Source organism: Ruegeria sp. YTSC325, from assembly GCF_059609525.1.
Genome location: NZ_JBXWLY010000012.1, coordinates 52,941 through 110,157, shown reverse-complemented (window position 1 = coordinate 110,157; position 57,217 = coordinate 52,941). Strand labels below are relative to the sequence as shown.

The 57,217-nt window shown below is 57.5% G+C and carries 53 protein-coding genes (2 of these 53 only partly in view); 20 read left to right on the top strand and 33 right to left on the bottom strand.

What is annotated here, in order from left to right; genetic code table 11:
• The 3 genes in view from AC2FF7_RS16800 to AC2FF7_RS16790 are tightly spaced (at most 38 nt apart) and all read left to right on the top strand, a layout consistent with a single transcriptional unit that may run on beyond the window.
• On the top strand, positions 1–1,541 hold the 3' portion of the coding sequence (locus AC2FF7_RS16800; RefSeq protein ID WP_170755094.1) for a sulfatase-like hydrolase/transferase. It extends 127 nt beyond the left edge of the window; only the last 1,541 of its 1,668 coding nucleotides appear in the window; the start codon falls outside the window, past its left edge; the stop codon is at positions 1,539–1,541.
• 32 nt (positions 1,542–1,573) lie between these two features.
• The gene (locus AC2FF7_RS16795; RefSeq protein ID WP_170755092.1) at positions 1,574–2,818 is read left to right on the top strand and encodes a DUF3179 domain-containing (seleno)protein; all 1,245 of its coding nucleotides are present in this window, start codon (positions 1,574–1,576) and stop codon (positions 2,816–2,818) included.
• A 38-nt stretch (positions 2,819–2,856) separates the two neighbouring features.
• On the top strand, positions 2,857–3,609 hold the full coding sequence (locus AC2FF7_RS16790) for an outer membrane protein (protein WP_496905983.1): 753 nt from the start codon (positions 2,857–2,859) through the stop codon (positions 3,607–3,609).
• Positions 3,610–3,629: 20 nt separating this feature from the next.
• Here the strand turns inward: AC2FF7_RS16790 and AC2FF7_RS16785 are convergent, their stop codons facing one another.
• Both AC2FF7_RS16785 and AC2FF7_RS16780 read right to left on the bottom strand, forming a co-directional pair.
• Positions 3,630–4,076, bottom strand: coding sequence for a hypothetical protein (locus tag AC2FF7_RS16785; protein ID WP_480846777.1), 447 nt, complete (start codon positions 4,074–4,076; stop codon positions 3,630–3,632).
• 126 nt (positions 4,077–4,202) lie between these two features.
• On the bottom strand, positions 4,203–4,937 hold the full coding sequence (locus AC2FF7_RS16780; protein ID WP_496905982.1) for an MbnP family protein: 735 nt from the start codon (positions 4,935–4,937) through the stop codon (positions 4,203–4,205).
• A 661-nt stretch (positions 4,938–5,598) separates the two neighbouring features.
• On the opposite strand from AC2FF7_RS16780, the gene AC2FF7_RS16775 reads away from it, so the two are divergent.
• Genes AC2FF7_RS16775 through AC2FF7_RS16755 form a run of 5 tightly spaced genes read left to right on the top strand, consistent with a single transcriptional unit; the run spans position 5,599 to position 13,040 of the window.
• Positions 5,599–6,582 (top strand): efflux RND transporter periplasmic adaptor subunit, encoded by a 984-nt coding sequence (locus AC2FF7_RS16775; protein ID WP_496905981.1) that lies wholly within the window; start codon positions 5,599–5,601, stop codon positions 6,580–6,582.
• Between the two features lie 4 nt (positions 6,583–6,586).
• Positions 6,587–9,706 carry an efflux RND transporter permease subunit gene (locus AC2FF7_RS16770; RefSeq protein ID WP_496905980.1) on the top strand — a complete coding sequence of 1,040 codons (3,120 nt, stop codon included), beginning with the start codon at positions 6,587–6,589 and terminating at the stop codon, positions 9,704–9,706.
• Between the two features lie 50 nt (positions 9,707–9,756).
• Complete coding sequence (locus AC2FF7_RS16765; protein ID WP_480868017.1) at positions 9,757–10,734, top strand: HlyD family secretion protein; 978 nt, start codon at positions 9,757–9,759, stop codon at positions 10,732–10,734.
• Between the two features lie 3 nt (positions 10,735–10,737).
• Entirely contained in the window at positions 10,738–11,925 is a 1,188-nt protein-coding gene (locus tag AC2FF7_RS16760; protein ID WP_496905979.1) for an ABC transporter permease, read from the top strand.
• Entirely contained in the window at positions 11,925–13,040 is a 1,116-nt protein-coding gene (locus AC2FF7_RS16755) for an ABC transporter permease (protein ID WP_170755077.1), read from the top strand. The genes AC2FF7_RS16760 and AC2FF7_RS16755 overlap by 1 nt, the downstream gene beginning before the upstream one ends.
• Before the next feature lie 15 nt (positions 13,041–13,055).
• Here the strand turns inward: AC2FF7_RS16755 and AC2FF7_RS16750 are convergent, their stop codons facing one another.
• From AC2FF7_RS16750 to AC2FF7_RS16700, 11 genes are all read right to left on the bottom strand, one after another.
• On the bottom strand, positions 13,056–13,613 hold the full coding sequence (locus AC2FF7_RS16750) for a TetR/AcrR family transcriptional regulator (protein ID WP_480868022.1): 558 nt from the start codon (positions 13,611–13,613) through the stop codon (positions 13,056–13,058).
• A 248-nt stretch (positions 13,614–13,861) separates the two neighbouring features.
• Positions 13,862–14,416: a sulfopyruvate decarboxylase subunit beta gene (comE, locus tag AC2FF7_RS16745; RefSeq protein ID WP_170356156.1), complete on the bottom strand. Its 555-nt coding sequence runs from the start codon at positions 14,414–14,416 to the stop codon at positions 13,862–13,864.
• Positions 14,413–14,919, bottom strand: coding sequence for a sulfopyruvate decarboxylase subunit alpha (comD, locus tag AC2FF7_RS16740; RefSeq protein ID WP_170356155.1), 507 nt, complete (start codon positions 14,917–14,919; stop codon positions 14,413–14,415). The genes comE and comD overlap by 4 nt, the downstream gene beginning before the upstream one ends.
• A gap of 48 nt (positions 14,920–14,967) precedes the next feature.
• A complete protein-coding gene (locus AC2FF7_RS16735) occupies positions 14,968–15,378 on the bottom strand; it encodes a universal stress protein (protein WP_480868024.1) in 411 nt (136 codons plus the stop codon).
• A 22-nt stretch (positions 15,379–15,400) separates the two neighbouring features.
• On the bottom strand, positions 15,401–16,381 hold the full coding sequence (locus AC2FF7_RS16730) for an alcohol dehydrogenase catalytic domain-containing protein (protein WP_496905978.1): 981 nt from the start codon (positions 16,379–16,381) through the stop codon (positions 15,401–15,403).
• Complete coding sequence (locus AC2FF7_RS16725) at positions 16,378–17,139, bottom strand: SDR family NAD(P)-dependent oxidoreductase (RefSeq protein WP_480868271.1); 762 nt, start codon at positions 17,137–17,139, stop codon at positions 16,378–16,380. The genes AC2FF7_RS16730 and AC2FF7_RS16725 overlap by 4 nt, the downstream gene beginning before the upstream one ends.
• Positions 17,132–18,439, bottom strand: a complete 1,308-nt coding sequence (gene hisD / locus AC2FF7_RS16720) for a histidinol dehydrogenase (protein WP_480868028.1) — start codon at positions 18,437–18,439, stop codon at positions 17,132–17,134. The genes AC2FF7_RS16725 and hisD overlap by 8 nt, the downstream gene beginning before the upstream one ends.
• Positions 18,440–18,451: 12 nt before the next feature.
• Complete coding sequence (locus AC2FF7_RS16715) at positions 18,452–19,780, bottom strand: TRAP transporter large permease (protein ID WP_170755070.1); 1,329 nt, start codon at positions 19,778–19,780, stop codon at positions 18,452–18,454.
• Between the two features lie 11 nt (positions 19,781–19,791).
• Complete coding sequence (locus tag AC2FF7_RS16710; protein WP_170755068.1) at positions 19,792–20,304, bottom strand: TRAP transporter small permease; 513 nt, start codon at positions 20,302–20,304, stop codon at positions 19,792–19,794.
• Between the two features lie 112 nt (positions 20,305–20,416).
• The gene (locus tag AC2FF7_RS16705) at positions 20,417–21,562 is read right to left on the bottom strand and encodes a TRAP transporter substrate-binding protein (protein WP_170356149.1); all 1,146 of its coding nucleotides are present in this window, start codon (positions 21,560–21,562) and stop codon (positions 20,417–20,419) included.
• Positions 21,563–21,586: 24 nt separating this feature from the next.
• Positions 21,587–21,772: a hypothetical protein gene (locus AC2FF7_RS16700; RefSeq protein WP_170356148.1), complete on the bottom strand. Its 186-nt coding sequence runs from the start codon at positions 21,770–21,772 to the stop codon at positions 21,587–21,589.
• 138 nt (positions 21,773–21,910) lie between these two features.
• On the opposite strand from AC2FF7_RS16700, the gene AC2FF7_RS16695 reads away from it, so the two are divergent.
• The gene (locus AC2FF7_RS16695; RefSeq protein WP_480868031.1) at positions 21,911–22,936 is read left to right on the top strand and encodes a LacI family DNA-binding transcriptional regulator; all 1,026 of its coding nucleotides are present in this window, start codon (positions 21,911–21,913) and stop codon (positions 22,934–22,936) included.
• On the opposite strand, the gene AC2FF7_RS16690 is transcribed toward AC2FF7_RS16695, so the two are convergent.
• Both AC2FF7_RS16690 and AC2FF7_RS16685 read right to left on the bottom strand, forming a co-directional pair.
• Positions 22,933–23,904 carry a LysR family transcriptional regulator gene (locus AC2FF7_RS16690; protein WP_480868033.1) on the bottom strand — a complete coding sequence of 324 codons (972 nt, stop codon included), beginning with the start codon at positions 23,902–23,904 and terminating at the stop codon, positions 22,933–22,935. The genes AC2FF7_RS16695 and AC2FF7_RS16690 overlap by 4 nt on opposite strands.
• Positions 23,905–23,992: 88 nt before the next feature.
• Positions 23,993–26,428, bottom strand: a complete 2,436-nt coding sequence (locus AC2FF7_RS16685; protein WP_496905977.1) for a GcvT family protein — start codon at positions 26,426–26,428, stop codon at positions 23,993–23,995.
• A 183-nt stretch (positions 26,429–26,611) separates the two neighbouring features.
• On the opposite strand from AC2FF7_RS16685, the gene AC2FF7_RS16680 reads away from it, so the two are divergent.
• A complete protein-coding gene (locus AC2FF7_RS16680; protein WP_496905976.1) occupies positions 26,612–28,129 on the top strand; it encodes a trimethylamine methyltransferase family protein in 1,518 nt (505 codons plus the stop codon).
• 60 nt (positions 28,130–28,189) lie between these two features.
• Positions 28,190–29,158 carry an agmatinase gene (locus AC2FF7_RS16675; protein ID WP_496848301.1) on the top strand — a complete coding sequence of 323 codons (969 nt, stop codon included), beginning with the start codon at positions 28,190–28,192 and terminating at the stop codon, positions 29,156–29,158.
• Here AC2FF7_RS16675 and AC2FF7_RS16670 read toward each other — a convergent pair.
• The 5 genes from AC2FF7_RS16670 to AC2FF7_RS16650 all read right to left on the bottom strand — a co-directional run bounded on the left by AC2FF7_RS16670 (position 29,155) and on the right by AC2FF7_RS16650 (position 34,445).
• Entirely contained in the window at positions 29,155–30,129 is a 975-nt protein-coding gene (locus tag AC2FF7_RS16670; protein WP_170755056.1) for an arginase family protein, read from the bottom strand. The genes AC2FF7_RS16675 and AC2FF7_RS16670 overlap by 4 nt on opposite strands.
• Positions 30,130–30,180: 51 nt before the next feature.
• The gene (locus tag AC2FF7_RS16665) at positions 30,181–31,770 is read right to left on the bottom strand and encodes an ABC transporter permease (RefSeq protein WP_480868038.1); all 1,590 of its coding nucleotides are present in this window, start codon (positions 31,768–31,770) and stop codon (positions 30,181–30,183) included.
• On the bottom strand, positions 31,763–32,800 hold the full coding sequence (locus AC2FF7_RS16660) for a quaternary amine ABC transporter ATP-binding protein (protein WP_170356140.1): 1,038 nt from the start codon (positions 32,798–32,800) through the stop codon (positions 31,763–31,765). The genes AC2FF7_RS16665 and AC2FF7_RS16660 overlap by 8 nt, the downstream gene beginning before the upstream one ends.
• 84 nt (positions 32,801–32,884) lie before the next feature.
• Complete coding sequence (locus AC2FF7_RS16655; RefSeq protein ID WP_170356139.1) at positions 32,885–33,835, bottom strand: ABC transporter substrate-binding protein; 951 nt, start codon at positions 33,833–33,835, stop codon at positions 32,885–32,887.
• A 232-nt stretch (positions 33,836–34,067) separates the two neighbouring features.
• Positions 34,068–34,445, bottom strand: coding sequence for a winged helix-turn-helix transcriptional regulator (locus AC2FF7_RS16650; protein ID WP_170356138.1), 378 nt, complete (start codon positions 34,443–34,445; stop codon positions 34,068–34,070).
• Positions 34,446–34,558: 113 nt separating this feature from the next.
• On the opposite strand from AC2FF7_RS16650, the gene AC2FF7_RS16645 reads away from it, so the two are divergent.
• A complete protein-coding gene (locus AC2FF7_RS16645; RefSeq protein WP_170755048.1) occupies positions 34,559–35,167 on the top strand; it encodes an NAD(P)H-dependent oxidoreductase in 609 nt (202 codons plus the stop codon).
• Positions 35,154–35,870, top strand: a complete 717-nt coding sequence (locus AC2FF7_RS16640) for a glutathione S-transferase family protein (RefSeq protein WP_480868040.1) — start codon at positions 35,154–35,156, stop codon at positions 35,868–35,870. Before AC2FF7_RS16645 ends, AC2FF7_RS16640 begins: the two co-directional genes overlap by 14 nt.
• A gap of 5 nt (positions 35,871–35,875) precedes the next feature.
• Here AC2FF7_RS16640 and AC2FF7_RS16635 read toward each other — a convergent pair whose 3' ends face one another.
• On the bottom strand, positions 35,876–36,745 hold the full coding sequence (locus tag AC2FF7_RS16635) for a LysR family transcriptional regulator (protein ID WP_480868042.1): 870 nt from the start codon (positions 36,743–36,745) through the stop codon (positions 35,876–35,878).
• 100 nt (positions 36,746–36,845) lie between these two features.
• On the opposite strand from AC2FF7_RS16635, the gene AC2FF7_RS16630 reads away from it, so the two are divergent.
• From AC2FF7_RS16630 to AC2FF7_RS16610, 5 genes are read left to right on the top strand one after another with little or no spacing between them, the layout of a single operon-like run.
• Complete coding sequence (locus AC2FF7_RS16630) at positions 36,846–38,291, top strand: aldehyde dehydrogenase family protein (protein ID WP_496905975.1); 1,446 nt, start codon at positions 36,846–36,848, stop codon at positions 38,289–38,291.
• Positions 38,291–39,265, top strand: coding sequence for a membrane dipeptidase (locus tag AC2FF7_RS16625; RefSeq protein ID WP_496905974.1), 975 nt, complete (start codon positions 38,291–38,293; stop codon positions 39,263–39,265). Before AC2FF7_RS16630 ends, AC2FF7_RS16625 begins: the two co-directional genes overlap by 1 nt.
• Complete coding sequence (locus AC2FF7_RS16620) at positions 39,262–40,947, top strand: hypothetical protein (protein WP_480868046.1); 1,686 nt, start codon at positions 39,262–39,264, stop codon at positions 40,945–40,947. The genes AC2FF7_RS16625 and AC2FF7_RS16620 overlap by 4 nt, the downstream gene beginning before the upstream one ends.
• Complete coding sequence (locus tag AC2FF7_RS16615; RefSeq protein WP_496905973.1) at positions 40,944–41,534, top strand: DUF3726 domain-containing protein; 591 nt, start codon at positions 40,944–40,946, stop codon at positions 41,532–41,534. The genes AC2FF7_RS16620 and AC2FF7_RS16615 overlap by 4 nt, the downstream gene beginning before the upstream one ends.
• 11 nt (positions 41,535–41,545) lie before the next feature.
• Positions 41,546–42,559 (top strand): Ldh family oxidoreductase, encoded by a 1,014-nt coding sequence (locus tag AC2FF7_RS16610; RefSeq protein WP_496905972.1) that lies wholly within the window; start codon positions 41,546–41,548, stop codon positions 42,557–42,559.
• A 19-nt stretch (positions 42,560–42,578) separates the two neighbouring features.
• Here the strand turns inward: AC2FF7_RS16610 and AC2FF7_RS16605 are convergent, their stop codons facing one another.
• Both AC2FF7_RS16605 and AC2FF7_RS16600 read right to left on the bottom strand, forming a co-directional pair.
• Positions 42,579–44,468, bottom strand: coding sequence for a hypothetical protein (locus AC2FF7_RS16605; protein ID WP_496905971.1), 1,890 nt, complete (start codon positions 44,466–44,468; stop codon positions 42,579–42,581).
• A 104-nt stretch (positions 44,469–44,572) separates the two neighbouring features.
• The gene (locus AC2FF7_RS16600) at positions 44,573–45,643 is read right to left on the bottom strand and encodes a glycosyltransferase (RefSeq protein ID WP_480868052.1); all 1,071 of its coding nucleotides are present in this window, start codon (positions 45,641–45,643) and stop codon (positions 44,573–44,575) included.
• 165 nt (positions 45,644–45,808) lie between these two features.
• Here AC2FF7_RS16600 and AC2FF7_RS16595 point away from each other — a divergent pair, with 165 nt between their 5' ends.
• Positions 45,809–46,507, top strand: coding sequence for a class I SAM-dependent methyltransferase (locus AC2FF7_RS16595; RefSeq protein WP_353391630.1), 699 nt, complete (start codon positions 45,809–45,811; stop codon positions 46,505–46,507).
• A 341-nt stretch (positions 46,508–46,848) separates the two neighbouring features.
• Here the strand turns inward: AC2FF7_RS16595 and AC2FF7_RS16590 are convergent, their stop codons facing one another.
• From AC2FF7_RS16590 to AC2FF7_RS16575, 4 genes are all read right to left on the bottom strand, one after another.
• A complete protein-coding gene (locus AC2FF7_RS16590) occupies positions 46,849–47,199 on the bottom strand; it encodes a hypothetical protein (RefSeq protein WP_170755031.1) in 351 nt (116 codons plus the stop codon).
• Between the two features lie 54 nt (positions 47,200–47,253).
• Positions 47,254–50,709 (bottom strand): chromosome segregation SMC family protein, encoded by a 3,456-nt coding sequence (locus AC2FF7_RS16585; protein ID WP_496905970.1) that lies wholly within the window; start codon positions 50,707–50,709, stop codon positions 47,254–47,256.
• Positions 50,710–50,849: 140 nt separating this feature from the next.
• Complete coding sequence (locus AC2FF7_RS16580) at positions 50,850–51,257, bottom strand: hypothetical protein (protein WP_480868057.1); 408 nt, start codon at positions 51,255–51,257, stop codon at positions 50,850–50,852.
• 41 nt (positions 51,258–51,298) lie between these two features.
• Positions 51,299–52,492: an aminotransferase-like domain-containing protein gene (locus AC2FF7_RS16575; protein ID WP_480868058.1), complete on the bottom strand. Its 1,194-nt coding sequence runs from the start codon at positions 52,490–52,492 to the stop codon at positions 51,299–51,301.
• Between the two features lie 146 nt (positions 52,493–52,638).
• On the opposite strand from AC2FF7_RS16575, the gene AC2FF7_RS16570 reads away from it, so the two are divergent.
• The gene (locus tag AC2FF7_RS16570) at positions 52,639–53,403 is read left to right on the top strand and encodes an FCD domain-containing protein (protein WP_170755023.1); all 765 of its coding nucleotides are present in this window, start codon (positions 52,639–52,641) and stop codon (positions 53,401–53,403) included.
• A gap of 35 nt (positions 53,404–53,438) precedes the next feature.
• Here AC2FF7_RS16570 and AC2FF7_RS16565 read toward each other — a convergent pair whose 3' ends face one another.
• The 6 genes from AC2FF7_RS16565 to AC2FF7_RS16540 all read right to left on the bottom strand — a co-directional run.
• Positions 53,439–54,299: a glycosyltransferase family 2 protein gene (locus tag AC2FF7_RS16565; protein WP_480868061.1), complete on the bottom strand. Its 861-nt coding sequence runs from the start codon at positions 54,297–54,299 to the stop codon at positions 53,439–53,441.
• 82 nt (positions 54,300–54,381) lie between these two features.
• The gene (locus tag AC2FF7_RS16560; RefSeq protein ID WP_496905969.1) at positions 54,382–55,197 is read right to left on the bottom strand and encodes a hypothetical protein; all 816 of its coding nucleotides are present in this window, start codon (positions 55,195–55,197) and stop codon (positions 54,382–54,384) included.
• 91 nt (positions 55,198–55,288) lie between these two features.
• Entirely contained in the window at positions 55,289–55,849 is a 561-nt protein-coding gene (locus tag AC2FF7_RS16555; RefSeq protein ID WP_480868064.1) for a F0F1 ATP synthase subunit B, read from the bottom strand.
• A gap of 5 nt (positions 55,850–55,854) precedes the next feature.
• The gene (locus AC2FF7_RS16550) at positions 55,855–56,406 is read right to left on the bottom strand and encodes a F0F1 ATP synthase subunit B' (RefSeq protein WP_480868066.1); all 552 of its coding nucleotides are present in this window, start codon (positions 56,404–56,406) and stop codon (positions 55,855–55,857) included.
• Between the two features lie 86 nt (positions 56,407–56,492).
• Complete coding sequence (locus AC2FF7_RS16545; RefSeq protein WP_005981269.1) at positions 56,493–56,717, bottom strand: F0F1 ATP synthase subunit C; 225 nt, start codon at positions 56,715–56,717, stop codon at positions 56,493–56,495.
• Positions 56,718–56,786: 69 nt separating this feature from the next.
• Positions 56,787–57,217: the 3' portion of a F0F1 ATP synthase subunit A gene (locus AC2FF7_RS16540; RefSeq protein ID WP_170356118.1), read on the bottom strand. Its footprint extends 328 nt past the window's final position; the window shows 431 of its 759 coding nt (coding positions 329–759); its start codon lies off the right edge, out of view; the stop codon is at positions 56,787–56,789.

The following is a 57,217-nucleotide window of genomic DNA, read 5'->3' as shown; positions in this document are numbered from 1 at the left end:
CGCAGGACGACTCTGTGGTCGATGCGGCATTGGCAGCCTTTCAGGACCAGAACGGTGGTAGACCCCCGAATATCGTCAGCGTATTGATCGACGACATGGGGTTTGGTGACATGGGAATCCCTGAGTTGAACGCAGTTCGTGGTTATGAAACGCCGAATATCAACGATTTTTCGGATCAGGCCCTAAGGATGGTCCGGATGTATACCGAGCCATCATGCACCCCAACCCGCGTGGCGCAAATGACAGGACGCTTGCCAGTGCGAATGGGTATGGGCGACACAACCGTCGACATTGCCGGGTTCGGGCTGCCTGATGGTGAAGTCACGCTCGCCGAAGTTCTGAAGCAAGCGGGATACGCTACTAGCCATGTTGGGAAATGGCACATGGGCGATATCGCTGAAAGCTGGGCTATGAACCAGGGGTTCGACTACGCCCAACACGCGATCCATCAACAGGGCCAGCTTACAATCTTCAATGACGACGCGATAAAAGAACAGGTCTCGGTCGCGATCCGGGACTTTGATGACAAGTACACTCTGGACGGTTGGTTCCGCCCTGATGCCGCCGCGATGATGACCGTGATCGAGGGCGAAGCCGGCGGGCCGATCCGCGAGATCCGAATGCAGCCCGGCGAAAGGTGGAACGCAGAAAAATATGATGAAATGAACCAGGCATTTCAGGACAAGACTCTGGAAGAACTCGAGCGCCTCGCTGAAGGCGACGAGCCGTTTTTTCTGCAGTATTGGCCAATGATACCGCTGGACAATACCCGCGCCGGACGATCAGGCCCCGAAAGTGTGAACGGTGGCCTCTACGTTGACAAGATGCAGTTGCTGGACCAGTGGCTGGGCGAGCTGTTCACGCGAATGGATGACCTGGGCGTGTCCGAAAACACTGTCGTAGTCGTCATGGGCGACAACGGTCATTTCACCAAATACGCGCCGCAATCCGGATTCACGCCGCTGATCTACGCAGGAGGGAAAGGCGATACGACCGAAGGCGGTGTCCGCGTCGATGCCTTTATCCGCTGGCCAGGCATGATCGAAGCTGATGGTCTGCTGAACAGCATAATCCATGTTTCAGACCTCTATACGACACTATCGCGTTTCGCAGGGGCTGATCAGTACATCCCTCGGGATCGGCTGGTGGACGGGGTCGATCAGTCTGCTGCTTTGCTGTTTGCTGATGAAACCAAGGCGCGCCGCGACCACGTCATTATCTATTCGGTCAACAAACCTGAGGCGGTAGTAAAAGATCAGCTAAAACTAAAACTCCCTGGCCCGGGTGAAAGCGCGATTCTGGCAAAGTTTTTCGATCTCTACCGCGACACACGTGAAGAATATTCGGTTTCGACCGAGGTGGGTGCCTGGGGCGGGCAGGAATTCGCGCGGATTTTGGGGCGTCACATGGCCCGCAAGGAAAAGTTCCCCGACACCCCACCCGCGTATGGCGCGCCGTATGAGGGGATCGAGAACATTCGCCCCGAAACTCAGAAAGCCGTCGACGCGTTCTTGATCAAACGCGCGTCACCTCAGCAATAACTCGGTAACTGGTTTCAATTCAGGAGAAGCAGATGGTCGGAAGCATTCTATTTGCGCTTGGCTTAGTCATTTCGTTGGGTATCGGCTTTGTCTATTTTCGCGATCTGGGCGACGTATCCCAGATGGTGTTGACCGTAAAACGCAAGAACATGATACGGTTTATCCGACATGAATATCAGTTGATCGCAGTTGGCCTTGGCGGTTTCGTGGTCGCCACTCTGGCGCATTTCATTACGGGCAGCGGACCGTTCTGGCTGTGGGTGATTGCAGCATTGCTGACGGTTTTCCTTTATGGCTTTCCCTATGTGTGGGTGCATTTGGGACTAAGGAACCAACTAAACGACGCCGCCTATTTCCCGATTGACGAAGCCCGCAAATATGTCGGTCCAACCGCTCCTGTCATCGTGATCGAAAATAACGGCTTTGCCCGCGCGCACCCGGACGCACAGATCATGCGGCCGCATCTTGCTGGGAATACAGACGGTCTAGGGGGCGAGGATATCGTGATGACCTATTGCGCGATGGCCAACCTTGGGCAGGGTTACATCCCAAGGATCGAAGGCAAACGGCTGAACCTCGAGGTCTTGGCCCAGCACGGCAACAACCTGATCCTGCGGGATAACGAATCTGGGGAGCCAATCCAGCATATCTATGGGTTTCGCGAAGCCGATCACGACAAATACGCCGAAGGCCCAGCCTGCCCTGTGCGCCCCGAGGCACAGATGACGCCCTGGCCAACCTACAGAATGACCTTTCGCGGCTTTCAAAAGGCATTCCCGGCCGGAGAGGTTTTTCTGAACAAACCCTCGCCCAATCCCATGCTTCGGCTGCTGGACATGGTCACAGAGATCACTTTCGGATGGGGAATCGGACGCCAACACCAAGAGGACGCGCCCGTTATGGACAACATGGACCGCACGGACGAGCGTTTGCCAAATAAAACCTATGTCTGGGGAATTACGATCGGTAAGGACGCCGCCTGCTGGACCGATGACTTTGTGATCGACAACAACTGGATCGTGAATGCGAATGTCGGCGGGCGCGATGTGGTCGTGAGCTTGGACCCCAAGTATGAAAGCCTGGGGATTTGGTACAACGACAGTGGCGTACCTGTAACCCGGTGCGATTTCTGGGGCATGTCGGATCAGGGCAGGCTACGACGTGTCGAGACGCTGCGCGCAGGTGTCTTTTGGCATGTCTGGGCCGAGTTCTTTCCAAGCACTGATATCAACCGCGTCAGCCTAGGACAGAAGCAGGATACCAGCACCGCAGCTTAAAGCACATCGACTAGTGTTTGAACGACAGGAGGAGACAAATGAGCCGGATTAAAAGTTTAAGGGACGCAACCGCAGGCTTGATGTTTGCCGCCTGCGCTCCGATCTCTGCGCTGGCGCAACAGTCGGATTGGTCATATCAGGCGACGATCTACCTGTTTACGCCAGAAACAAACGTATCGACTGAAACGGCAATTGGTACTTTAGAAGGGACACTCTCGTTTTCGGACGCGCTGGAGAACCTTGATTTGGCCTTTATGGGTACATTCGCGGCGACCAACGGCCAATGGTCCATATTGGGGGATTACAACTATACGGACTTGTCGTTCAGCAACAGCGCCCCGACTCCCAACAGCTCAGGGCTGGAGACGTCGTTGACGACGCAGTTTCTAAGCGGCTTTTTGGGGTACCGGGTTTTGAGCACAGAAAAGTCCACCGTGGATCTTGCTGCCGGGTTTCGTTGGTTCAAGACGGAAACCGATCTGACGGTTCTACCGGGTGCGGCCCCCGGTCGCTCTGCGAATGTTAACGAAAGCTGGACGGATCCTGTTATCGGGATCAGGGCTCGGTTCGACTTAGCTGACCGATGGTCGGGAACAGCATTTTTTGACTACGGTGGGTTCAGAAGCGGCAGTGAAACATGGCAGGTACTGCTGACCGCAGATTATGAGATAAACGACCGATGGATGATCCGCGGCGGTTATCGCTACATTTCGTTTGAGCACGACATAGATGGGAATGAATTCAAATTCGATCAGTCCGGCCCCCTGATTGGAGCAACCTACCGATTCTGAAATACGAACCGTTTAGATAATCAGGCGCTGCGCACAGCGACAGGTTGCGGCGTTGGGGATGTCCAAAGCGGGCCCGGCATATCGGTTGACAGTACTTGTGACACTGCCTTTGCCCATGTCGAAACCTGCAACAACACAATCGCACCGCCGACCACGATGGTCGCGCCAAGTACAGGCGATGCCGCCAGTTCATGACTTTGCGTGGCGGCGATCCAAAGCGCAAAGCCAAGCCGCGTCACTGCAACGGCGTCGGTCACTTTGGTTAAGCCCGGAAGAAAGTAAGTGGTCACCACAGTGGCGCAAACAATAGCGCACATATAGATCAACCCGGTCAACACCGGCAACGGCATTCCATACCGCATCACGTCAATATGCGAATATAGAACGTAACCAGCAGAGAAGGCGAGAAAAGCGATAGAGTAAAGCCTGCGCTTTTGCTGCTCGAAATGTGTAAAGATCCGCTTCACCACAAAGACCCTCTGCCCAATGCCAAGAACCTTTCTGGGTGTTGAATTTGCGGTTGGTCTGACGAAAAAAGGGCGGAAATTTGACTTTGTGGGCGAATGCGAACCGAATTTCGGCCGGGACGTCCGTCAAAACCCGAACGAGACCATTGACGCGTAGTTGTCCGCCAACATCCTTGCGCCATCGCGATCGAAATCGACCGAAGGCAATTCCCCCATGTCGACTTCGTACGACCCGGCAAACATTTTGGACAGATCTACGGTCAGTGCAATTTCAGTCTTGCCGCCTGTGTCGTGCTGCGCAGGCAAAGACACAGAAATCTCTCTCGTATTTTCCGAAAAGCCTACATGATAGGTCAATAGCGACACAGTTTCGCCAATCCGAAGCGCACCTTCGAAAACTACAAACTTGTAGCCGTCTTCTCGACTCCAAGCCATCTGGCCTTCGGGGTCAAGCTTATCCCGCATTTCCGGCGACGTATTGGCTTGCGCATCCAATCCCACCAGAAAACGCAGATACTCAACGTCGCGCAGTGGCACATCTGTCAAAGTGATCGAGTGCGACAACGAGTCGTTGTCGAAACGCAACAAATGGTAACTGTCAGGCACGACATACGTTTCGCCGCCCTGCGACAGGCTCAGGTTACTGATGAAGAACTTGAAGTCGTGAATTTCAAACACCCCTTCCCCGCCGGGGTTGTCGTAGATGAACTGGTCGTAGACCAAAGGCTCACCACCCATTTGCGCCTGAAAGGTCAACGTCACCGTTTTGTACCGGACATCCCGCGAGGCCAGGATTGCCCAGACGCCTATGATCAGGACCAACAGCCCGGCAAGTCCCGTCATGATCTGGGGTCGCTGCATTATTAAATAGCCTCCAAAGTAAATCGGAAGCTTCTGCAATCGTCACCGCTTCTGTTCACACAGTACAGATTTACTGACCGGAGGCTCATTCGCAGTTTCGTACGGATTGTGCGAACCCCCGAGATGCGATGGCATGCGCCGACCAAACCGCCGCCGAAACAACCGAGCTGGTCTGTGTATTTGGATCGCATTTCATTTCCCCGGTGTGACATGCTCGCAAAAAACCCTAGTGTAATACGCGCTTTACCTTACGTCACCTCAGTTTTCAATGCCGATGGTAAGCCTTGTGACTTGTCACGCTTGGAGAGCTGATCCGCAGTCGGCGGCTTCACCTGAGGCAAAGACATCCCCGCTTCAAGAAGAGTTTAATGAAATTTCACTCAACTATCATCAATACTGGCAGGGAAACGCCAAATGTGTGCCGTTGGGTCACATTTTCAAAGACAGCAAACTTAAAGTTGACAAAATATACTAAAGTTGTAAATATCGCCTCGTGTGATTTCCATTGGGCTTCAGTTCGAAAAGGCCACCAAAGATGCTGACAGCAAAGCTCCCAGTTACCATGTTCACCCTGACAGCGATGATCGTTGTCGCAGGATGCAAAGAAGAACAGACAACATAGATCCAAGTCAGACCAGTTCTGTCAACGGTCGTTGCGGATGTGGATGCGGTTCGGTTAGCTAGCTATCCGGGTCGGGCCAAAGCTGTACGCGAGGTCAACATCGCTTTCGAAGTTCCCGGAAAGGTTCTTGCACGTCCCGTCGATGTGGGATCGCAGGTCGAGGCTGGTGATGTTTTGGCCACTTTGGACTCAGACCCTTACGCAGCGCGTGTGCGCGCATTGGAAGGACAGCGCGACGCGCTGAAAGCCAATCTGACAAATGCGAAGATCGAGTTGGAGCGGCGCGAGCAGCTGGTGAAAAACAATCACATTGCCCAGGCACGCGTTGACGATCAGATCGCTCTCGTCAGGGCGACCGAAGCCAATATCGAAGCCACCCAAGGCCAATTGGATGAAGCACGGCTGAATCTTGGCTATACGACACTGGTCGCCCCTTTTGACGGCGCGATATCCGCAACTTATGTGGAACAATTCCAAAACACCATCGCTGGCCAACCCATTGTTCGGGTGCTCGACACCTCGCGCATCGAAATGGAGGTTGCAGTCCCTGAAAACTTCATCAACCTCGAGCCCTTTGTCGAAGGTATCGAAGTTGAATTCTCAAGCCTGCCTGGCCTGAAGATACCTGCTCAAGTCGCACATGTCGGGAACGAAGCGTCTTCAGCGACCCGGACCTATCCGGTGACGATCATCATGGAACAGCCAGAGGGTGGCGTTATTCAACCCGGAATGGCTGGTCGCGCCACAGCCAAGGTACATCTGCCGGATAGCTGGAGCGATCAGGGCATTCACGTCCCTTCAAGCGCCGTGTTTTCACCCAATCAGAAATCGCCGAACGAAACATTTGTCTGGGTCATCGACCCCGAAGACCTGACCGTATCCGCCACACCCGTAACCGTTAACGCATTCAACGACCGGGGATTTTTGGTCAGCGGCCTTGAGGCTGGTATGCGGATCGCGACTGCCGGCGCGAACACTCTGAAGGACGGTCAGAAAGTCACTCTGACCACAGGCGGAGAATAAGTTGATGTCGCTCGCTTCGGTCGCGGTCAAGAACCGCACGGTCACCTATTTTGCGCTGGTGCTGATCCTCGTGATCGGGACGCTCAGCTATTTTCGGCTGGGTCAGCTGGAAGACCCTGAGTTTACGGTTAAAACGGCGCTGGTCGTAACCCAATATCCCGGCGCCAGCCCGACCGAGGTAGAACTGGAAGTTACTGACAAGATTGAAACTGCCATTCAAGAACTGCCGGAACTGCGTTTCCTAACCTCGTATTCTCATGCAGGTCTGTCCATCGTAAAAGTCGAAATTCAGCAGGAATATTGGGCCGACCGCCTACCCCAGGTCTGGGACAAAGTGCGTAACAAAGTAGGCGATTTGCAAAGCAGCCTACCGCCCGGCGCTGGTGCACCGAACGTTATCGACGACTTTAGTTTTGTCTACGGGTTCGTTCTGGCCGTGACCGGAGATGGATTCACCTATGCAGAGCTTGAGGAACACGTAAAAGCCATCCGCAAGGAACTGAGTCTGGTCCAAGGCGTATCCCGTGTCGAGACCTGGGGCCTGCAGCCCAAGGTGATCTATCTGGATGCCTCCGAGCAGCGACTGCTGGATCTTGGCGTGTCTGCGCAGGACTTTCTGTTAACCCTGAACTTGCAGAACCAGGTGGTCGACTCCGGCGCGCTCACAATCGGAGATCGCAGGCTGCGGATCGCGTCGACAGGGGAATTTCAATCACCTGAGGATATCGGCAACCTGCAACTACGCCCCGGCCTGACAGACCGGGTTTTGGATGTGGCAGAGGGGGCCGACATACCTGTCCAACTACCTGTGTCACGCGACTCCGATGTGATCCGACTTCAAGATATCGTGGACATCCGGCAAGGATATCTGGAACCTGCCCTGACCCAGATGCGCTATGACGGACAGCCTGCAATCGGCTTGTCGATTGCAAACGTATCCGGAGGAAATATCGTGGATACCGGGCGCAACCTCGATGCGGCGCTCGAAGAAATCTCGTCCCGCCTCCCCGTCGGCATCGAAATGCACCGAGTTGCCTGGCAAAGCGATCTGGTGACCGAGTCGATCAACTCGTTCATGGTCAACCTTCTCGAGGCCGTATTGGTCGTCTTGATAGTCGTTGCTGTATTCATGGGATGGCGCATGGGCCTGATCATAGGCAGTGCACTGCTTCTGACCATTTTGGCCACGTTCATGGTAATGGTCGTTCTCAAGATCGACCTGCAGCGGGTCTCTTTGGGTGCGTTAGTGATCGCGCTGGGGATGATGGTGGACAATGCCATTGTCGTAGCCGATGGAATGGCCGCACGCATGAAAAAGGGCATGGGCAAGATCGAAGCCGCGATCGAAGCCGCGGGCCAGCCCAGCATGGCTTTGCTGGGGGCCACGATTGTGGCAGTGATGGCCTTTTTTCCTATCTACGCCTCGTCGGCAGCCGCCGGGGAATACGCGGGATCTTTGTTTGTTGTTGTAGCCGTCTCGCTGCTGATCAGCTGGATCATTGCCATGACGATTACGCCGCTGATGTGCATTGACATGTTGCCCACCCCCAAGGTCGAGACGACGCATACCGAAAGCGCCTTTACCTCGGGGTTCCGTGCCGTGTTGGGGCGTTGCCTGCGTCATCGTGGCATCACCGCGATGGTGTTTCTGGCCTTGCTGGGCGGCGCGATCTACGGCTTCAGCTATGTCGACCGCCTGTTCTTTACCGACGCCACACGGCAGCAATTCATGGTCGATGTCTGGGCCGAGGAAGGCAGTACGATCGACCAGACCTCGGAATTGGCACGTAGAGTCGAGGATAAACTGAATGGCGATCCGCGTGTGAAAGGCGTATCGACCTTCATGGGCGCAGGCGGCCCCCGGTTCTATCTGCCGGTCGACCCCGAGCTTCCTTATGCCAGCTACGCACAACTTGTGGTCAATACTGAAAGCCTTGAGGTCGTGAACGACCTTGTCGCAGAACTGGACGCATGGATCGAAGGCGCAATCCCCGAGGCGATGACGCGGGTGCGCAAGTACACGGCTGGGCCTGGTAATACATGGCCGTTCGAGGTTCGCTTTAGCGGCCCGGCCAATGCAGACCCGCAAGTACTGCGCAACCTGGCTGAACAAACGATGGATGTCTTACGCGCTTCCCCCCATGCCAAGGACATTCGAAGCGATATGCGAAACCGCGTCGCCAAACTGGTTCCGGAGTATGATCAGACAACCGGCATCTGGACGGGTACGTCCCGCAACGACATAGCCAGCGCCGCGCGCTTTGCCTATGACGGGCTGCCGGTTGGTCTCTATCGTGAGAATGAGGATCTGCTGCCCATCATCTTACGTCGGACCGAAGACGAACGGCAGACCGTCGGGCGTGACTTTGAGCAAATCCAGATCCAGCCGGCCTTCTCGACCAAGTCGCTGCCATTGTCTTCTGTAACGCAAGGGGTCGAGATCGAATTGGAGGATCCGACTATCGTCCGTTGGCAACGCCAGCGCGCGGTTACGGTTCAGGCCAGCTCGGACGGCGTTACCCTACCCTCTTTGGTTGATGAGGTCCGCGCTGACATCGAGGCAATCGAACTGCCTCCCGGATATCGGATCGAATGGAGAGGTGAGACTTTCAGCACAGCAGATGCCCAGGATTCGCTGAAACCCGGGTCCGGCCCAGCGCTGGTGATCATGGTCTTCCTGGTGGTTGCGCTGTTCAACGCTTTCCGTCCGGCGCTGGTTGTCTTTACGGTCGTTCCCTTTGCGATGATTGGGATCACTGGTGGCCTGCTGCTGTTCAATCAACCCTTCTCGTTTATGGCCCTGTTAGGCGCGATGAGCCTTGTCGGCTTGATGATCAAGAACGCGGTCGTGTTGCTGGATCAGGTCAGCGTCAATCTGGAAGAAGGTATGAAGCCTTATGATGCGCTGGTCGAGGCAACAGTCTCGCGTCTGAATCCCGTATTCCTTGGGGCAGCCACGACAATCCTTGGTGTATTGCCACTGCTGCAGGACATCTTTTGGGTGGCCATGGCGACCACAATCGCTGCCGGTCTGACCGTGGGAACAGTTGTAACTATGCTGATGGTTCCGGTCTACTACGCCCTTTTCCACGGCATCCGTTCTCCAGAAACCAAAGACACCTAAGTGCACGAGCTGAAGCGCAACTCTGGCTATCAACTGAAACGGAGCGAGCCATGTCAAAACCCAAGTTGTTCGCTGCGATCATTGCAAGTGCAATGGTCGCGGGTGGCGCCCTGGCCTGGATCGCAACAGTGCCAAAACCGCTGGTGGTTCAGGGCGAAGTCGAGGCGACCCGCATTGACCTGGCCGCAAAAATCGGCGGCCGTGTCGCCGCTGTGAATGTCGATTTCGGGGATACCGTACAGATAGGCGATGTGGTCGTGTCCTTGGGCAGCCCGCAATTGCAAGCGGGTCTGAAGACGGCACAAGCCGCTGTCGACGTGGCGATTGCCAATCGTGATCTGGTTTTCGCAACCCGACCCGAAGTCATCGACGCGCGCCGGGCCGAGCTTGCGCGCGCCAAAGCCGATCAGGTGTTGGCGCAAAAGACTTATGACCGGATCAAAAAACTCAGCGAAACCTCGTTTGCTTCGCTGCAAAGGCTTGACGAGGCCTCAAACACTTTGGCGGCCGCGCAACGTGGGGTCGACGCGGCGCAGGCCAATCTCGAACTCGCCGAAAACGGCAACAGCATAGAACAAAAAGCCGTCGCTCAGGCTCAGGTCCAAGAAGCCAAGGCCGCTTTGCTACGCACGCAAACTGATCTTGAAGAGCTGCAAATTGCAGCACCTATCAGCGGTCAAGTCACCGCCCGGCTTGCAGAACCTGGCGAGCTTTTCTCGGCCGGGGCTATTTTGTTATCCATAGTGGATATTGAGAACGCCTGGTTCACGTTCAACCTGCGCGAAGACCTGCTGAACGGGCTGGAAATTGGGCAGGAATTGAATGTGCGCGTACCGGCCCTGGGTGATCTGGTGATCCCTGCTCGCGTTACTGCCATCAATGCCGAAGGCAGCTATGCCAATTGGCGCGCCACGAAAGCCACGGGTGATTTCGACCTGCGCACATTCTCGATCAGGGCCGAGCCGGTCACGCGCGATGCGGCCCTGCGGCCGGGTATGAGCGCTTTGGTGGATTGGGCGGCACGCTAGGCCATGTCGCGTCCGCTACCAGCCGGTTTTCGGCGCACCTTTCGTCGAGAGCTGCGCCGGATTTCCCATCAACCTCGCCTAGCATTTATGCTGGGGCCATTTCCTTTGATCCTGATGCTGTTGCTTTCTGCGGTCTTCGCGCCCGGGCTTCCTTCGAACCTGCCCGTAGCCGTTGTCGATCAGGATGGGACAACCCTGTCGCGCCAGGCTGTTCGCATGATCGACGCCACTGCGGACCTTGCGGTCACTGTCCGCGCGACGTCTCTGGCCGAGGCGCAGGACGCTCTCGTCTCGGGCGCGGTGTACGCCGTTATTTTCATACCCCAGTCAATGGGGCGCGACTTGCTGCAAGGCAACCGGCCCGAGCTTGTTACCTTCTATAACAACCAATTCCTGACCGTCGGAGGCATCGTTTCAAGGGCTAGCAGGCAGGCAATGGGGACCTTTTCGGCAAGTGTTGCAACCCAGGCTCTGGTCGCAAACGGGGCTGTCCCCGAGGCCGCGGTTGAAGCGGTCGTACCGATCCCGGTTCAGCGCAGTCCTCTGTTCAATCCGGCTCTGGACTATGTCCAGTTCCTGCTTGCCGCCCTTATGCCCACTGTATTGCAAATCTTCATAACAGCCAGCGCTGCACTGACCATCGGCAGCGACGTACAGCACCCCAATGGCATGGCAAGGCTGACCCGGATTGGCGGTTCGTCGATCACGGGTATCGCGGGAAAACTGGCCCCTTACGGGTTAGCCTATTTGCTGACCCTTATTTTTGCGGACGTGATCATTTTTGGGGCATTTGATGCTCCGTTCAACGGAAACATTTGGCTGCATGGGGCTTACTCGGCCAGCTTTGTTTTAGCTTGCCTGTGTCTGGGCGGGATGCTCGCGATGATCGCCGGAGAAACCGTGGGCGCGCTAGGCTTGACCGGCGTGCTGACCGGCCCAGCCTTCGGCTTTGCCGGCATCAGTTTTCCGCGCATTACAATGAACACTTTTGCATGGATTTGGGGTGGATTGCTGCCGCTGACCGCCTATCTGCAACTTCGCACGGATCAGGTACTGCGCGGCGCGCCGATTGAAGTATCTCTGCCTGCCTTTGGCTGGTTGCTGGGGCAGATACTGCTTTACGGTTCAGTTCTGGTGTTTTTGGTGGCCCGCTCGGCGCAAGTGCCAGCTAAACAGGCGAGCATTGCATAATGAGACGCTTTCTCGACGCTGTTTTAGACTCGATCTTCAGGCTGTTTGCCGACAAGGGTGCGCGCATGACGATGGTCGTTTCGATCCTGATCTATGCGTTTCTCTACCCCCAACCCTATACAGGCGAAGTGGTTCGGGATGTCCCTATCGTCGTAATTGACCAGGACGGATCAACCGCCAGTCGAGAACTGCGCCGACGTGTCGACAATTCGGATCAGGTCGCAGTGGTCGCGCACACCGACGGACTGCCAGCCGCGCAAGAGATGTTCAACGCGCGAAAGGTCTATGGTGTCCTGATCATACCGCCTGATTTCGAACAAGATCTTTTGCACGGGCGCCAATCCCCAATCGCAGCCTTCGGAGACGGCAGTTATTTCCTTCTTTATGGAGCGATTTCCTCGGCTGTGTCATCTGCTGCGAACAGTCTTGGGGCCGAAATCCGTGTAAGCCGTCTGACCGCTCTGGGCGTTGACGCAGGCACGGCTGCAGCTCTTGTTTCGCCGGTGGTGATTACTTCGGTTCCTCAGTTCAACCCGAACGGAGGATATGCCAGTTTCGCAGTTCCAGCCGCGTTTATACTGATAATCCAGCAAACGCTGCTGATCGGAATAGGAATAATGCACGCAGGCAAACCGGCTAGACCGGGCATAGCGAGGGTGGCAACACCCACCGCCTACATTCTTCTGTATACATTCTGGGTCGCGGTGACACAGTTGCTGCTGCCAGTGATTTATGGGCTGCCGCAGGTCGGCCACCCTATAACGCTGTTTGCCATTGCGGTGCCGTTTCTAATGGCCGTGACCGCAATGGGTTTTGCGCTTGTTCAGGTGATCCCTACCCGGGAAGGAATGATCTTCTTTCTTGTCGTGCAGGGATTGCCGCTGTTCTTCATAACCGGCGTCTCATGGCCGATCGAAAGTGTGCCAGATCCAATTCGCTGGCTGGCGATGGCAGTGCCCTCAACTTCGGCTATGTCCGCCATCATCCGCGTCGACCAAATGGGCGCGTCGCTTTCAATGATCATACCAATCGTGAAGCTGCAGCTTGCGCTTGCTGTTGGCTATGCAGCCATAGCGTACGCGCTGCACAATTGGCGATTTCCGAACAGCAGCTGAGCCTCGGCGCGCTGCTTACGTGTCCAAGAACACAGTCCGCAGAATGCGGTGGATGTCGTCTGAAAACTCGTCACGAGAAGTCGAAACAACCAAGGCTCCTCGGGTCGATGTGACCAGCAAATGCGCCAAATCGAGCGCCCTGTCCGGCGTCGCCGCCAAACCATTTTCTGACATGAACCGGGCAAGGTTTTCGACGTAGACCTTGGGCCAGTTTTCCGGCTGGTCTGCCGACAGCTTCAGGGCATCTTCCAAAAGCTCTGACCCATGTCGTGTTTTGGCCAGCTCGACCGAGTCTCCGACCACCGAGGTTAAAACCGTGGCCAGAACGTCGATAGGGTCGCCATTTGCCTCATCCAGAATTCCAAAGACGTTTTGGTACAACGCCTGCATATACGTGACCAATGACCACGAATAGCACGCGTCTTTTGAACCGAACTTCTTGTAAATCGACTGCCGCGACAACCCGACCGCCCGGGCGATATCTTCCATCGAAGTTTTGCGGAAACCGTATTGGGCAAAGGCCGTCATGACATCGCGAGGATTGACGCCAGAGATTGTGTAAGCCGTTACCATTTTTCACCTTTCTGAGGTTTTGCAAACCACATCCGGCACTGTTTTCCCATCGCCGGATGTCGCTTGTCCAACCCGTTCCTGCCAGGAGGACATACCCCATGTTTTGCATCACGTTTACAGTATTGATACTTAATGTCAACTGACCGTGATCACAAAACGTCGCGAAATTTTAGCCACAACCGACGCAAAAGCGCCACCCCATTGGCCGGGGCGGCGCGCGTGCAAGGTCACATATCAAAACCGCAAAGTCAGGCTTGCACTGCCTTCATGAAACGGTCCCGGATGACGACTGGATCCATGGTAATCGGCGGCATTTTAGCGTTTCCGCTTTGGCATTTGGCAACGATGATGGTCATCTTTCGCGCCTCCAACGCCTCTTGCACAACCCGACCGGTGTCTTCGGCCTGACACTCGATCACCCTGTCGCAACCGGCCGCTTCTGCCATTTTCGCCAGAGAGGTTTTCTGTCCTGCGTAAGTAGGCTGGTCGCCGGTAGAACCATATGATCCGTTATCAACGATCAGCAGAATATAGTTGTCGGCCACGTTGTTTGCGATTGTTGGCAGCGTACCCAGATTGGTCAGAACCGACCCATCCCCGTCAATCACGATGACCGGTTTGGGTTGTGACAGCGCAAGGCCAAGACCTATGGACGACGCCAACCCCATCGTCCCCAACATGTAGAAATTAGAGGGCTGGTCATCGATGGCATGCAGTTCCTGACTGGGGATACCGATGTTACAGACAACGAGCTGATCGCGCAGAATCGGGGCGATTTCTTTCAGGATTTCAGAACGGATCATTGGTCGCCATAGCCTCCCCAAAAATTGGCGTCGGTCAGGATGGCGACCGGCTTGTTGCACATGAACGTGTATTTCAGGATCGCGTCCAGCTCTTCTACGTCCGACTTGTGATGAAAGTGATAGGTCGGGATATTCAGCTGCGCCAGCAGTGCCTTTGTGTGAACGGCCATTTCGACTTGACAGGCGATCGGTTCGCGCAGCTCACCCCGGTACGAAATCAGCATGGGCAATGGCATTCTGTAATACTGGATCAGCGTGGCCAGCGTATTGATCGTCACTCCGATCGCCGTGTTCTGCATGATAATCGCGGGGCGTTTGCCACCCATCCAGGCACCCGCGCACAGGCCCATTCCTTCGTCCTCTTTGTTCGAAGGGATGTGATAAATACCCTCGCGTTCGTCGATCTCGGCAATAACGCCGGCCAGCTGTTTGCAAGGAACGGTAGTGACGAACGAGATATCGTTGGCCACCAGATCGTCCGTGATCTTCTTGTCTATGTTCATATCCTGTCAGTCAGTCCTGTTTTGGCGCACAAGGCGCAGTTCGAAGTGTTATGGCCTGCGGTGCACGTGGACCGCGCAGGCAGCATGACGAACGACCCGAGACGCGGTCGATCCCAAAAAATAGTCACTTAGGCCCGGCTTGTGCGACCCGATGACGATGCAATCAACGTCGTTATCCTTGGCGAAATCGATGATGGTTCGGGCCGTATGCCCTTTGATGATCTCAGGCTTGACCCCGTCCAGCCCCGAAACCTTGTCACGCAACAAATTACGGGCGGAGCGAAACCCTTCGGCGACCATATCTTTGTCGAGATATGCGCTGACCGATCCCTGCGGCATTTCATAGACGTGTAGCGCGACTATCTCGGCGCCTTCCGCTGACAAGGCCCGCGCGACTTCCAGCGTATGTGGCGATATGCCGTGGTCCAAAGCCATGGGTACAAGAATTTTGCGATACATATTACCTCTCTTTCTGGCGCGGTCAGTGCTCCGGTGCGAGGATGATTTTCGGCGCGGCGACCATTCCCCGACGCAGATCCCGAAACGCCCGCCCCCCCTCTGACATCGGCCGCTCCTCAACCCAGTCCAAAGCACCCAGCCGTCCATTGAAAATAGCTGCAGCCGTTTGGCGAAAGTCTTCAGCCGTATAGGTATAGGTGCCGATAAATGTGATCTCCTGCAAGGTCATGCGGCGAATATCCAAACCTCCGGCACCCTCGCCAAGTCCGACATGAACCATGATCCCACCAGGTTGCGTCAACGCCGACGCAGTAGCGCGCGTCGCCGCAAACCCCACTGCATCGATCACCAGAGGAAAGGTTTCTGACGTTTCAGAGACTACGTCGAATGCCCGCAAATTCAGCAAATATGCCCGTCGCAGCGCGTTCGGTTCAACTATGACGACATCCTGCACGCCCATCGCCTGCAGGGCCAAAGCTGCGGCCAGTCCGATCGCCCCCCCGCCCACAACAAGAGCGCGACGCTCCATCGCTGGGTGCAAGGCTTCCAACCCCAGCCGCACGGCATGCCAACTGACCGCCAACGGCTCGGCCAAAGCCGCGCGCGACAAAGGAATATCATCTGGCACATCGACCAAATTGCGTTCGGGCATTGAGATAAATTGGGCAAATGCGCCCTCTCGTGGCGGCATTGAAATGATCTGGCGGTTTTGACACAGGTTTTCCCGCCCCGCTTCGCAGACCGTGCAATTGCCGCACGTGACCAGGGGGTTGACCGTCACCCGCGCCCCGTCGCGTGGTCCACTAACGATCACGCCTGCCGCCTCATGCCCCAGGATCAATGGCGCGGGACGTCTGGCATCATGTCCCAGATAGGCATGCATGTCCGATCCGCAAATACCCACGGCTTCGACACGGATCAGCTGTTCCTCTGGTCCGGGAACTGTGTCCGGAACATCCCGGAATTCCAGGTGTTCAACCCCCTCATAAACCAGAGCTTTCATTTCGCAGTAAACCCCCCATCGACCATCAGCACCTGCCCGGTGACGTAGCTGGACGCCTCTGAGCACAAGAACAAGATCGGCCCGTCGATATCCTCCACCCGCCCATTACGTCCGATACAGGTCTGCGCGGCGTTGCGCGCGGCGCGGTCAGGGTCGTCGAACACGGCCTGAGTCAGCTCGGTCGGAAAGAACCCCGGTCCGATGGCATTGGCGGTGATGCCATGTGGCGCCCATGCCTCTGCCATGGCACGGGTCAGCTGCCCGATCCCGGCCTTTGACGCCCCATACGCAATCCCCCCTGGAAAGGCCCGCGTGGTCTGCAGTGAAGCAAAGTTGACAATGCGCCCCCAACCTTTCGCCTTCATTGCGGGCACCAATGCCTGGCTTAGGAAAAAAGGCGCGCTCAGGTTCAGCGCCAGCGTCGCGTCCCAACCATCAGGCGTGACTTCATCCGCCACCTCGCGGGTGTTGATCCCGGCAGCATGGATGACGATGTCAGGCGCGCCGAATGCCAAGCTGATCTGTTCAACCAGCCTTCCAAGCCCCGCACGGTCGGCCACATCAGCTGTCACTGTCGCGCCCTTGTCGCCAAGTTCGGCTTTCAGTCCTGCCAACGCCTCTGCCCGGCGCGCGACGCCCACTACCCGTGCCCCAGCGGCGGCCAGAGCCTGCGCCGCCCGTCGGCCCAGGCCCGAGCTTGCCCCGGTGACGCAAGCCACCCGCCCGGTCAGGTCAAACAACGCGCGCGGGTCATCCATCTGCGGACAGGTCGAATTGCTCATCGGGGAAATACTTCGCCAACCGCACATCAGCCGCGCGGGCGTGGCCCTCCATCCCTTCCAGCCGGGAAATGCGAGCGGTCGCAATGGCGATGGGCTTCGATCCCTCGCGCGTTGCGCGTTGCCACGTGACGATCTTCATGTATTTGTGGACACTCAACCCCCCAGTATAACTGGCCGCGCCGGACGTCGGCAGGACGTGATTGGTGCCAGTAGCCTTGTCGCCATAAGACACTGTCGTCTCTTCGCCCAGAAACAGAGACCCATAGCAGGTCAGCCGGTCCAGCCACCAATCCAAATCCTCGGCCTGCACAGTCAGGTGTTCAGGCGCATAGGAGTCAGAACAGGCGGCCATTTCTTCGCGATCGGCGCACAGGATCACCTCGGCATAGTCGCGCCACGCGGCCGAGGCGTTTTCGCGGTTCAGTTCCGGAAGGTCTTCGATCAGTGAAGGAACCAGTTGCATCACTTTCTCGGCCAATGGTCGATCATCCGTCACCAGCCAGACGGGTGAATTGTATCCGTGCTCGGCCTGACTGACCAAATCGGTCGCGACCACATGCGCGTCAGCGCTGCTGTCGGCAAGGATCAGACTGTCTGTGGGACCGGCGATCATGTCGATGCCGACCTTGCCATAGAGGATGCGCTTGGCCTCGGCTACGAACTGATTGCCCGGGCCCACAAGGATATTCGCGCGCGGCAGGCCGAACAGGCCATAGGTCATCGCCGCCACGCCTTGCACACCGCCCATGGCCAGAATGCTGTCTGCCCCACAGATATGCGCGGCATAGACAATGGCTGGCGCCACTCCTTCACCGGGGCGCGGCGGCGAACAGGCTGTGATATGACGACAACCCGCCACTTTGGCCGTGGTCACGGTCATGATCGCGCTGGCGATATGGCTATACCGCCCGCCCGGCACATAACACCCCGCCGCGTCCACCGGGATCGCTTTTTGCCCGGCGATGACGCCCGGCACAATCTCGACCTCGACATCTGATACGGTCGCTTTCTGAGCCTCTGCAAAGCGGCGCACATTGTCATGAGCAAAGCGGATATCAGCCTTCAGCTTTTCGGGCACCAACGCGATGGCCGCATCAATCTCGGCCTGCGTCATCAGCACATTGCCGTCGAACTTGTCGAACTTGGCGGCGTATTCCAGCGCCTTGGCATCACCACCCGCCTCGATATCGGCCAGGATTGTCTTGACCGTGTCGTGCACTTCGGACGCATGAGATTGCGCCGTCAATGTCGCCTTTTTCAAATAGTCACGGGGCATGGTCAGCAGGTCCTATTGGTAGATTTCAGGAAGCAAGGTGGTCGAAACCGCCGGTACATAGGCGATCAGGATTACCACGATCAGCATGGTCAGAACAAAGGGCACGGCGCGCGCCGCAATTTTTAGAATTGATTCTCCGGTTATCCCGGAAACAACGAACAGGTTCAGACCCAACGGCGGGGTGATAAAGCCCACACCCAATGCGGTGATCATCATGATGCAGAACTGAATCTCGTTCATGCCGATATTGTCCGCCAGCGGTTTCAGGATCGGGGCGAGGATCACGATATTTGGCGTCGTCTCCATCACACAGCCTGCCGCGATGAGGATACCGATCATCAGCAGGATCAGCAGATACGGATCATCGGTCAGCGAGGTCACGGCCGTCACGAACCCCTGCGGTACGCCCATGATCGCCAGTGCCTCGGCCAGCGGGGCCGAGAAGGCGATGATCGGCAGGATCACCCCGTTCACCTTGGCGGAACTGACCAGCATCGACGGGAAATCAGCCAACGTCAGCGTCCGCAGGATGAAGCCCATGATGATGGTGACGACGACAGCGGTCGCACCGGCCTCGGTGGGCGTCAGGCGGCCCGAGAAGATGCCGTAGAAGATGATCCCCGGCACAATGAACGCGTACCAGCCGGATTTCAGCGCCTTGCCCAGATTGGTCAGCCATTCGCCCATGGTCATCATGCCGCCGCCCTCATAGGCGTAGATGCGGTTCATGATGATGTTGGTTACAAGGATCGAGACAAGAATGGCCAATCCGGGGATGAGGGCGGCCAGAAACAGGGTCGAGGCCGAAATACCCAGCACAAGACCGATGATGATATAGGCGATCGAGGGCGGGATCAGGATGCCGGTACAGGCCCCTGCCGCGACCAGCGCACAGGCATAGGGGCGAGGATAGCCGCTTTCGACCAGCCGGTTGATCGTCATTCGGCCCACCGCAGCAGCGCCCGCCGCGTCCGAGCCCGAGATCGCCGCGAACATGCCGCAGACCAGAACGGTGGCCGAGCCAAAGCCACCCTTGGCGAAACAAGTCAACGCCTCGGCCACGTCCAGAAACTTTCGCGACAACCCCGTGCGCACCAGCACGTCCCCGGTCAGGATGAACAGAGGTACGGCGGTCAGGGCAAAGGCGTCGATGCCAGTGAACAGGCTTTCGCCCACAAGACTCAACGGCAGGTCGCCGGACATGACCAGCATCACGATGGCGGCGGTGCCGATGGCCGCCCAGACGGGCACAGCCAAGGCAATCAGACCAACGAATAAGATCACAGGCAGGTAGAAATCCCACCCAAGTTCAACAGTTTGATTGAGAGAACCCCAGAGCATCGCGTGTCCCCTCAGTCAAACAGCTTGTCGCCTTCGAAGACGGGCGTGCCGTCCCTCAGGCATTTCAGGTCGCGCATCAGTGACTGGATCAGACGCCAGATCATCAGCGCAAAACCGGTGGGCACGGCCATCAGGAACCACACCTTCGATACCCGCAGCCCGTCCGTCACCGAACCGAACTTGGCCGAAACATGCACCGCCTCGTACGACCAGTAGAGCGCGATGACCGCCACGCCGAACATCACCAGATCACCAAAGATATACAGCAGCGCCTTGGGTCGCGGCCCGAGGTAGTGCATGATCACGTCGATGCGGATATGGGCGCGTTCCTTTACGGCTGCTGCCGCACCTATCCACGCAAGGTAGATGAAAGAATAGCGGACGATCTCTTCGCCCCAGATAGACGAGAAAGCGAAAATCTCACGCCGAAGAACCTCGATGGCCATGGTGATGACCAGCATCACGTAGAACACCAGCAGCAGCCAGCGCTCGGCGTTGCGGTCTATGTTTTGAAGTAGGGTCATCTGTTCCCTCGGCAAAAGAGCAACCGGGCCATAGCCTTCTTTGGCGGGCCTGCTTCAGGTCCGGCTGCTTTGAAAGATCGCGGGCTCACTCGCTGCGCCCGCTGCCTGTCTGTTAAGCGTCGTGGACGTAGTATTTGCCCTGCGTGCCTGCGGCCTCGACCAGCTTTTCGAACGCGTCCATCGACCCGGCAAGCTCGGTCTTGAAGGGGTCCCATTCGGCGTTCTGATAGCCGCCGACGCTTTCCCATTCGGCCAATTGATCGGAACTGAGCGAGTGGAACTCGACTCCCGCCTTGTTCAGCTCGGCCATGGCATATGCGCGGGCCGAGGGCACTTTGGCCAGGTTCTGATGCGCGGTCATTTCCGCACCCCACATGATGCCTTCCTGTACGTCAGGCGGCATCGAGTTGAACCATTCCAGATTGCAGGAATAGACCTGACTGTCCGGAACCGCCTGCGTGAAGGTTACATGGCTGAGGATATCCTTGAAGCCGAACACGAAAAGCGCGCCCACTGACGGGTCCAGCGCATCTGCTACGCCCTGCTTGATGGCCGAGGGGGTCTCACCCCAAGCAACCGGCGTCGGGTTCGCGCCCGCCATACGGTAATATTGCTGCAGCATCTTCGAGCCCGGAACGCGGAACTTCACACCGCTCATGTCGCCCGGCGTAATTATCGCATTGCCACCCTGACGCACCGCAACCACGCGCGGGTCGATCACAACGTAGAACAGCGCCTTGAAGCCGGCCGCCTCGACCTTAGGATGCACTTCGTTCTTCCAGGTGTCGGATGTCACAAGGTTGGTGAACTTCTGGTTCGAGCCGCACAGATACGGCATGTTGATTAGGTCAACGGTCGAGGCAAACGGTGCAAAGTTCGACAGCGAGTGCTGTGCGGCCTGAATTGTACCACCCTGAACCTTCTGAACCAGCGAACCGCCCGCGCCCAACTGCCCGCCGGGGGCTAGTTTGACATAGACCTTGCCGTTTGTAGCGTTCTGGATGTTTTCCTTCAGGTCCAGTTGCATGATTGGATAGCTGCGCGATGCGCCCAGCACATAGGCGGTGGCGATGGTCATCACGTGGTCGGCTGCCTTTTCGCGCTCGCTTTCCTCCTTGGCAGTCTGAGCCGCGGCTTCGGTCGACCACAACACCCCACCGGCCCCAGCGACCAGCGCGGCAGTGAATGCGCCCGTGGCACTGAGTTTCAGGAAGTTGCGGCGCTCGGCCGACGCCAGTTCCAGTTTGTCCTTGTTCATTGATTGCCCTCCCAAGCAAAAAAGTCAGCTGTCGCGTTCTGCGTTGCGGTCAGCCTCCTTTTTCAGAATTGCGACAACGAACAGGATCGACGCCGCGAATAGAACCAACATCTCGCCCACGTCTCCTAGGAATGCGCCGCTCGCAAACGCGCCCATCGCAACATTCGCGAAATAGATGACGAACACGATGATAGAGGCAAACAGAAACATATTCCGGGTCCCATGGTGGATTCGGCTCAACTTCACTTGTAAGCGCTTACATGCAAAATGCAAGCGCTTACATATCTGCTTTCCATATCACCTCCATAGATGTACACTCATTGGCAAAGGTGAATTACGGATTTGGAAATGTCGAAACCGCGCTCAGCCCCGACGCTGGATGATGTCGCCAAAATGGCCGGAGTTTCGACCGCGACAGTGTCACGATGCCTGAACAACCCCGATCGCGTTGTCGCCACAACCCGCGAACGGGTTCAGGCCGCCGTTGACGCTTTGGGCTATACCCCCAACTTCGCCGCCCGGGTTATGGCGGCCAAGCGCAGTTTCACCATCGGGGCGATCATTCCGACCATGGAGAATGCTATTTTTGCAAGGGGCCTGCAGGCGTTCCAGGAGGAGTTGCATCTGCGCGGTTACACGCTGCTTGTGTCCAGTTCCGCCTACAAACCTGACATTGAAGAAGAACAGATCCGGAAACTGGCTGCGCGGGGTGCGGATGGCCTATTGTTGATCGGCCATGACCGTGACCCAGAGATTTACAAGTATTTGGAAAGCCGCAGAATTCCGACGCTGATCGCGTGGTCTTACCGGCCCAATGCACTGGCACCGTCTATTGGTTTCGATAACCGAAAGGCAATGCGCAACCTTGCAGAGCGCGTGATTGCGGCGGGTCACACCAGAATTGGGATGATTTCGGGGATCAGCGAAGGCAATGATCGCGCCCGGCTGAGAATTGAGGGCGTTCAAGACGCTGCCAACGCGCGCGGCCTAAGCCCAGACGGTTTCACGATAGTCGAAACGCCTTACGAAATCGAAAATGGTGGTGCCGCATTTGCTGAACTTATGGCACAACCTGTCCCACCGACCGCAATCCTGTGCGGCAATGACGTTCTAGCCGTGGGGGCTGTGCGGCGCGCACAAGACATGGGCCTGCGTGTCCCTCAGGATGTATCCATCACCGGATTCGATGATATCGAACTGGCCCGGATCGTCTCTCCGGCATTGACGACAGTGCATGTGCCACATCGTGAAATGGGGCGCAAAGCAGCGCTACAACTGGTTGAGATGGTTGAAACGCAAAGCCCCGGACAAGGCGAGCAACTGGCGACCAATATAGTATCGGGCGGATCACTTGGACCACCACCCCAAGGTTAAGCGGCTTCGGCCTCCATTGTACGGAAATCATCCTTGAGCCAACTGTGGGTAGCACACATCGGATCGGTGAAATGCTGACGAATGAGCTTTCCCATGGCTTTTTGGATCAGCGCCGATGTGGTTTCAGGGTAAACTTCGGTTGTGAACAGCGACACCGTACGAACAAAGTTACGCCCCGGGAACGGCATTGCCTTCACGCTATCGTGGAACCTTTGGGCGCGGTGGAAACACGCGGCAGTCGTAATGGCCCACCCTGCCCCTTCTGCGACCAGACCGATGATGGACTGGTTGCACTCCAACTCGAAACGGTTGGGCAAGTTGTACTTGCTTCGCGCCAGTTGGATTTCGATCTGCTTGCCGATCATGTAGTCCCGAGAATAGCGTAAAAGGGGCAATTGCGCATCCGGCGTGAACAAATCGCTCGCCGTTCCCTCAAAACCAACGGGCAGGATAACGATGAACGGATCCCGCATCAGAGGGTATTCTATCAAACCATCCGTCCGCTCGGACGGGCGCGTGGCGACCCCTGCATCCAGCTTGTGTTCTTGCAGCTTCGCGATGATCTCATGGCTGGGCCGGGTGAAATGGCGGAAGTTACAGCGCGGTAGGGCCTGGGCCAGAAACCGGAACAGATCTGGTGCGATCTGATTGTCGAAATCGTCGATCAGTGCCAACCGTAAATCTGTAGCGTGCCGCCAGTTTCCTGTGCGGATTTCAGCTTCACCTCGTTTCAACGTGGTAAGCCCGTCGCGCACATAACGCGAAAAGACCTCGCCAGCCGGGGTTAGACCCATCGGACGTCGACTGTGATCAACCAATTCGATACCCAATGCCTTTTCAAGACTGCGCAAGTGATTTGACACAGTACTGATCGACAAACCGGTTTCCGACGCAACTTGCTGAATAGACCCGGATTTGGCGATCAACTGAAAGACTTCCAGCCAGCGCAAGCTCAGGGATTTGGACACGAGGACCACCTACAGTTTCGATTACTTCGAAACTATCGAACCAGAGAATGATCCCCAGAGCAATCCGGAAGTTGCGCTTGTATCGCGTTCAGGATTTGATCCGACCGAAATCCGGATCGTAAGGCGACGGTGCAATCACAACCGCCGACACGCGCTCACCGCATCGGTCCAACTCCATTTCCGACCCGACGTCTGCCAGCCCGGGATCAACAAAAGCATGGGCAAGGTTCAGTCCAATCCGATGCCCCCATTCACCCGAAGTGATCGTTCCGATGACCTCATTTCCCCGCATCAGCGAAGCGCCGGGATGCGCCGGGCCTTGATCCGTCTGAACCTGCAGCGCCACCAATTTCCGGCGCGGGCCCTCGGCCTGTCGCTGGAGCAAGGCATGGCGTCCAATGAAATCGCCCTTGTCCAGCCTGACGAACCGATCCAGCCCGGTTTCGAACGGGTCGAACTCGGTGATCAGATCGGCCTTCCAATGCAGAAAGCTCTTTTCCATGCGCATTGACTCGACCGCGCGCGCGCCGAACAGTTTGAGTCCATGTGCTTCGCCCGCCTGCTGCAATGCCAGATAGGCGGCATAAAGCGAGGCATTGGGAACGTGGATTTCATAGGCCAGCTCGCCTGAGAAACTGACACCCATCACAGTCGCCGGGGCGATGCCGATGAAACACTCTCGCACACCAAGCCATGGGAACGCCTCAGCCGACCAGTCCCCACGCGCGCAAGTGCCTAGAACGTCGCGTGCTTTTGGGCCCGCCAAAATCAGGATCGTCTGGTCGTTGGTCAGGCTGCGCAGCTGGACGTCCTCGTCGCTCCGCAAATGGCGGGTCAGCCAGTCCATGTCGTGGAACTCGCTGGCTGCTGCCGAGCCGTACCAGACACGCGCTGGCCCCCGGTCGCTGGCGGGAAGATTGGCCCCGGTCGCCTCGGCCTTGACCATACCATGGTCGTTCAGCAGATAGCCCAGCCCGACGCGTCCGTCGCGCTTTGTCACAGAGCCACAGAACATTCGATCAAGAAACGCATGACGGTCCGCGCCGGTGATCTCGATCCGGTTGAAACCGTTCACCTCGGCCAGCCCCACATTGGTTTGGACATTCGCAACCTCGGCGGCCACCAGATCGAAGGTTTCGTCAAAATCGAAACTGTGAGTGGGCGCGAAATCGGGCGATGGCTTGATGTAATCCACCCTTTCCCACCCGTTCACGACGGTAAACTCGGCCCCCTCCGCCGCCAGAACCGGGGTCAGAGGGGTCGTCTTGGCGGGTCGCCCTGCGGGGCGGTGTTCATGCGGAAAGTGAAAGCGGAACTCGTTCTGATAATCCTCGATAGCCTTCAGCGCGGTCAGTTCCACATTCGCGTGCCCCGTGAACCGACGCGGATCAAGGCACCACGTGTCATAGCACGCCTCACCATGCACGATCTGTTGCGCCAGCAGCCAGCCGTGGCCGCCACCTTCGCCAAGCCCCGCCCGCAGACCGATGATACAGAACGCATTGCGCTTGCCCGGGATCGGCCCGACCAGAGGCGCACCGTCAATCGTATAGGTGATCGGGCCATTGACCACCGTATGCACGCCCACCTCCATCAGCGCGGGCATCCGGGCAAAAGCGCCTTCCAGCACATCCGTCACCCGGTCCAGATCGTCAGGGCAGAGCGCGTTGACGAAATTCGGGTCAATCCCGTCCATGCCCCAAGTCTTGCAGTCCTGCTCATAGAACCCCAGCAGCAGCCCGTTCTTTTCCTGCCGACAGTAATAATCGCTGATCGGGCACCGCAGCAGCGGCATCCTGTGTCCCGCATCGCGAATGGCCGGAATCTCTTCGGTCAGGAAATACTGATGCTCCATCGAGGCGACGGGATGATGCACCCCCATCATCGCGCCCACCTCATTCACGCGATAGCCGCCCGCGTTGACAACAATATCGCAATCAATGTCGCCATGTTCCGTCTGCACGGTCCACGTATCATCGGCGTGTTGTTTCAGCCCGATGACCGGCGTGTTGCGATATACCTCGGCCCCGGCCTTGCGCGCCCGCCGCGCCAGCGCCTGACACAACTGCGCGGGGTCGATATCCCCATCCATCGGATCCCAAAGCCCGCCGATCAGGTTCTCGGTCGAGATCAGAGGGTGACGACGCGCGCATTCCTCGGCGTCTATCACCTCGAACTGCACGTCCATTCCGCGCGCCATAGAGGCGAATTGGCGGTACCCCTGCATCTGCGCTTCGGTATTTGCAAGACGGATACCGCCGTCGCCGTGGTGGTAATTGATGGGATAGTCCGGGTCGTCGGCCAGTTCCTTGTACAGCCGGATCGAGTGCGATTTCAGCCCGACCATCGTCTGGTTCATCCCGAAATTCGTCACCTGCGCAGCCGAATGCCACGTGGTGCCCGAGGTCAGCTCGTTCCGCTCCACCAGAACCACATCGCTCCACCCCTCCTGCGTCAGGTGATAGAGGGTCGAGCAGCCCGCGATCCCGCCTCCGATGACAACGACCTTGGTGCGTGATTTCATGGGCGCGGCTCCTGTTCTGTTCCGCCCAAGTCTTGCGGAACAATGCGCGCGCACGACAAGTCGCCCGGCGCTTGTATTGAAAAATCGAAACCGCGATTGCGGATTCTGCAAATTGCACTTCGCCTTTGCGTGAGGCGCAATGTGGCGCTTAGGTTTCGGGAAAAGCAACGGGAAAGGAACCGGATGAGCACGGGCAGCAAACGAAGCGGCAGACGCGCCCGGCACGCGCAGCGCGCGGCCGCCCCCGTGATTGATCCCTGCCCGCCCGGCCAGATCGGCGGGGCCTTCAAGCCGCTTACAGACGTCGAGATCGCGCAAATTTACGACACCGCCCTGCGCCTGTTAAAAACCCTGGGGATGGGCGAGGTGCCGGATCGGCTGGCCGGCGACCTGCGGGCTGCCGGAGCGCAACCCGGCCCTGACGACCGATTGCTGTTCCCGCGCGCCATGGTCGAACAGGCCATTCAATTCGCCCCCAAACAATTCACCTTTCACGGCCGCGATCCCGCGCGTTCGATCGAGGTGGGCGGAGACCGGGTGTATTTCGGTACCGGCGGCGCGGCGGTTCAGACGCTGGATATCGACACGGGGCTATATCGCCCCTCAACCCTGACCGATCTGCATGATTTCACCCGGCTACAGGACACGCTGCCCAATGTCAGCTGGTTCACCCGCTGCTGCGTGGCCACCGATGTGCCCGACAATTTCGATCTGGACGTGAACACAGCCTATGCGCTGGTCCGCAACACGACAAAGCCCATTGCCACCTCCTTCACGCTGGCGGAACACGTCGCGCCCATCATCGACATGCTGGACATCGTGGCCGGTGGTCCCGGCGCATTCGCCGCGCGCCCCTTCCTGAAAGCCCATATCAGCCCGGTCATCTCGCCCCTGCGCTATGGCGAGGATGCGGTGGACGTGGTCTATGAATGCATCGCCCATAACATCCCCATGTCCTGCATCACCGCAGCGCAAGCGGGCGCGACCGCCCCGGCCACGCTGGCCGGGTTTCTGGCGCAGTCGCTGGCCGAGACTTTGGCCAGCCTTGTTATGGTCAACACGATCAAACCGGGCTTTCCGATGGTTTTCTCCAACTGGCCCTTCATCGTGGACCTGCGCACCGGGTCTTTTGCGGGCGGCAGTGGTGAAACCGCGATCCTGAACGCCGCCTCGGCGCAGATTTCCAACTGGTTGGGTCTGCCTTCGGGCGTGGCGGCCTCGATGACCGATGCCAAAGCGATTGACGCGCAATACGGTGCGGAAAAGGGCATAACCTCGCTGGCGGCGGCACTGGCGGGAGGGAACCTGATCTATGAAAGCTCCGGTATGACGGCGTCTCTGCTAGGGGCCAGTTTCGAGGGTTTCGTGCTGGACAATGAAATGCACGCTCACACCTATCGCGCCCTCCGTGGGATCGAAGTGACCGAAGAAAACCTTGGGTTCGAGGCGATCTGCCAATCGGTTCTGGGCGACGGGCATTTTCTGGGCAGCGCCCATACTTATGACGCGATGGAGCGAGATTATTATTACCCCGAAATTGCCGACCGGTCCGAGCCCCGCACTTGGGCGGATGAGGGCGCTAGCGACGCATGGGCCACTGCCCGCTCACGTGCCAAAGAAATCCTGGATACGCACCACCCCCAATACCTGACCCCCGAACAGGATGCAGAAATCCGCGCCCGGTTTCGTATCCTTGATTGACCTTCCCCAAGCCTCCTCCGGCGGCTAGGGTCGGCTTAAATACACAGGAATGAGGCCCCGATGACCGATCCCTTCTTTCAGCCCGTCTCGGCCATGGAACTGGCACGATTTGCCGGCGTGCCGACCTTTATGCGCTTGCCGGGCATGACGCTGGATCACGCGCGGATCACTGAGGTTGATATCGGGCTGGTCGGCATCCCCTGGGACGGGGGCACCACGAACCGCCCCGGCGCGCGCCACGGGCCGCGCCAGTTGCGGGATTACTCGACCATGATCCGCGCGATGAACCCGGTGACCGGGGTTGCACCCTTTGCGATGATGAACTGCGCCGATCTGGGCGACGTGGCTCCGAACCCAGTGGATATCGAAGACACGCTTAACCGCGTGACCTCGTTCTACACCGGCCTGACCTCGCGCGGCATCACCCCCCTGACCGCCGGAGGGGATCATCTGACCACCCTGCCCGTCCTGCGCGCGCTGGCCAAATCCGGCCCGCTGGGACTGATCCAGTTCGACAGCCATACCGACCTGTTCGACAGCTATTTCGGCGGGCACAAATTCACGCACGGCACCCCCTTCCGGCGCGCGGTCGAAGAAGGCTTGGTCGATCCCAAACGCTTTGTTCAGGTTGGCATTCGCGGCACCGCCTATAACACCGAGGATATCGAATGGGGCGAAGCGCAGGGCATCCGCATCATCCGAATCGAAGAGTTGTTCGACCGGGGCATCGGCGATGTGATGGCCGAGGTTCGTAGCATTGTTGGCGACGCGCCGACCTATTGCACCTATGATATCGACTTTGTGGACCCGACATTTGCCCCCGGCACCGGCACGCCCGAGATCGGTGGCCCGAACAGCTTTCAGGCCCAGCAGGTGATCCGCCAGATGGCCGGGGTGAACTTGGTGGGCGCCGATCTGGTCGAGGTTTCACCGCCCTTCGACGCCTCGGGCGGCACCGCGTGGCTGGGGACTTCGCTCATGTTCGAACTGCTCTGCGTATTGGCGCAGGCCGTCGAGGCCCGCCGCTAACGGACGTTTTCGGCGATCATCGAAATCATCTCGAACATCACCGCCGCTGCGGTCAGGGCGGTGATATTGTTGGGGCTGTCCTTGGTGGGCATCATGCAGACTACGTCTCCGCCCACGATATTCAACCCGCGCGCGGCGCGCAAAATCCCTACGGCTTCGTCAATATCGAACCCCTTCTCGCCAGGTTCCAGATTGGACACCGCAGGCGCAACGGTCGGGTCAAGGCAATCCAGATCGAAGGTGATATAGACCGGACGGTCGCCCAGCACTTCGCGCGTTTGCGCCACCACGTCCTCCAGCCCGCGCTGTCGGAACTCGCGCATGGTGACGATGTTGTAGCCATAGTCATAAGACGGCTGCAGCCAGTCCAGACTGCGCGGATGACCCCGTAGACCGATCTGCATGGATTGCGTCGGATCAACCTGCCCTTGATCGGCCAGATACGCGCCCCAATGGGCGGCGGATTTCTTGGCGCCCAGAAAGTGATCGACCTTGGTGAACACATCCGTATGGGCATCCAGATGCAGAAAGCTGACGGGCTCTCCCCCGGCCAGTTGACCACGCCCCAGCGCCTGCACGATGCCGCCCGTAATCGAGTGATCTCCACCCACCGACACAGGCCGCGCGCCTGCTGCGTCGATGTCTTTGTAAAAGGTCGTAATACGCTCGATGCAGTCCTCGTTGTCATTCGCGCGCGGAAAGGGCACGTCGCCCACATCGGCGATCTTGGCGCTGCTCCACGGGTCGATTTCGAACACCGAGTGCACCCGCCGCTGCACCGCCGAGACATGGCGCAGCGCGCGCGGACCCAAGTGCTGATCCCGCTCGGTCGTGCCGTTTCCGGTGGAATGCGGGACGCCGACAAGCGCAATGTCCTGCCCCTCGGGGCCGGTATTGGGACAGCGAAACAGGGTCGGTACGCCCCACCAATACAGGTTATCCATCATCGACTGTTCATAGCGGTCGGTCATCTGCATCCCCTTAAATGAAAAACGCCCCCGGCTGGCGGGGGCGTTTTGTGTTTAGATTTTCTCGTCTTCTCGCCGGAAGGCCCCCTGCACGATCCGGTCGATGACCATGGCACAGAACAGGATGGCAAAGCCGCCCAACAGACCCGGCCCCTTGGCCGCATATTGCAGCGCCTCAAGGATTTCCTTGCCCAGACCGCCGCCGCCGATCAGCGAGATGATCACCACCATCGACAGACACATAAGGATCGTCTGGTTCACCCCAGTCATGATCGAAGGCAGCGCCAGTGGGATCTCAACATCCTTCAGCAACTGCCATTTCGATGCACCAAAGGCCACTGCGGCCTCTTTGATGCTGTCCGGCACACCCCGCATCCCCAGCGCCGTCAGGCGGATCACCGGCGGCATCCCGAAGATGATCGTCGCCAGAATGCCCGGCGGGTTTCCGGTGCCAAAGAAGGCGATGATCGGGATCAGGTAGACAAAGGCCGGTAGCGTCTGCATCAGGTCCAGCACCGGTTCAGCCGCACGGTAAGCCCGTGCAGATTTGCCGAACCAGATGCCTAGAGGAATGCCGATTACCACGCATAACAACACGGCTGCACCTACCAAAGCGACCGTCTCCATTGCGACATCCCAGTAACCCAGAAGTGCGATGTAAGCCAAAGAGGCGGCGGTGAAAATCGCCACACGCGGCCCCGCCGCACGCCACGCGGTGACGCAGATCACCAGCATCACGACCGGCCATGGCGATCCAATCAGTGCAATCGTCAACGCATCCAGGACCGAGCGCACCCCAGCGACGATCCCGTCGAACACGTCCCCGCCCGCAAGGGCTGCGGCGTCGATCTTGGCCTCCATCCAGCTGGCGAGGCTTGAGAACAGCGTGCCGCCATCTTCGCCCAGAAACAAGGCCGAGACCTCTTTCTCCGGGAACGCATCCAGCATCGCGAGCGAAGCGTTGACGGTGAATTTATAGACGATCAGAGGCCCGATTGCGGCAATCAGAACGGCGCCCAGAACCGTGTTGCGCGTAGAGCGCCCGCTTTCAGTGCTGTCGGGATCAATCCGCCAGCGCGAATACTGCTTTTCGTAGATGCGGTCCGCATAAAGCCCCTGCACAAGCTTGAACACCAACAACATCGCCAAGCCAATCAGCATGATCCCCAGCGATTCCGACTGGGCGGCCGCGGCTTTTTCAAAACTGCTGTCTGCCGCCTTCTGGATATTCTCGGCCAATTTGGTGAACCGGTCGATATCGCCCTGCTCTGTCGCTGCGGCGGCGCGTTCCAGCAGCTCGTTCGCACGGGCTTGCTGGCGTTCGGCACGTTCGGCCATGTCGGCGCCGGGATTGCCCCAAGCCCCGCGTCCGATTTGCACCCACGCGATGATTTCAAGAATCAGGAAGGTCCAGAACATCCCCCAAATCGCGCGCGAGGCGGACCAGAACGGACCCAGCGCCGCCGCCCATTTATTGAACGTGTTTGGCACCGCGCTGGTCGCATCGTGGATCTTGTGAAAAGCGTTGACGTAGTAATCCCCGTTCGGACCCGCAAATTCGTGGATCGAGCGGTCAAGTGCGTCGCGATCCACCTCGATATCCGAGGCGGCAGTGACTTTCAGTTCGGTGGTTGCGTCAGTCATTTTTGCCCCCCTGAATACCGCGCAGTAGACGCGGCTTGGTCACGACACCCACGTCGCTGCCACCATCCGTAATGATCACCGGCAGTTCAGTGTTAACGGCCAGATCAATCAACTGGTCCAGATCAGCACCTTCATCGGCACGCGGCGCGCCTTCGGTTGGGCCGGAATAGCTGGCCAGCGGCTCCATGATCGAATGGGCTTTGACCAGTTTCAGTTTGGAAATCCCCTGCACAAATTCGCGCACGTAATCGTCGGCGGGGTTCATAACGATATCTTCGGGCGTGCCAATCTGCACGATCACACCGTCCTTCATGATGGCGATGCGATGGCCGATGCGGATGGCCTCGTCCAAGTCATGCGTGATAAACAGCGTGGTCTTTTTCAGTTGCGCCACCAGCGCCTTGAACTGATCCTGCAACTGCAAGCGGATCAATGGGTCGAGGGCCGAGAACGGCTCATCCATCAACAGAATCTCGGGGTCTGAAGCCAGCGCGCGGGCGATGCCAACACGTTGCTGCATCCCGCCCGACAGTTCTTTGGGCAAGCGATCCTCATAGCCTGTCAGGTCTACCAGACCCAGCGCGTGGTCGGACACCGCCCAACGCTTGGATTTCGACACCTTCCGAATCTCTAGCGGGTAAGCCACGTTATCGCGGACCGAGCGGTGCGGCATCAGCGCCATATGCTGAAACACCATCCCGATCTGCTGGGCGCGAATGCGACGCAATTCGGATTCCGAGATTTTTGAGACATCCTGCCCCATGATCTCGATCTTACCCGCAGTCGGTTCGATCAGCCGGTTCACATGTCGAACCAGAGTGGATTTGCCGGACCCTGACAGGCCCATGATGCAGAAAATTTCGCCACGCGGCACCTCGAAGGTTGCGCCCTGCACACCTACGACACAGTTAAAGCGTTCAAGCACCTCGGGTTTTCCAATACCCTCGCTGCGCACAGCCGCCATGGCCTCTTCAGCGCGCGCGCCAAAGATTTTCCAGACATTTTCAAGTTTTACGACAGGTTCGTCCATTTGCCCCTCATATGCGGGGTTTTCCCCGATCTATATGCAAAGGGCCGCCGCGAACTGGTCGCGACGGCCCCCTGGGAATGCGTCTTAGTTGGTCAGCCAGTTCAGAACGGTATCCTCGTTGTTGGCCACCCATTCGCGGGCAAAGTCTGCTGCTTCCACATTGTCCACAGCCAGGGCCTTGCCCATCGCGCTCAGGTCGTCACCCTGCATTTGGTAGTTGCGGAACAGAGCGGCCACCTCGGGGTAGGCGTCTTCCAGCTCCTTGGCGTAGTGAAGGTGTAGCGTGGCGCCGTTCCAGGCCGAGGATGCCTCGGATTTATCCAGCCAGTCGGGATCATCTGTGGGCTGCACGATGGTCCAGGTCGCCGGATCATGAGCGGGCTCTTCCAGAACGGTCAGGTCCTGTGTCACAAAGATGTAGTGCGGGCTGTAGCAGAAGCCGATCCACGGATCGCCGGCCTTGGCGGCGTTGGCCAGATTCGCATAGGCGATGGTTTCTTCGTACTCGGTCAGATCGAAAATCTGATCATAGCCATAGGACTTGGCCCGGATTTTTTCGACCACGGTAGAGGCCCAGCCCGGCGCACCGATCCAAACCTCGGGCGTTCCGTTGCCGTCAGTGTCAAAGATTGCCATCTTGTCCGGATCACTCAGATCGTCGATGGACTTGATGTCATATTTTTCAGCTGTCGCCGTGGGCACACACATGCCCTGCTCGGCCTGAACTGGGTTTTCGTTCATAACCACGGTGCCGTTATCTTTGACATAGGTGTCGTGCAGGTTCTGCTGGTTCGGCATCCAAACCTCGGGGTGGACATGCATCGCGCCAGAATCCATCGCCTCGAACACGATCGGGTTGGTGCCGTTCTGAAGCTCTACGTCCAAGCCCAGGTTTTCTTCGATCACAACTTCAAGGATATGCGCCGTGGCGTTCACCGATGCCCAGTTTGGCACACCGATCACGATATCTGCGGCAAGCGCGGGACCTGCGGCAAGAGCTGCTGCACTTCCCATAAGTGTGGTGAGTTTCTTCATCTGATATCTCCATGTTGGGCGTTCGCGATGCTGTTCTGTCGGCAAATGCCGGTCCCGCACCTTACAAACAGTCTCGGGAAGCTCTAACTCCCCGGATTTTTTGGCCAGCGGCTCGACGCGCCGGATTGGCCAGAAAAGTGAAGCATGGTGACACAACACCCATCAAGCCCTACGGAGGACAAATACATGTATTTGATATCATCGTATATTAGTTTCGAAAATTTCCGAACTATTAACCGATGTCTGAAACGACGGCCGCAGGCAAAGTCTCGCTCCACTTGCTCAAATCGTCCAGAATGCCCAGCGCGCTGCGGCCAAGCTCGGTGACAGAGTATTCGACCGAAACGGGAGATGTCTGTAGCACGTGTCGCTTCACTAAACCTTGTGCCTCAAGCTGACGCAAACGCTCGGTGATCATCTTTTTGCTGGCACCTGCAATCATGCGGGACAAGTCATTGAATCGCACGGGCCCGTCTTTCAGGTGCCATAGGATCGAACCCGTCCACTTACCGCCGATGATCCGCATCCCGCGCTCGACCGAGCAAGGCTCGAGGCAGGCTTCTGCCACTTGTTTTCGCCCCCGATTATCCTGACTGACCTTTGCACGCATGGCATATCCCTTATGAAAAAGAAGGTTACTAAAAGTATACTGGTTGCTTTTTATCTCCGCCACCCCCAACTGCTTCGACACGACATTCCCAAGATTGGAAAAAGGGCATAGACATGAGCAATATCCTGATCCTCAACGGCACACAGCCTTATGAAGCGGCCCCCGGTGCTCTGAACGCCAGCCTGACCGAACAAGCCAGCACCCAGTTGCGCACGCTGGGCCATGATGTCCGGGTGACTACGGTCGCCGAAGGCTATGATGTCGATACAGAAGTCGCGAACCACTTGTGGGCGGACACTGTCATCATGCAATTCCCGGTGAACTGGATGGGCGTGCCGTGGGTCTTCAAGAAATACATGGACGAGGTCTATACCTCGGCCATGGATGGACGGTTTGCGCATGGCGATGGGCGCACCAGTGACGCCCCTAAGTCCAACTACGGTATGGGCGGCGTTTTGCACGACAAAAGCTATATGCTGTCAGTCACGTTCAACGCCCCGGTCGAAGCGTTCGACAACCCGACCGAGCCCTTCTTTGCCGGCGATACCGTAGATGACCTGCTGAAACCGCTGCACCTAACGGCGAAATTCATGGCGATGAAGCCTCTGCCAACTTTTGCCGCGTTTGATGTTATGAAGAACCCGACGATCGAGGCAGATTTTGCCCGATTCCAGACGCATCTGATTTCTACATTCGCCGAGGCAGACGATGTCGCAGCCTGATATTCACCTGTACACCGCAGGAACGATGAACGGTTATAAACCGGTCATTTTTCTGGAAGAGGCCGGAATTCCTTACAACCTCACCCATATCAACTTTTCCAAACAAGAACAAAAAGCGCCAGATTATCTGGCGCTGAATCCCAACGGTAAAATACCGACGATTTATGACCGGTCCGAGGGGCGCGCCATATTCGAAAGCGGCGCGATCCTGTGGCACCTGGCCGAAAAATACGGAAAGTTCCTGCCGGAAGACCCGATCAAACGATCCGAAGTCATGCAATGGGTTTTCTTTCAGGTCGGTCATATCGGGCCCATGATGGGACAGGCGATGTATTTCCAACATATCGCCGCCCCCAATGGGCACGACGAACCGTTCTCCATCCGCCGTTATGTTGATGAAAGCCGCCGCCTGCTAGAGGTTATGGACACACGGCTTGAAGGGCGCGACTGGATCGCCGCAGATGAATACACCATTGCCGATATGATGCTTTACCCGTGGGCGCGGGCCTATGTCTGGGCACGGGTCAAGGTGGACGATCTACCTCATCTGAACGCCTGGTTCGAACGCATCGACGCCCGGCCCGCCGTTCAGAAAGCGTTGACCATTCCCAAGGCAAACCCCCAATTCTGGGACTCAAGCGCCGATGCGTCGGCCTTTGCCAAAGAAAACGCCGCGCGGTTTGCGGGCGACGTCAAAAAATAGAAGCCCTAAGCATCATATGCGAGAATGAGGTGCTCTGCGGCCTCGGTCAGTTCGGGAAAGCGTGACCGTTCTTTGACGTACAAAAAGACCTGCCTTTGATCCGGCAGGTCTTTTATCTCGCGAAAGGCGGTGGCTTCGGGAATGAACTCTGCCACCGTTTGAGGCAAGACCGTCGCCCAATTGCCCGTCCTGACCATCGTAATCAAAGAATGTGTGTTGCGGATCGTGATGTCAGCCTGATCAATCGCTTGGTGAAACTGCGGTGACGTGATCAGGTCGCACAGGCTGTTTCGAATGAACGGCACGGTCACCAGATCGGCAATACACGGGGGTTCAACCTGCCGGATCAGCGGGTGATCGGCAGCACAGACCAGCCCGAACCGGTCTTGTAACAAGGGCTTGGTATGAAAACCGTTCAGCGCGTGATGCCCCGAGGCAATTCCGATATCCGCCTTCCCTTCGACCAATGCATCCAGGACCTGCTGCGTGTCAGTGTCCCGCAGATCAACCTTCGCCCCAGGAAAGCGTTGTATCAGGTGCCTCAGAACACGCGGAAACACCAGCGCGGCGACTGATGGCACCGATGCGATTCGCAGCAACCCCTGCTCGGCCGAAGCTACGGCTTCAATGTCACCTACGGCTTGATCGAACTGACGCACCTGCCTCAACGCAAGCTCAAAAACTTGCTCTCCCAAAGGGGAAAGACGATTCTTGCGTTCGCCTTCGAACAGTTTGCGACCCAAATGGCCTTCAAGTTGCTTAAGTGTCATGGAAACGGCTGACTGAGTTCGCCCCAATCGGTCCGCAGCCTCGGTCAAGTTTCCGGATTGAACCACGGTACAAAAACATCGCAGGGTTTCGATCTTAATCGCCATACTTCAAATTCCCTGAAGCTTTCTTCACCTGTTTGAATTTGACTGATGGTAAACGAAAAAGCCATGCTTTGTGTAACTCTTGTTATCTCTGAGGCGTGGTGTGACCAAACTGAACTTGATCGCTGGCGAATGGCTGGTGGGTGAATCCGAAATTGAGAACCGCAACCCGTCGGATCTGACCGATCTTGTCGACATGTTCGCCCAAGCCAGCGTGGACCAGTTAGACGCAACGCTAGCGCACGCGCGCATTGCGCAGGCAGAGTGGGCAACGTATCTGCCTGAACGCAAGCAAGCTGTTCTGAACGCCATCGGCAACGAGCTGATGGCCCGCGCCGAGGAGTTGGGCACGCTGCTGTCGCGTGAGGAAGGCAAACCGCTGGCCGAAGGTAAAGGCGAGGTCTATCGCGCGGGACAGTTCTTTACCTATTACGCAGCCGAGTGTCTGCGTCAGATCGGTGAGAATGCCGACTCTGTCCGCCCCGGCGTTGAGATTGACGTACGGCGCGAACCCGTGGGCGTCGTCGCCATCATCAGCCCATGGAACTTTCCCACCGCGACCGCCTCATGGAAAATCGCACCGGCGCTGTGCTACGGCAACGCGGTGGTGTGGAAACCTGCGAACATCACCCCTGCATCGGCTGTAGCTTTAACCGAGATCATTGAACGGCAGGATATCCCCAAGGGCCTGTTCAGTTTGGTGATGGGATCGGGGCGCAGCATCGGTCAGCGTTTGGTGGAAAGCCCCAAGGTGAACGCGATTTCATTCACCGGATCGGTGCCGGTGGGCAAAGGGATTGCGGCAGCGGCCATCCAGAACCTGACCAAGGTACAGATGGAGATGGGGTCCAAGAACGCGCTGGCCGTCATGGACGACGCCGATCTTGATCTGGCGGTGACGCTGGCGCTGGGTGGCGCGTTTGGAGGCACCGGGCAGAAATGCACTGCCTCGTCGCGGCTGGTTGTTCATGCGGGCGTCCATGGTGCGTTCGTCGAGAAACTGGTCGCCGGTGCGCAAGCGATGAAAGTCGGTCACGCGCTGGAGGATGGCACCCAGATGGGGCCGGTCGTCAGCGAGCAGCAGTTGCAGGATAACCTCGCCTATGTCGATCTGGGCAAGTCTGAGGGCGCCGAATTGGCCTGTGGCGGCGCGCGGCTGGAGATGCCTCATGACGGATTCTACATGTCGCCTGGGGTGTTCCTGAACACCACCAACGACATGCGCATCAACCGCGAAGAAATGTTCGCGCCGCTGACCAGCGTAATCAAGGTTGGCAGCTATGATGAGGCGCTGAGCGTCGTCAACGACACCAATTTCGGCCTGACTTCGGGAATCGTGACCCAAAGCCTCGCCCGCGCCACGCATTTCCGCCGAAATGCTCGCACTGGCGTGGTCACCGTGAACTTGCCGACAGCGGGCACCGACTATCACGTGCCCTTCGGCGGACGCGGCGACAGCTCTTACGGCCCGCGCGAGCAGGGTAAGGCGGCAGCTGAGTTCTACACCACCGTCAAAACCGCCTATATCAGCGCCGGCACGCCGGTCTGATGCGCATCGACGGGCTGCAATATGCCAACTGGTCGGAAAAGATTTTCCGGCAACTGCGCGAAGGTGGCGTGGACGCGATCCACGTCACCATCTCTTATCATGAGAACTTCCGCGAAACCGTCTTGAACTTTGAAAAGTGGAACCGCTGGTTCGAGCAATTCCCCGACCTGATCATTAAAGGCCGTTGGGCCAGCGATATTGACCGGGCGCGCGAAACCGGGCGGACGGCGGTGTTTTTCGGCTTTCAGAACCCCTCGCCCATCGAAGACGATATCGGTCTTGTCGAAATCCTGCACGATCTGGGCGCCCGGTTCATGCAGTTGACCTATAATAACCAATCCTTGCTGGCCACCGGCTGCTATGAGGCCGAAGATACCGGCATCACCCGCATGGGCAAGCAGGTGATCAAGGAGATGAACCGCGTCGGCCTTGTCGTGGATATGAGTCACTCGGCTGACCGGTCCACAATCGAGGCCGCCGAACTGTCCGAGCGTCCCATCGCCATCACTCACGCCAATCCGCACGACTGGTCGCCTGCGCTGCGCAACAAGCGCGATGCGGTGATCCGCGCGGTGACGGACCATGGCGGGATGCTCGGCTTTTCGGTCTATCCGCATCATCTGAAAGACAAATCAGCCTGCACGCTGGATAGCTTCTGCGAGATGATCGCCTGCGCCGCCGACAAATACGGCGTCCAACATCTGGGGATCGGCACTGACCTGTGTCAGGACCAACCCGACAGCGTGGTCGAGTGGATGCGCGTCGGGCGCTGGACGAAAGAAATCGACTATGGCGAAGGCTCGGCCTCGGCCCCCGGATTTCCACCCATGCCCAGCTGGTTTCAGGACAACCGCGATTTTGGGAATATCGAATCCGGACTACGTTCTGTGGGTATGAACGAAGATGAGGTTTCAGGTATCATGGGCGGCAACTGGTATCGTTTCTTTGCTGAAAACTTCGGACCACGCGCATGACCAATCTGCAGCGCGATATTGCACGCCGAGACCCCGCGCAGGTCATGCGACTTTCGCGATTGGGGTCACTGCACCAATGTCGCCTTAGCTTCATGCGGCAATTGACCCGGCGGATGGCCCGCGAGAACTGGCGTTTTACCCGGCCCGTTTTTGACATCGACACGAACGGGGTGGGTCATGCTGTCTATACCGCGCATGGCCCTGACCGCGCTTATTCGCTGGTGGCTTTCGCTCACGATCTGCCACCCGAGCAACGCTCCGACCGCGTGATAGCCGAGGCTTGGGACGCCACATTTACCCTGTTCGATGGCATCCCTACGACCGAAGACATCGAACGTCTTTCCCAAAACGTCCCCCTGCAAGAGGCCGGTCGGATCAGCGAAAACGAGTTGTCTCTGTCTCGCGCCAACCGTTCGGTCCGGCTTTGGGCGCATGTGGTCGACGCTCTGTCAGCAGGCAAACAGCCGGACCCCGAGCAGATCTATAAGGTGGGCTACCTGATGCGCACCACGGCCGTATATGGCTCGGGCAAGTTCGGGGCGGCTGATCGTGAGACAACCGCCGACCGCCCGGAACTAAGCGCGCCTTTCCAGACCGAGATGCTTTCGGTCTATCTGACTCGCACCTTCGTGCGCGATCTGGTGCAGCACATGGCGCAGGCCAAAGGGGGCGATGAAACAGCCAGTCTGGATCCGGCGATTGCGCAGTGGCTGGGCATCGGCAATTCGACCGGTCTGGGAATGGCGCCGTTCATCATTAATCACCCCGTTCTGTTCAACAACTGGATCATGGTTCGCGAAGAAGCCATCGCGCGGGTGCGGTCCGTGCCACACGCCACACCGGACCGCATGGCGCAGTTCCGCGCGATTTTCGAACGCAGCAAGCTTTCGGTGTCGTGGTGGCGCTCGGATCATCCGGTTCAAATCGACAAACTGGCCGCGCTCAGAACTGATCTCGACATGCTAACCGCCGAGCTGGCCAAGCGCGACCTGACCGAACACCACCCATGGGACGCCCTGATCCGCTGGTCCGAGGATCATCTGAGTGAAGAGGGGCAAGAATTGCTGGCCTCGCTAATTCTGGAACCTTACGGCGATTTGGTCGACGGTCTAGTGGATTGCATGGCCGACAGCAACGCAGGCGCGCAGATGATCGACGGCAGTATGAGCGTCGCACAGGTGCGCGCGCTGATCCGGCAGAGTTTTGACTGGGCGCTTGATCTTGATTGGCAGGCACAAGCCAACTGCGCCCGCGCGTGGTACGTGTCCGAAGAAAAGCTGGAACCCCGCCTTGGCGAACGTTTCGAAGAACCAATCGCGGAGTACGAACAACCTCTGGCCCCTGCACGGGACGCGGCCGCTGCTTATCGCGCCCTTGAGGATTGGGCGGACACAGACAAGATTGCCGCGTTTCTCCTGCACCATCCGGAACATCGCCACACCATAAGACGCGCGCAGATCGGTCGCGTCGCCCCGTATGGAGAAATCCGCGACAACACAATCAGTGCAAACGTGTTGCCCATCGACATGCTAAGGGCAAAACTATCATTCTTTGGAGCAACACAGTTCGACCCGCGCTCGGACCGGTGGGTTCGCATCTGCATGTATTCGGGCGCGCCCTACCCGGACGAACTGAACACAGAAAACGCAGATCTTTGGGTTTACCCCGAGGCGCTACAATGAACCTGTCACTGAACGAGGTCGAAGCCACTGCCAAACGGGCAATGCGCGGTGTCGGACATAGCTGGGGTCCCGCGGAAGAGGCCGCCAAGGCTACTCGCTGGCTTTGTGCTCAGGGCATGGACGGGATCGGGGCGTTAGCAAAACTGGCGAAACTACAAAGCGCGCAACCAAGTTTGCCCGTAGCTGAGTGCCCAATTGCCGCAGGAGCACACCTTTCGGACCAAGCTGCTGAGTTGCGCAAAGAAGACATCACGTTGCAGGACATTGTCTTCCCGGTTTTACTTTTGCCTTTCGCAGCCAACGTGGCGCGGTTTTTGGATACCCCCGTTTCCGTGACAATGGATAAGACACAGTTTGTGACCGATGGGTTTGCCCTCACCACGGCCTTTTCGGTCCCCGAACAGACAAGCCAGATCACAATAAAGCGGGGCGGGATAATGATCCAAACCCATCCTCAGTGCACACGTGCCACGCCCGACCCTGCAGACTGGTCCGAGCTGAATCGCCTTGCCCACTTCACCTATGCCCCCGCAACCGAGGACTCCCGCCTGCGCGGGGCCGGAGCGGGTCTGTCTGACAACGATTGATGAGACCCAAAATGACCGAGACCCGCACCCTGACATTGACCCAGATCGAAGATCTGGCTTTTCGCGCCCTCGTTGCCGCTGGTACGACCGAAGCAAATGCGCGCCCCTTGGCGGTTGCAACTGCTGCAACCGAAGCAGACGGCGTCTCTAGCCACGGGCTTGCCTACATCCCGATCTACTGCGAGCATGTTCAATGCGGGAAAGTCGACGGTGCCGCCCAACCGGTGCTGTCACGCCCACGTTCGGGTGTTGTGCACGTGGACGCCGCCACGGGATTTGCGCATCCCGCAATTGATTTGGGGTTCGAGGCGCTGCTGCCTGCCGCCCGCGAACAGGGAATAGCGGCGCTCGCCATTCGCAACAGCTACAATTGCGGTGTTCTGGGATATCACACCTTCCGGATTGCACAGGCTGGTCTGGTCGGGTTGGGCTTCACCAACGCGCCGGCCTCGATCGCTCCGTCCGGGGGATCAAAACCTGTGGTCGGGACTAATCCGTTCTCGATCGCGGCTCCGGGCGCGAACGGGCAACCTTCGCTGGTGATCGACCAAAGCGCCAGCACCATTGCGAAAAGCGAAGTCATGAAACACGCCCGAGAAGACAAACCGATCCCGGTAGGCTGGGCGCTGGACGCAGACGGCAATCCAACAACAGACCCGGCAGTTGGATTGAAAGGGTCGATGGCACCGTCCGGAGGTTATAAGGGTGTCGGCGTCGCCCTATTGACCGAGGTTTTGGCTGCCGCGCTTACGGGTGCCACTCTTGGCCTTAACGCATCTCCGTTTTCAGGTACTGTTGGCGGACCACCCAAAACCGGGCAGTTTTTCATTGCCATTGATCCAGCGGCTACGTCGCAAGGCGCATTTGCCTCTGGTCTTGGCGAATTGGTTGACGCGATCCGATCCCAGGACGGCGCTCACCTTCCAGGAGACGGCCGAGCCGCCAACCGCGCCACGGCGCAGGCAAATGGCGTAGCTGTCAGCACAGCAACTTTGGACAAGGTCGAAGCGGTTCTAGGAGTTTGAAAATGGCCACCGGGCAGTGCTAGCGCACGCCATAGACAGTCATCGTAGAAGTTTCCGGCGTTCGGATCAGTTCCAGAAAGTCTGGGACACTTCCCGATTTTAAATCCAGGCTGAATCCCGAATACCCAATTCGAGACAACCCTAACAATACCGAGTCATGGCCACATGTCACAACGTAGGTCACGCCATGTTCTTCAATTATTTCTTTCGCCGTTTCGGCATCCTTGGCAATCGAAAGTCGGGTTTGTGCCAGTATTCCCGAACCGTTTCGATGATATGGCGCCGCCAAAACTCTATGGGGGGTGTTGACCAGAACGTTGGTTCCAAAGTCCCAACTGACCGCGACCGTACCTTTCGGCAATCCGGCTAGCGCAGCGACCGATTCCTGCGTCCAGCATTCGCCCAAAGCAACGTTCCCACCGTATTCAGGTACTGATGCATAGTCAGTGGTCGGAAAAAGTCGGACATAAACCGAAAAACCGTACCCCCAAACCCCCGGCAAGATCGCAAGCAAAGGAATCCATATCAATACAAGAGAAAACTCGCCAAAACGGCGTCGTAAGACACAACGCGCTTGGGTAACACATTTCACCAACGGGAACACCGAAAGTACCAACAGGCCAAGAGAACCACGAATCTGATACACAGTAATCGCCAAGGCTACGCCGAGCAGGATAGAAAATGATATCCACTCTGTGCGCCTAGCCCGATCCGCCCTGATTTGGAATAAACTGGCGAGCAGACCAAAGAACCCTGCGACGTAATACACGATATAGACATCGTTATACCCAGCGACACCGTTGATAATATCGAGCAGGCCGCCTGTTTCTGAGACATGGTCCAGCCAAAATATTTTTAGGTCTGGGTCAAGCCCATCCAACGGGTTTTGTGTGCACGCCGGAAAAAACGCGATTGACACTAAACCAACAGCTGCGAAGGCAAAAGCAAGACGCAACACCCTTTGCCATGCACGTTCGGGTGTTTTTAAGGCAAGAATGAAGAGAGTACCGCTGCTTAGAATGACAGGGGCTGCAAGGTCGCGCGACAACGCATCACAAAACCCGCCCGCATAAGCCGCGGCAGGAGCTGACAGCAGGAAAATCACGCACATGCCCAAGCCAATTCCCGCACATATGTACATGACCTGCCTTTGTCGGGATTTACCGTGGTAGACCCAAGCACCGGCAATGCAAAAACATATCACGGCTAGCAGAGGAAGGTTTTCGATACCAATGGCTAGGCTGACCGAAATCGCAATGCCGCCAGCAATCAAACGCCTGATACTTCCAAATGGCGAAACCATCGCCAGAAGGGCAGTCAGCAATAGAACCATCTGGACGTTGTGGTGGTCGATACTTCCCGGCTGGAACCTGCCATCGAAGCCGATGATGATACTGAACAAAACGGCAGTATAAAAAAGCGCGGAACCACCAGCCAAAGCAAACATGATCTTTGCGGATACCAACATAGCCGCCGCAAGTGTGACAAGTGGCCAGATGAGCAAAGCGAGGTACTCAGCATAGGCGCGATCAAAAAAAACTTCGAAAAGTAAAATCAATCCGGCAATTGGCAAGTCGACCAAGCGCGACCAATGCATAAGCGTACCGCCATCAACCCCAAGACGGTATTGCACCAAATCAAACCATCCCTGCCCTGCCAAAAAATCGCGCACTATGACAAGACGCATGGCGGCATCGTTGTCTAGATCCAGCAACAACTCTGTAGCTTCGGGCGCACGCAATATCTGCCGCACCGCAACGAGTGAAAAAAACACTACAAATGCGATTACACCTGAGGCGTCAGTTGCTTTTTGTTTTTCGTGCATATCCTCACCTGTTCGGATCATCGAACAAGGATAGGCGGTATTTGACGCGCTATCACCTAGGTCAATGTCATTTGGTCTTGCCATCAGTTTTTCCGCTTACAGGATGACGGCTCAACAAATTGATACTAAACTATTATCTCCAGAATTCCCCCTGACACCTGCCGCCATTTCAGCATTGGCGTTCAATTTCATTGCCCCGCGTTTGATCTTGTTTCGGTAACGTCCGACCACGTCGAGGCAGAAGAATTCCAAGGTGGCGGATAGCTAAGGTAAGCAATGCGTCGCGCTTCCCTCCTCCCCCGCGCAACAGTGTCAAGAAGCACAGCGCAAACAAAGGATAAAACTGCGATCACGAAACCTGAAAGCGCCGTAAACAGTGACGGGATTCGTTCAACAAGGCCAGTCTCCAGAAACTCCCGGAAGACCGAGGCAAAAACCACCAGAGACGGCAGAAATGCACACGCTGCGATCACTGAAAAGAACTGCATAGGCTTTTCTTCCTTCAGCATCAGCCCGATCATTCGCAGGATCCTAAAACCGTCGGCAACAGAGGATAGTTTGGAGTTCGAACCCTCCATGCGAGCCCGATAGGGAGTGTCCATCTCATCAATCGGAAGCCTGAGTTGCAACGCAAAAACCGTTAATTCGGTTTCGATGTCGAAACCACGGGAATGAGCAGGAAAAGTCTTTGCAAAGCGGCGACTGAACACGCGGTATCCTGAAAGCAAATCTCCGACCTTACATTTGAATAACCATTCAACCAAACCTGTTAAAACTCGATTTCCGAACCGATGTCCTGGACGGTAGGCCGCTTGCTCTGTACTGCTCCGATTTCCGGTGATCATGTCAAAATTCCCGGACACGAGCCGCTCTATCAGGGCCGGTGCGCTGGCCGCGTCATAGGTGGCATCGCCATCAGCCATGACATAAACGTCCGCGTCAATGTCGGCCAACATCCGGCGGACAACGCTACCTTTCCCCGGGCTGGCCTCAAACCCTACAACAGCGCCTGCTTCTCTGGCCACCTGCGCTGTGTTGTCAGTAGAATTATTGTCAAAGACATAAATGGTAGCATCTGGCAAAGCATCCTGAAATGCTGTCACTGTCGGACCGATCGCCACACTTTCATTGTAACTTGGCAATATCACCGCCACTCGCAAGCTGGCAGTTAGAGTCCTTTCCGGTTCTACAGTTTTCAAAACAACAAGTCCCGTGTCCAAATGCGGTTGCAGGTTGGGCCTGGCAATGCTGTTCAGCAAGACGTTTGCCGCTAGCAGGCTCCCGTCGCGGAAGAATGTTGCCTAATCGCAGCAAATGCATTCGATCGCTTCCTCTTCTGTCAATGAAGATCGCCAGCCTCTGGACCCACTTCGGATCGGACGTATAACGGATGTGGTAATTGACCAAACCCAAGCCGAAACCCAATGCGACGAGAAACAACCAACAAACTGCGCTTCGTTCTCGAGGACATCCTTCCCGCGTTTGTTCGAGACTCCGCTTTGTTCCGCATTTTGGCCGAGTTAGCCTGGGGAAAGCACATATCGCGGCTTGCCGATTTCCGTAGTCGCGCCCCTTTTCTGACCAATGATGAGTACGAAGCACTCTACCGCGAACATCCAAGGGTTCATGACGAGACTGACTGCTCTGACAAGTGTATCAACAAGATTGCACAAGAACTGGTCGAAGGATCAATCTGCGATGTCGGATGTGGCACCGGTGCGCTACTGACCAGACTGGCTGAGCGTCGCCCCGGCCTGACCCGTAAGGTTGGCGTAGATTTCGTTGTAGATGATGCCGCCGCATTGGAAGGTATCGAAGGCATTTCAGCTCGCATCGAGGAATTGCCTTTTGAGGACGGTGAATTCGACAACGTGGTTTGCACGCATGTGATCGAACATATTCTGGATTACCGCGCAGCAATTGCCGAACTACGTCGCATCACTCGTAAGAGACTGATTATCATCGTTCCGCGCGAACGAGAATACCTGTATACTTTCAATCCACACTTCAATTTCTTCGCTTACCCACATTCGTTTCTACGCGCGATGATCCCGGTTCCGGATGACTTTGTTTGTATTGATATCGGACGCGACATTTACTACCGCGAAGATATAACCAGTTAAGAAAAACGGTTAGTTCTCGCAAAGCCTGTTGAGTAGAACAACGCGGGAAATGCCAATTCAACACACAGCGCGCATCATATCCACACCTGAAACCCACCCAAATATGCTGAAAAGCATAACGCTCAGCTGAAAGCGTGGTTTGGAGCTGCAATGCGCGGAAACCTGAGCCTCAGACAGCGGTTCGTTCAACAAGCACTAACGACTTGGAAAAAAGTCCCTGCGCTTCGGGTCAACCGATACCTATGATGGGATTTCCTTCAGACCGAGTATCCGCCAAGGGCGTCTTGTTCGTTTTTTTTCGTGGCCGAAAGGCATGTGTACAGGGATACACCCGATCCGGTTCATTCCGGCCGGACCGGATATCGATCCCCTTTTTCGTCAATCAGGATCAGCCGGTCGCCGCTGCGCACGTACAGATCGCAGCGACCGAACCCATTGCGGTAAGCGATGCAGACGCTGCCGTCCTCGGCGATGGAATAGGTGCCAAAGGCGGCGTCTCCGCTGGCGTAGGTGTAGGAATATGCGCCTCCAGCCGAAAATTTGGCCTGCCCGTCATCAAAGAAGGTCAGCGTGCGTCCAGCCAAGGCATCCAGTTCTTCGGGCGACAGGGGGACGTCTCCGGGTTTGGTGGGCCATTCGGCGGCAAGGGCGGGGCCAGCACTAAGCAAGGCGAGGATCAAAAAGCGCGTCATAAAGTCAGTCTAGACCGAACTGCTCTGCAACAGGCATAACGTTGCAGTGACAGATCAGGCGACCATCTGTTCGGCCTTTTTCAGGTCGACCGAAACCAGCTGGCTAACGCCCTGTTCCTGCATGGTCACACCGAAAAGCCGGTCCATCCGTGCCATCGTCACCGCGTGGTGGGTGATGATCAGGAACCGCGTGTCGGTCTGGCGGCACATCTCATCCAGCAGGTCGCAGAAACGCGTCACGTTAGCATCGTCCAGAGGCGCATCGACCTCGTCCAGCACACAGATCGGTGCAGGGTTGGCAAGGAACACACCAAAGATCAGCGCGGTTGCAGTAAGAGTCTGTTCACCGCCCGAGAGCAGGCTGAGCGTCGAGAGTTTCTTGCCCGGTGGCTGGCACATAATCTCAAGCCCCGCATCCAGCGGATCGTCGCTTTCAACCATGACCAGATTGGCCTCACCGCCGCCGAACAGGTGTTTGAACAGCATGGCAAAGTTCGAGTTCACCTGTTCAAACGCGGTCAGTAGACGCTCGCGACCTTCACGGTTGAGACTGGCGATGCCGCTGCGCAGGGCTTTGATCGCCTCTTCCAGATCGGCCTTTTCGCTGTTCAGCGTGTCGAATTCTTCCTGGACTTCTTTGCTGTCCTCTTCGGCCCGCAGGTTCACTGCCCCCATCGCGTCGCGCTGGCGTTTGTGGCGGTTAACCTCGGCCTCCAGCGCGTCGGCGGCGGGCATCTGGTCGGGGTTCACGTCCAGCTGATTCAACAACTGGTTTGGCGTCAGCTGCTGATCCTCGGCGATGCGTTCCGCAGCGGCGGTCACGCTTTCCTTGGCGGCGTCACAGCGCGCCTCGGCGGCGGCCCGGCTTTCGCGCGCTTCCGAGGCCAGACGTTCCGCATCACGTTCGGCCATCACCCATTCGCGCTGCTGAGCCTCGGCTTGAGCCAGCTTGTCAGCAGCCTCTGCCCGGCGCGCTTCGGCAGCTTCGATCAATTCGTTCAGTTCCTCGCGCGCCTCAGCGATTTCGCCGGGGGCGGCCATCGCGTCGGTCAGCTCCTCCTCAGAGCTTTCCTTGCGCTCAGCCAGTTCCGAGATGCGTTTTTCCGCCGTCTCCAACCGGTGCTTCCAACCGCTGAGGTCTTTCTTGACCTCCTGGCTGCGACGGGTCCGTGCTTCGCCCTCGCGGCGCAATTCGTCATGGGTCGAGCGGTGGGTCAGCATGGTGATCCGCGCGGCCTCGACCGTTTGTTTGATGTCTTCGACCTGCGCACGGGCGCTGTCCAGATCGCCCAATCCGGCCAGCGCGCCCTCGGCCTCGCGCAGTTGGGCGCGTGCGGACATGGCGTCTTCCTTGTGGCGATCCACGGCCAGCGTCAGGGTTTCCAGCTTGCCCTGCGCCAGATTGCGATCCGCCTCAGCCCGGCTGAGTTGCCGTGCGGTTTCCGCCATGCGCTGGTCGGCGGCACGGCGTGCCTCACGCGCGCGGCGGTCAGCTTCAGTCACGTCGGCCAGTTGCTGTGACAGCGCCTCATGCGCCGCCCGCGCGCCATCGGCCTGCGCCTCGGTCCGGGCCAGTTCCTGTTTCAGCGCTTCCAGCTTGTTCAGCTGTTCCAACCGCAGCGCGGCTGCACTCGGCGCGTCCTCGGCCCAGGCGCGGAACCCGTCCCAGCGCCACAGATCGCCCGAGCGCGACACCAGCCGCTGACCGGGTTTCAACGCCGCCTGCAGCCGTGCGCCTTGGTCCCCGTCAACCAATCCGATCTGCGCGATCCGACGGCTGAGGCGATCTGGGCCCGACACATGCAGCGCCAAAGGTTCAGCTCCTTCAGGCAAGGGCTGATCCGCGTAGTACTCCGCGACCTCCACCCAGCCCGACGGCCCGTCACCGTCGACCAAAGGCGCGCGCAGATCATCCGCCAGCGCGGCACCCAGCGCCTTTTCATAGCCCGGAGCAACGCGCAGCAGGTCCATCACCTGCCCCCCCTCAGCGGTGTCACGTTCAACCAGCTTGGCCAAAGCGGTGGTCTCAGCCCGAATGGCCCCCAACTCACCCTCTGCCTCGGACCGTTGCGCGCGGGCTTCAGCCTCACGCGCTTGCGTCTCGCTACGCAGCTCATCGGCTGCGGCCAGCGCTTCTTCGGCGGCCTCGGCGGCCTCGCGGGCTTCTTCTTCATCCTCTTGCGCGGCCTCGAACGCCTCGGCCGCGCGAGTCAACGCCTCACGCGCCTCATTCACGGCACCGCGCGCCTTTTCTTCTTCGCCCTCGGACCGGGCCAGCGTTTTGCGGCTGTCCTCGACCAAACGTTGCGCCGATTGGTGACGGGCGACAAGACGGGCCATATCCTCGGTCTGTTGCGAGAGGTGATCCTCGCGGTCCTGCAGCACCGAGGCCGCCTCGCGCGCGATTTCCGCCGCCTCGGCCACCTTGTCATCGTGACCTTCAGCCGCCTTGGCCAGCTCGCGGGCTTCCCATTCCAGACGTTCGATCATCTGGCCCGCGTCACGGTTCAAACCGCTTTCACGCTCGATATCATTGCCAAGTTGTTGAATACGGTTGGTCAGGGTTTCAATCGTCTGACGCGCGCGGGTTTCCTGATCTGAAAGCTGGTCGCGCTGCACTTGCTGACGTTGCAACACGGCCGCAGCGATGGCCTCTTCCTCGCGCAGGGGCGGCAGGGTTTCTTCGATCTCGGTGCGTTTGGCAGCGGCGGCGCGCGCCTCGGCCTCGGCGCGCGAGGCCTCAGTAATCCGGTCGCGCAGCTTTTCCTCGGCCTGTTGACGGGCCATGTCGGCCTCTTTCCAGCGTCGGTACAGCAGCATCCCTTCGGCTTGCCGCAGCTGTTCACCAATCTCGCGATAGCGCGCAGCCTGACGGGCCTGACGCGCCAATTGCGCCAGCTGCGTGCCCAACTGTTCCAACACGTCATCAACGCGAGTAAGGTTGGATTCCGTGCCCTTAAGCTTCAGCTCGGCTTCATGCCGACGTTGATAGAGACCCGAGATCCCGGCGGCCTCTTCCAGAATACGCCGCCGCGCTCGGGGTTTGGCGTTGATCAGCTCGGCGATCCGGTTCTGCCCTACCAGCGCGGGCGAATGCGCCCCCGTTGAGGCATCCGCGAACAGCATCTGAACATCGCGCGCCCGCACATCCTTGCCGTTGGTCTTGTAGGCGCTGCCCACATCGCGGGTGATCCGGCGGATGATCTCCAACTGATCGGTGTCATTGAACCCCGAAGGCGCCAGCCGTTCCGAGTTGTCCATGGTCAGGACCACCTCGGCAAAGTTGCGCGCGGGTCGCGTGGCCGCCCCCGCGAAAATCACATCCTCCATCGCGCCGCCGCGCATGGATTTAGGGCGGTTCTCCCCCATCACCCAGCGCAGCGCCTCTAACAGGTTGGACTTGCCGCAACCATTCGGTCCCACCACACCGGTCAGTCCGTCCGCGATAATCAGATCGGTCGGATCGACAAAGCTTTTGAAGCCGGTGAGTTTGAGTTTGCTAAAACGCAAAGGCAATGAGTCCCGTGATTCCTATACGCTGGAAGTCTGCGCAACGGATTGGGGTCGAGTCAACGAACTTGCGCAGGATATGGGATATCAGCCCGAGTTATCCACAATATCTTGGCGAAATACGCAGGAATTCGCGTATGTCAGTAGGCAGTACACTCGAACACCTGATAACCGTAGCCATCGCCGATGTGATCGAAAATACCTGTGTCCACGCATTCGTAGTTCGGGATGGCCACCGCAGTCTGCAGCAAGCGCTCACCCGCCTCTCGGTCGCAACCCAACACCCCAATCGTCACAGCGGCATCGCCTAGCACATCCAGAATTGGGCACCCCGACACCTGTGCCATCGCCTGAGCAGCGCGACCACGGATCGGCCCGAGCCGCGGGGCGTATTGAATGTTCACCCGCACTGCTTCGGCCAGATCATCACGCACGCGCACATCAAAGACGCTACCATTCACCGCCACACGCGTCGCGGGCACATCGCGGAAATGAGGCGTGCCCGCCGAACATGCAGCCAGGACCAGCAGGGCGAAGTATCGGATCATGTTCTCTATGGTGAGGTGGAATGGTTAACAAACCCTTTCCACTAGTGGCGCAGAACCTGACCCAGACGTTTAATACCCTCTCGTATCGTGGCCTCGTCCGAATTGGAAAAACTCAACCGGATTGTATTCCGACCCGAGCCATCAGGAAAAAATGCGCGCCCAGGTACAAAAGCCAGCTGTACCGTTTCCAACGACCGTGACAAAAGATCGGCTCCGTCATGTGCTTGAGGCAAGGTCAACCAGACGAACATTCCGCCTTCGGGCTTGGTCCATTGCACCCCTTCGGGCATTTCCTGCCGCAAAGTGTCCAGCATCGCATCGCGCCGCCGGCGATACGTTGCCCGCACACGCAAGATGTGCGTGTCGAAACAAGCACGTGCTACTTCGTTGATCGACATCTGATTGATCGTTGGCGAATGCAGATCAGCCGCCTGTTTGACCAAAACCAACTGCGAAATGACCTCTCGCGAAGCAACAACCCAACCCACGCGCAAACCGGGCGACAGTGTCTTCGAAAAACTGCCGCAATAGACTGTCCGGCACGCCTCGATCGTTCCCTTTCGGGCAAGCTCCAAGGCAAGAATCGGCGGAATGTCTTCGCCGTCATAGCGCAAGGCCTGATACGCGCCATCCTCGATCACTGCGATATTCAGGTCCTCAGCAAGATCAAGCAGTGACTCACGTGTAGCGCGGTCAACAGTTTCACCCGTCGGGTTTGCGAAATCCGGGGACAAATAAGCGAATTTGATCTTTCCATCACCGGACGCAGCTGCATATTCAGCCGCCCGGCGGTTCGCCTTCAAGTCCAACCGATCAAAACAGGGCTCATATGCGTCGAATGCGTTGATTGCGCCCAGATAGGTCGGCCAGCCAACCAAAGCTGTATCTCCGGGGGACAGGTAAAGTTTTCCTAAAAAATCCAGCGCTTGCTGCGAACCCGAGGTGATCAGCATGTTTTCCGCGGAACATTCGATTCCGATCTGCTGCATATGTCCGACAAGCCATTCACGAAGGGGAAGATATCCTTCGCTGACCGAATATTGGAGCGCATGAGGCCCATCTCCAAGGCACGATTGGAACGCATTGGCAAAGGCATCTGCAGGAAACAAAGCCGGGTCGGGAATACCCCCGGCAAACGAGATAATCCCTGGCTGATCCAGCAGCTTCAGCAATTCACGAATCTCTGAGGCTTTCATCCGTGAGGCCCTGGTCGCAAACAAATCTGGCGTTGACATAAGGCTCCTCCGCTTAGAGGCAGCGTAATAGATAATGAATTAATGTCAATATTGCTGACCTAGTAATGTTATGTCCTTTCTAGGCATTCTTGAACCGGGCCTGAATCCGTGGTCATATGATTTGACCAATCTGGAAAAGTGTCCCGATGCCCTTTCAAAAAATTCAGACCGAAAAGCTATCGATCGCGGTGGTTCGACAGATCGAACTGCTAATCCTTCGGGGCATCCTGCGTCCGGGTGAACGACTTCCTGCCGAGCGTGAAATGGCCGAGCGACTGGGCGTGTCGCGGCCGTCGCTGCGGGATGCGATTTCGGAACTGCAAGAACAAGGGTTGCTGACGGCCAAAGCAGGCTCGGGCATATACGTCGCCGAGGTCTTGGGCTCGGCGTTTTCCCCTGCTCTGATCCGACTGTTCGGCAGCCATGAAGAGGCTGTTTTCGATTATCTCTCATTCCGACGGGATATGGAGGGCTTGGCAGCTGAGCGCGCAGCGAGAATGGGTTCTGAAAGCGACTTGAAAGTCGTCCAGACGATCTTTGAAAAGATGGAGGCCGCCCATGCCCGCAATGCGCCGGAAGATGAAGCTAATCTGGACGCCCAATTCCACATGGCCATCATCGAGGCCAGCCACAACGTCGTGATGCTGCATATGATGCGGTCGATGTTCGATCTGTTGCGACAGGGCGTCTTTTACAACCGCCAAATGATGTTCAATCAGCGCACAACCCGAGAAGCCATCTTGGACCAGCATCGAGCGATCAATACCGCGCTACAGGCGCGTGACCCAGAAGGTGCCCGCAAAGCCGTCCAGAGACACTTGAATTTCGTTCAGCAATGCACACAGGATCACCAAAAAGCCCTACGAAACGAAGAAATCGCAAGGCAACGGCTGGATCACGAAACACGCTGACCTTGTACGCGGCACCGCCTGAGTTTCAGCAATGGTCACAGCTTGCGAATAACTCGTGCAAACCTGTGCTTCCAAAGACTCAAGCTCTTTATCGGTTTTGGATCGCAATTGATCAGTCCCGGGAAACTGCTATCAGCTTCGGACCAACTCCGCAGCTTGGTAGGCGCGGCCAGAACGGATTTCGTAACGGCGTCAGGGCTATCTGCACTCTGCTTTTCGTTGGCTATTACAGCCAGCATTTCTGCATGATAGGCGTCTATTGCTTCTGAACGTTGGCCTGTGCGGAACCGAAACGCACCGATCTTGTCGTGAACGGGGATCAGTTCAGCGTAGCGTGAGAACCGCAGCCAAAGTTCGCCATCCACAGCCAAGGACAGGCGCTCGTCAAGTTGTCCTCCGGCTTTGTCCCAAAGGCTGCGTCGCCAAAATGTCGACTCCTGCTGCACCCACTGATAGTCGCCCGCAAGAAACCGTTGATACGAAATTGGTCTTGGGCGTCGAGAGGCCAAGATACGCCCTGCCTCGTCTATCGTCGTGAGCTTGCCCGTCACCCAGTCCAACTTTGACTTTAGCGCAAAAAGAGACCCAACAAGTCCGAGACCTCCCTGCATTAGGACATCATCGGAATTGATCCACCCCATGACCTCGCCAGTGGCGAGAGCAAACCCCTTGTTGACCGCGTTGGCTTGCCCGGTATCTGGCTCGGATATGATATGTGTGAATGCGCCGCGATATCTTTCGACAATATCAAGCGACCCGTCTGTGCTTCCCCCATCCGACAAGATCAGCTCAAGATTGGGGTAAGACTGGCTGACAATTGACGTAATGGTCTGCTCGAGAAATTCGGCGCAGTTCAGGTTTGGAACGACCAGACTTATCTTGGGCATATTCGTCATGCGTAATCCTACCACCCAAGACCAAGCTGCATTGGTGCAGCAAAAGGGTTTCTGTGCGACTGCATCATTTCTGACAAGCCGATCATTGCAACAGCTTCTTTGGAATGCGCTTTCCGCTGCCGGGGCCCATATGCTCGGTTTGTGCCAAAGTTAAAAGACCGGGGTCAATAAAAAGACGTTTTCCCGCGCTACGCATCGATTGATGCAGAGTCGTATGCTCGCAGGTGATTTGACCGGTCTCATCCCGTGGCTGGTACGTCGCACCGCGCAAAGCTTCGGTCTTATACAAGCCCAACCCACCGAAAGCACTCTCCACCTCAATCAGAGGCGCGTCGGTTGGTATTGAGTATTGACGATTATAGATGATTTTCCGCTGCATCCGTCGCCACCAGACACTGCGAAACATCCGTGGTCGCGTTAGCGCCGTAAGCTCTCGCCACGGGTCTTGGTCGTTCCAGCCCGCACATCGCAATGCGTAAAGGTCATAATATGCAGGCAATGAGTTGGCAAACACGGCGTCCCATTGTGGCACCCGACGCGCTGCCGCGTTCAACACCTGATTTGGTTCCATTTGCGTATTGGGTCCGTCCATATCAAGAACCAGTGTCAAAGGATGGACCGGATTGGTGGCAAGAAGATGTTCAAGAACTGCATTTCTGGCGACGGCAATACGCTCGACGCGTTCATCGAACAGGTTCGACATACTGTCCAGAATGAGCACATCTACTCCCGCGTTCTGAGCCGCGTAGTCTTGTAGGATGTCGTCGGTATTGTCTTTATTATCGTTGGTCGCGATGATCACGCGACTGCTCTCAAGGTGCGCCCGCAGCTGTTCGATGCGCAAGAGCGTTGCGGTCAGGGAATCTCCACCATTTCGAACAATGCCGAGAATGTTCATCAAAATTCCAGCAATTCAGGCGAGGGGTCTTTCAAAGCGCCTTGACCCGAAAGCGGGCTTTCGGGTCAAGGTTTCGAATTATGTTAAACGGTCAGTGCAGCTTTTCGCCTACATCCGCGATGGCCGCGTCGATCAGCTTGTTGGCCTGCGTAGCCGTCATCTGCTTTGCCAGAACCGCGTTGGCTGCGGAAACAGCAACGGTGATGGCCTGATCGCGCACCTCTTTCACGGCAGAAGCCTCCGCCGATGCGATCTGGTCCTGTGCTGCCACCAAACGACGAGCAATGGACTTCTCCAGATCGACCTTGGCTTGTTCAGCTGCCAGTACAGCATCGTCCTTGGCTGCTGCCACGATGGCATCCGCCTGAGACTGCACTTCGCGCTGCTTGCGCTCATACGAGGCCAGCAAGCTGCGCGCTTCTTCGTGCAGCGCGCGGGCTTCGTCCAGTTCGGACTTGATGCCTTCGGCCCGCTTGTCCAGCGCGCCACCGATCATGCCGGGCACCTTGAAGTAGAACAGAACCGCGATGAACACGATGAAGCCCAGCAGGACCACAAAGTCGGTGTTGCCAAGCGAGAAGAACGGGCCACTTGCGGCCAGCGCAGGGCTAGCAGCGCCGAAAGTCAGGATAAGGGCAAGAGTATTCCGCATGTCACTTATCCTTTCATCTGCGCGTCTACGGCACCGTCGATGGCTTTGGCATCCGCCTCGCCACCCAGTGCTGTGACCAGTTCAGCTGCCGTATCCTTGGCAACCACTTGAATGCTTTCCAGCGCACCGGCACGGATGTCGGCAATTGCCTTTTCCGATTCAGCCGCCTTTGCAGCGATTTCCGCATCCGCTTTGGCAATCGCGTCATCCAGACCAGACTGGATTTCGGCGCGGGCTTCCGCTGCGATACGCTGTGCCTCAGAACGGGCATCGGCCAGCGCCTTGTTATAGGCCTCTTCAGCCTCGACCGCCTTGGCCTTCAGATCTTCGGCCGCAGCCAGGTCATTTGTAATGGTCCCCTGACGCTCAGCCAGGATTGCCGCGATGCGGGGCAGAGCCACGCGGGACAGGACCAGAAAGATGACGACCAGCGTGATGACCAGCCAGAAAATCTGGTTGGGGAACCAATCAAAGCAGAGCTGCGGCATCCCGATGGCCGACCCATACGAGTCAACACAGGTGCCTGCTACTTCTTTGGCTAGGGGTTCAGTCGCCATGATGTCCTCCGTCGGAACGTTGTCTTTACAACAGGTGGGCCGCTATGGCTTGGACCCACCTGCGCGTAAGGATCAGGTTCCGCAGATTAGACGGCGAACATCAGCAGCAGCGAGACCAGGAATGCGAAGATCCCCAGGGCTTCTGCGAATGCGATACCGATGAACAGGGTTGCGGTCTGCGAAGCAGCCGCCGAAGGGTTGCGCAGGGCGCCGGCCAGGAAGTTGCCTGCAACGTTGCCCACCCCGATTGCGGCTGCGCCGGAACCGATTGCTGCCAGGCCTGCGCCGATGTGTGCGAGATCGCCTTCCATGATGTTTCTCCTTACGAATTGGAAGTTTCGATGTTGGGTTATCGTTCCTGTGCTGGGTGCAAGACCCAATCAGTGATGCGGATGCAGAGCGTCCTTGAGGTAAACACAGGTCAGAATGGTGAATACGTAGGCCTGAATGAAGGCCACCAGGACCTCGAGACCGTACATAGCGGTGATCGCCAGAACCGACACGGGCGAGATCACGGCAATCGCGGCAAAGCCTGCGAACACCTTGATCACCGCGTGGCCCGCCATGACGTTACCGGCCAGACGAATGGAGTGGCTGACCGGGCGCACAAAGTACGAGATCAGCTCGATGATCGCCAGGATCGGACGCAGCGCCATCGGCGCGCTGGAGACCCAGAACAGGCTCAGGAAGCCCGCGCCGTTCTTTACAAAGCCCAGGATGGTGACGGTCAGGAAGACAGCCAGCGCCAGCGGGATGGTCACGGCGAAATGCGATGTGGTGGTGAACGAGGTCGGGATCAGGCCCAGGAAGT

Bases quoted from the DNA above. Each gene is read 5' to 3' on its own strand.
- AC2FF7_RS16575 (WP_480868058.1), bottom strand. From the start codon at position 52,492: ATGTCAACGCCAGATTTGTTTGCGACCAGGGCCTCACGGATGAAAGCC.
- AC2FF7_RS16755 (WP_170755077.1), top strand. From the start codon at position 11,925: ATGAGACGCTTTCTCGACGCTGTTTTAGACTCGATCTTCAGGCTGTTT.
- AC2FF7_RS16735 (WP_480868024.1), bottom strand. From the start codon at position 15,378: ATGTATCGCAAAATTCTTGTACCCATGGCTTTGGACCACGGCATATCG.
- AC2FF7_RS16680 (WP_496905976.1), top strand. From the start codon at position 26,612: ATGAGCACGGGCAGCAAACGAAGCGGCAGACGCGCCCGGCACGCGCAG.
- AC2FF7_RS16715 (WP_170755070.1), bottom strand. From the start codon at position 19,780: ATGCTCTGGGGTTCTCTCAATCAAACTGTTGAACTTGGGTGGGATTTC.
- AC2FF7_RS16730 (WP_496905978.1), bottom strand. From the start codon at position 16,381: ATGAAAGCTCTGGTTTATGAGGGGGTTGAACACCTGGAATTCCGGGAT.
- AC2FF7_RS16595 (WP_353391630.1), top strand. From the start codon at position 45,809: ATGCGACGAGAAACAACCAACAAACTGCGCTTCGTTCTCGAGGACATC.
- AC2FF7_RS16765 (WP_480868017.1), top strand. From the start codon at position 9,757: ATGTCAAAACCCAAGTTGTTCGCTGCGATCATTGCAAGTGCAATGGTC.
- AC2FF7_RS16605 (WP_496905971.1), bottom strand. From the start codon at position 44,468: ATGGCAAGACCAAATGACATTGACCTAGGTGATAGCGCGTCAAATACC.
- AC2FF7_RS16625 (WP_496905974.1), top strand. From the start codon at position 38,291: ATGCGCATCGACGGGCTGCAATATGCCAACTGGTCGGAAAAGATTTTC.
- AC2FF7_RS16570 (WP_170755023.1), top strand. From the start codon at position 52,639: ATGCCCTTTCAAAAAATTCAGACCGAAAAGCTATCGATCGCGGTGGTT.
- AC2FF7_RS16650 (WP_170356138.1), bottom strand. From the start codon at position 34,445: ATGCGTGCAAAGGTCAGTCAGGATAATCGGGGGCGAAAACAAGTGGCA.
- hisD (WP_480868028.1), bottom strand. From the start codon at position 18,439: ATGCCCCGTGACTATTTGAAAAAGGCGACATTGACGGCGCAATCTCAT.
- AC2FF7_RS16640 (WP_480868040.1), top strand. From the start codon at position 35,154: ATGTCGCAGCCTGATATTCACCTGTACACCGCAGGAACGATGAACGGT.
- AC2FF7_RS16590 (WP_170755031.1), bottom strand. From the start codon at position 47,199: ATGACGCGCTTTTTGATCCTCGCCTTGCTTAGTGCTGGCCCCGCCCTT.
- AC2FF7_RS16795 (WP_170755092.1), top strand. From the start codon at position 1,574: ATGGTCGGAAGCATTCTATTTGCGCTTGGCTTAGTCATTTCGTTGGGT.
- AC2FF7_RS16550 (WP_480868066.1), bottom strand. From the start codon at position 56,406: ATGGCGACTGAACCCCTAGCCAAAGAAGTAGCAGGCACCTGTGTTGAC.
- AC2FF7_RS16670 (WP_170755056.1), bottom strand. From the start codon at position 30,129: ATGACCGACCGCTATGAACAGTCGATGATGGATAACCTGTATTGGTGG.
- comE (WP_170356156.1), bottom strand. From the start codon at position 14,416: ATGATCCGTTCTGAAATCCTGAAAGAAATCGCCCCGATTCTGCGCGAT.
- AC2FF7_RS16790 (WP_496905983.1), top strand. From the start codon at position 2,857: ATGAGCCGGATTAAAAGTTTAAGGGACGCAACCGCAGGCTTGATGTTT.
- AC2FF7_RS16770 (WP_496905980.1), top strand. From the start codon at position 6,587: ATGTCGCTCGCTTCGGTCGCGGTCAAGAACCGCACGGTCACCTATTTT.
- AC2FF7_RS16580 (WP_480868057.1), bottom strand. From the start codon at position 51,257: ATGATCCGATACTTCGCCCTGCTGGTCCTGGCTGCATGTTCGGCGGGC.
- AC2FF7_RS16645 (WP_170755048.1), top strand. From the start codon at position 34,559: ATGAGCAATATCCTGATCCTCAACGGCACACAGCCTTATGAAGCGGCC.
- AC2FF7_RS16615 (WP_496905973.1), top strand. From the start codon at position 40,944: ATGAACCTGTCACTGAACGAGGTCGAAGCCACTGCCAAACGGGCAATG.
- AC2FF7_RS16700 (WP_170356148.1), bottom strand. From the start codon at position 21,772: ATGTTTCTGTTTGCCTCTATCATCGTGTTCGTCATCTATTTCGCGAAT.
- AC2FF7_RS16695 (WP_480868031.1), top strand. From the start codon at position 21,911: ATGTCGAAACCGCGCTCAGCCCCGACGCTGGATGATGTCGCCAAAATG.
- AC2FF7_RS16555 (WP_480868064.1), bottom strand. From the start codon at position 55,849: ATGCGGAATACTCTTGCCCTTATCCTGACTTTCGGCGCTGCTAGCCCT.
- comD (WP_170356155.1), bottom strand. From the start codon at position 14,919: ATGAACATAGACAAGAAGATCACGGACGATCTGGTGGCCAACGATATC.
- AC2FF7_RS16565 (WP_480868061.1), bottom strand. From the start codon at position 54,299: ATGACGAATATGCCCAAGATAAGTCTGGTCGTTCCAAACCTGAACTGC.
- AC2FF7_RS16705 (WP_170356149.1), bottom strand. From the start codon at position 21,562: ATGAACAAGGACAAACTGGAACTGGCGTCGGCCGAGCGCCGCAACTTC.
- AC2FF7_RS16660 (WP_170356140.1), bottom strand. From the start codon at position 32,800: ATGGACGAACCTGTCGTAAAACTTGAAAATGTCTGGAAAATCTTTGGC.
- AC2FF7_RS16685 (WP_496905977.1), bottom strand. From the start codon at position 26,428: ATGAAATCACGCACCAAGGTCGTTGTCATCGGAGGCGGGATCGCGGGC.
- AC2FF7_RS16665 (WP_480868038.1), bottom strand. From the start codon at position 31,770: ATGACTGACGCAACCACCGAACTGAAAGTCACTGCCGCCTCGGATATC.
- AC2FF7_RS16760 (WP_496905979.1), top strand. From the start codon at position 10,738: ATGTCGCGTCCGCTACCAGCCGGTTTTCGGCGCACCTTTCGTCGAGAG.
- AC2FF7_RS16655 (WP_170356139.1), bottom strand. From the start codon at position 33,835: ATGAAGAAACTCACCACACTTATGGGAAGTGCAGCAGCTCTTGCCGCA.
- AC2FF7_RS16545 (WP_005981269.1), bottom strand. From the start codon at position 56,717: ATGGAAGGCGATCTCGCACACATCGGCGCAGGCCTGGCAGCAATCGGT.
- AC2FF7_RS16710 (WP_170755068.1), bottom strand. From the start codon at position 20,304: ATGACCCTACTTCAAAACATAGACCGCAACGCCGAGCGCTGGCTGCTG.
- AC2FF7_RS16610 (WP_496905972.1), top strand. From the start codon at position 41,546: ATGACCGAGACCCGCACCCTGACATTGACCCAGATCGAAGATCTGGCT.
- AC2FF7_RS16725 (WP_480868271.1), bottom strand. From the start codon at position 17,139: ATGGATGACCCGCGCGCGTTGTTTGACCTGACCGGGCGGGTGGCTTGC.
- AC2FF7_RS16560 (WP_496905969.1), bottom strand. From the start codon at position 55,197: ATGAACATTCTCGGCATTGTTCGAAATGGTGGAGATTCCCTGACCGCA.
- AC2FF7_RS16675 (WP_496848301.1), top strand. From the start codon at position 28,190: ATGACCGATCCCTTCTTTCAGCCCGTCTCGGCCATGGAACTGGCACGA.
- AC2FF7_RS16780 (WP_496905982.1), bottom strand. From the start codon at position 4,937: ATGCAGCGACCCCAGATCATGACGGGACTTGCCGGGCTGTTGGTCCTG.
- AC2FF7_RS16620 (WP_480868046.1), top strand. From the start codon at position 39,262: ATGACCAATCTGCAGCGCGATATTGCACGCCGAGACCCCGCGCAGGTC.
- AC2FF7_RS16635 (WP_480868042.1), bottom strand. From the start codon at position 36,745: ATGGCGATTAAGATCGAAACCCTGCGATGTTTTTGTACCGTGGTTCAA.
- AC2FF7_RS16750 (WP_480868022.1), bottom strand. From the start codon at position 13,613: ATGGTAACGGCTTACACAATCTCTGGCGTCAATCCTCGCGATGTCATG.